This is a genomic window from Mycobacterium deserti, assembly GCF_025345615.1.
GTDB classification, from domain to species: Bacteria; Actinomycetota; Actinomycetes; order Mycobacteriales; family Mycobacteriaceae; genus Mycobacterium; species Mycobacterium deserti.
In genome coordinates this window covers 56,440-113,324 of sequence record NZ_JAODWD010000008.1, presented here as the reverse complement: position 1 = coordinate 113,324, position 56,885 = coordinate 56,440, and the positions used below count along the sequence as shown (strand labels likewise).

The following is a 56,885-nucleotide window of genomic DNA, read 5'->3' as shown; positions in this document are numbered from 1 at the left end:
CCTCGACAAGTCGCAGTACGGCCTTGTCCCCGTCCGGTGCGAGGTCTGGGAGGGGTTCATCTTCATCAACTTCGACAACGACGCGATGCCGCTGCGGGAGTATCTAGGCGACTTCGCCAAGGGCCTCGAGGGCTACCCGTTCCACGAGATGACCGAGCACTACAGCTACCGCGCGGAGATCAACGCGAACTGGAAACTGTTCATCGACGCGTTCGTCGAGTTCTACCACGCGCCGATCCTGCACATGAAGCAGGCGGAGAAGGAGGAGGCCGAGAAACTGGCCAAGTTCGGCTTCGAGGCGTTGGCCTACGACATCAAGGGCGACCACTCGATGGTGTCGTCGTGGGGCGGCATGTCACCGCCCAAGGACCTCAACATGGTCAAGCCGATCGAGCGCATCCTGCACAGCGGCCTGTTCGGGCCGTGGGACCGGCCGAAGATCAAGGGGATCCTCCCCGACGAGCTGCCGCCTGCCATCAACCCCGGTCGGCACAAATCTTGGGGCACCGACTCTTTCGAGTTCTTCCCCAACTTCACGCTGCTGTTCTGGGCGCCGGGCTGGTACCTGACCTACCACTACTGGCCGACCGCGGTCGACAAGCACATCTTCGAGGCGGACCTGTACTTTGTCCCGCCGACGAACCTGCGCGAGCGTCTGTCACAGGAACTGGCAGCGGTGACGTTCAAGGAGTACGCCTTCCAGGACGCCAACACTTTGGAAGCGACGCAGACGCAGATCGGCACGCGCGTGGTCACCGATTTCCCGTTGTGCGACCAGGAGATCCTGCTGCGTCATCTGCACAAGACCGCCTGGGACTACGTGAACCGGTACAAAGAGGCCAAGGCCAACGGAAACGGCTCGGGAAACGGTGCCTCAGCCGTCACGTCCAGCGAGAAGGATCACGCGAATGCCTAAGTTGCCAGAAGAGTTCGCCGACCTCGAGCGATTCAGCGACTGGTGCCTGCCCACCGAGGAGGAGCGCTACTCCAAGCGGCTCAACTCGACCATGGAGGAGATGCAGGAACTCTACGACGCGGGCATGGCGCGGCTCGAGGACATCATGGTCTATGTCGACGCGCGTTTCCCGCTCGCGGGGATGCCCGACGACGCCAAGGCGCTGGTGCATCTGGGACAGTCGATCGTGATGGTGAGCTTCCCGGTCGAGGTGTGGAAGCAGCCGCGCGTGCTCGACAGCGGGGCCTCCTACATCCAGCTCATCAAGGAGCCGGTGGTCTGACGGTGGCACCGCCGGATTCTCTTCGCGCAAGCGGCTCATCGACGACGCTGCGGGCAGCGGGTCTACTCGACGTCGACGCCGGCGAGATCGTCCGGCCGGGCGTGGTTCGGATCTCCGGCGATCGCATCGTCGGCGTCGGCGAGGGGGCCGAAGGTCCGGACGACGAAGTCATCGACCTCGGGGGCGCCATCCTGCTTCCCGGGCTGATGGACATGGAAGTCAACCTGCTCATGGGCGGCCGGGGTGAGAACCCCGGACTTTCCCAGGTGCAGGACGACCCCGCGACCCGCGTGCTACGCGCCGTCGGCAACGCTCGACGCACGCTGCGGGCGGGCTTCACGACGGTGCGCAACCTCGGATTGTTCGTCAAGACAGGCGGTTACCTGCTCGACGTCGCGCTGGGTAAGGCGATCGACGCAGGCTGGATCGACGGGCCGCGGGTGATCCCCGCCGGGCATGCGATCACGCCGACAGGTGGGCACCTCGATCCGACGATGTTCGCCGCGTTCATGCCCGGTGCGCTGGAGTTGACTGTCGAAGAGGGCATCGCCAACGGCGTCGACGAGATCCGCAAGGCGGTGCGCTACCAGATCAAACACGGCGCGCAACTGATCAAGGTCTGCGTGTCCGGAGGCGTGATGTCGCTGACCGGAGAGGCCGGGGCACAACACTATTCGGACGAGGAGCTGCGGGCCATCGTCGACGAGGCGCACCGGCGGGGCCTTCGGGTGGCCGCTCACACACACGGCGCCGAGGCGGTCAAGCACGCCGTCGCCTGCGGCATCGACTGCATCGAGCACGGCTTCCTGATGGACGACGAGGCCATCCAGATGCTGGTCGACAACGACCGCTGGCTGGTGACCACGCGCCGACTGGCCGAGGCGATGGACGTGTCCAAGGCGCCGAAGGTGCTGCAGGACAAAGCTGCCGAGATGTTTCCCAAGGCCCGCACATCGATCAAGGCCGCGTACGAGGCTGGTGTGAAGATCGCCGTCGGCACCGACGCACCGGCCATCCCGCACGGCAAGAACGCCGACGAACTCGTCACCCTTGTGGACTGGGGAATGCCACCGGCCGCGGTTCTGCGTGCGGCCACGGTGGTGGCAGCGGATTTGATCGATAAACCCGATCTCGGCCGCATCGCCGAGGGATACCTCGCCGACATCATTGCGGTTCCGGGTGACCCCCTGACGGATATCAGCGTTACACGAGACGTCAACTTCGTAATGAAGGGCGGTAAGGTCTTCAAGAATGACACCAACACGAACTGAGGATCTCGTCGAGATCCAGCAGCTGCTCGCGAAGTACGCGGTCACCATCACCCAGGGCGACGTCGACGGCTTGGTGGAGGTGTTCACGCCGGACGGCACCTACAGCGCGTTCGGCGACACCTACACGCTGAACCGGTTCCCGGTCCTCGTCGATGCCGCGCCCAAAGGGCTCTTCATGACCGGGACAGCGCTCGTCGACCTGGTCGAGGGTGCTGACACCGCCACCGGGACGCAGCCGCTGTGCTTCATCGAGCACTCCAAGCACGACATGCGCATCGGCTACTACAACGACACCTATGTGCGCACGGACGATGGCTGGCGGCTGAAAACCCGTGCCATGACGTTCATCCGACGCAGCGGGGACCATGACCACGGTCGCCCGCACGCGATCGGCAGGCCTGCGCCCGATGTCGCAGGCCAAGCGGTTCCGGAAGCCCGATGACTGACCTTTTCGAGCCCGGCGCGTTCCGCACGGCGCTGCAGAACTGGCTCGCCGACAACGACCTGACTCCGCCACCCGGCGACGACTCGCTCGACGCACACCAAACCCAACATCTTCGCGTGCTCAAGGCGCTGTACAACGCGGGTTGGATGCGCTACGGATGGCCCGAGTCGGCAGGCGGTCTCGGCGGGCCGGACATCCTGCGCGCCATCGTCGGCGAGGAGATCGTCGGCCGCGGAATCGACCATCCCGGGCCCTACTCGATGCTCGACGTGCTGACCCCCACGATGATCGACTACGCGCGTCCCGAACTGGCCGCCGAGATGGTGCCGAAGCTGCTGTCCGGTCAGGAGTCGTGGTGCCAGGGATTCTCCGAGCCCGGCTCGGGCAGCGATCTGGCGTCGTTGACGACGCGCGCTGTGCAGCAAGGCGACACCTGGGTCATCAGCGGCCAGAAGGTGTGGACGAGTTTCGCGCAGTACGCCACTCGGTGCATCCTGCTCGCCCGCACCGGCGGGCCCGACGTCCCTAACCACCAGGCCATCACCGCGTTCTTCGTCGACCTCGACTCGCCGGGCGTGACTGTTCGGCCACTGCGCACCATGCACGACGTCGACGAATTCTGCGAGGTGTACTTCGACGATGTCGCGGTTCCCGCCGACCGAATGCTCGGCGAGCCCGGCGACGGCTGGAAGCTGGCGATGGACCTGCTGCCTTATGAGCGTTCGACGTGCTTCTGGCAGCGCATCGCCTACCTGTACTCGCGGTTCGACGCGCTGGTCGCCGAGGTGAAAATCCAAGGCCAGGCCATCGATTCGGAGATGGGCGAGGCGTACCTGGCCCTGCACACGTTGCGTTGCCGATCCAGAGCAACCCAACACCGACTGGGCAACGGCCAGAAGCTGGGTCCGGACACCTCGATCGACAAAATCCTGCTGGCAAGCGCCGAACAGCGTCTGTACGACACCGCACGGGATCTGCTACCGGGCGCCGTCGAACTCGACGACACCCCGTGGCGCACCGAATATCTGTACTCGCGCGCGGCGTCCATCTATGGCGGTACCGCAGAGGTGCAGCGCAACATCATCGCGCGTCGCCTACTCGACCTCGGAAGGGAGTGATCGTGGCCGCTGCCTCCGATGCCGAGTCGCTCGATCTACTCGAAGACGGACTGCGCAAGTCCATGCTGTCGGCCTCCGGTCCCGAACTCGACGCGGCGCTGACCGAACTCGGTTGGGCCGAGATGCTGTCCGACATGCCCGACCTCGCAGTGCCCCTGGTGTTCCGACTGCTCGGTGAAACAGGTTCGCACGCCTCGGTACTCGTCGACGTCGTGCTCCATGCGACGGGCAATGAGATCGGCCAGGACGTCGAGCTTCCGCTGCCGTATGCCGGCAACGCCTGGGTCGTGTGGGACCGCAGCGGTGCAAGTGACGGCACGACGCTCGGCGGTCTGCCGCTGCGACGCGAGGACGAGGGCTATCCGATCCGGGTGGCCGAGGCCCGTCTCGCGGTGGGTTGGTGGCTGGTCGGTTCGGCGCGGGCGATGCTGAACCTGGCGCGCCAACACGCACTCGACCGGGTGCAGTTCGGTCGGCCGATCGCCGGCTTCCAGGCCATCCGGCACCGACTCGCCGAGACTCTGGTGGCGATCGAGGGCGCCGAGGCGACGCTGACGCTGCCCGGGGTGGACAATCCCGACTTGACCGCGCTGCTGGCCAAGGCCGCCGCGGGTAAGGCGGCGCTGACGGCGGCCAAACACTGCCAGCAGGTGCTCGGTGGTATCGGCTTCACCGAAGAGCACGATATGCACCGGCACGTGAAACGAGTGCTGGTGCTCGACGGATTGCTGGGCAGCTCAAAGGAACTCACCCGGAGGGCAGGAGCGGGACTGCGGGCCCGCGGCTCGGCCCCGCGCCTGGCCAACCTGTAGCCCCTCCTGCCGCGACCCGTTCGCTACTTGATGTTGGCCTTCATCTCTTCGAGGTTCACCAGGACCGGCCAGCCGCCGACGCTCAACGCGTTACCGTGGCCGGTCTGGTGGATGTCGAACACCGACTGGATCGCCGCATAGAACCCCTGCACATCCAGCGTCTGGTTCACCGCACGCTTGGCCTGCCGCAGGGCGAACGGCGGCATCTTGGCGATCTGCTCGGCCAGCGCCCTGGTCTCGGCGTCCAACTGGTCGCGCGGCACCACGCGGTTCACCATGCCGGTGCCCGCGGCCTCTTCCGCCGTCATCGCGCGACCGGTGAACAGGATTTCCTTCGCCTTGCGCGGCCCGAGTTCCCAAGTATGACCGTGGTATTCGACTCCACCAATTCCCATCAGCACGACCGGGTCGGAGAATTGCGCGTCGTCGGCGGCGACGATGAGATCGCAAGGCCAGCACAGCAGCAATCCGCCGGAGATGCATCTGCCCTGCACCGCTGCGATCGACGGCTTCGGCACGTTGCGCCAGCGCAGCGTGTACTCGAGATAGCGCTTCGCCTCGTGCTCGATGATGAACTCCAGCGTGATCTTGTCCGGCACCGGTCCACCGCCGCGCAGGTCGTGGCCCGCTGAGAAGTGTTTTCCGTTGGCACGCAAGAGAATGACTGCGACGTCGGGATCTGCCGCGGCGCGCGTCCACGCCCCGTCGAGTTCGTCGAGCAGCTCGGGATTCTGGGCGTTGGCGGCCTCGGGCCGGTTCAGCGTGATCGTTGCGACCTTGTCGGCAGCCTCGTAGTCGATGTACATGGCGGTCCTCAGTTCCAGTCCTAGTTGCGGGGCAGGCCCAGCAGTCGTTGAGCGATGATGTTGCGTTGAATCTCGGAAGTCCCGCCGGCGATCGTTCCACCGAACGATCGGCAATAGCGTTCGAACCACCCGGTGCGGTACACGTCCAGGTGCTGCGCGCTGTACGGGCCCGAGAAGTTCGGGTGCGCCAGCGCGTCGGCACCCGCGGCGGCCAGTGCGTACTCCGTGGCCATCTGCGAGGCCTCTGAACCGAAGAGCTTGAGCACCGACATGGCCGACGCGTCGTCCTCGCCGCGAGTGGCCCGCGCCAAGGCCATCGAACCCATCAACCGCAGCGCCTGGTTGTCCATGATCAGCGTCGCGTAGCGGTCGCGGTCCAGCGCAGACGCGGGCTGGATGTCTTCCACCAGCTCCTGCAGCCGGTCGGCGTAGCTGAGCCACAACATGTTCCGCTCGTGGCCAAGCGAGCCGTTGGCCACCCGCCAGCCTTCGTTGAGCGGCCCGACGAGGTTCTCCGCCGGCACGCGCACATCGTTGAAGAAGACTTCGTTGAAGTCCAGGTCGTCGGCGTCGCACACGGACGCGAACGGCCTGCGCACCACGCCCGGTAGGTCGGTGGGAATCATCAGCACGCTGATGCCCTTGTGCTTGGGGGCATTCGGATCGGTGCGAACAAAAGTCAGCAGGACATCGGCGTCATGCGCGCCCGACGTCCACACCTTCTGTCCGTTGACCACGAATTCCTCGCCGTCCAGCACGGCCTTGGTACGCAACGACGCCAGGTCCGAACCCGCGCCGGGCTCGCTCATTCCGAGCGACGCGGTGATCTCGGCGCGCAGGATGGGAATGGCCCACTTCTGCTGCTGCTCGGGGGTGCCGAACGAGATCAGCGACGCCGAGATGATGCCGACACCCTGCGGATTGAACGTGAGATAGGCGCGCCTGCGAGTGAGCTCGACCTGATGCACGTACTGCTGCAGGATGGTGGCGTTGCGACCGCCGAACTCGGGCGGATAGCCGGGGCACAACCAGCCGTTCTCGTACATCAGACGCTGCCAGCGGCTGGCCCACTCCGGAACGTCGCTGCTCGAATGGGAGCGATCGAGGGCCTCGGCATCGGTCGGTAGATGCTCGTCGAGGAAGGCGGTGAATTCGGCGCGGAACGCCTCGACATCAGCATCGAAGGTCAGCTGCACAACACTCCCGCTCGATCAATATTTAGGTAAGACTACTGTTATCTCCAAAATGAGAATACTATTCTCACAGTGCGAAAGTTTCAATCTCTGACACGTTGGCCGCGAGGGGGTCGAGGACCGCAATGGCAAGGCGTTCTCCGGTACAGTCAGTCCATGTTCTCCCCACTCGGCCTGGATCCGAGCCGCCGGTGACGAGCCCTAGCGAGGAACCTGCCTGGAAGCAACGCGCGGTCGAGCGTTCGATCAAAACCGCGAAGCTCCGGGCCGCACAACGCGTTCAACGCTTCCTTGACGCCGCTCAGGCGATCATCATCGAAAAGGGCAGCACCGACTTCACTGTTCAGGAGGTCGTCGACCGCTCGCGTCAGTCGCTGCGCAGCTTCTACCTGCAGTTCGATGGGAAACACGAGCTGTTGCTCGCACTGTTCGAGGACGCACTGTCGCGCTCGGCCGATCAGATCCGCGCGGCCACCAGCACCGAGGACGAGCCACTCGACCGTCTCAAGGTCGCGATACAACTGCTGTTCGAGTCCTCGCGACCGGACCCCGCCGCGCGGCGGCCGCTGTTCACCGACTTCGCACCGCGCCTTCTTGTTTCGCATCCGTCCGAGGTCAAAATCGCACACGCTCCGCTGCTCGCCCTGCTCACCGAGCTGATGGAAGAGGCCAGCGCTGCAGGTCAACTGCGTGACGGCATCAACCCCAAGCGAATGGCGGCGATGACCATGCAGACGGTCATGTTCGTCGCGCAGTCCAGCGGTGACCCCGACGACGGCACCGCGAACCCCATCACGGCCGAGGAAGTCTGGGACTTCTGCGCCCGCGGGTTCGCCGCCGGCTAGTCGGAGAATTTGGTTCTCGCGAACGAGAACCTGACTTACACTCGGCTGGTGCCCGACCTCTGGACCGATCTCCTGGCGTGTCTGGAGCTGTCGACTTCGGCGTCTTCGCCGCCCGACGCGCCCGTCTACGAGGGCCGCAACCAGGATCTTCAGTACCACCGCGTGTTCGGCGGCCAGCTCCTCGCCCAGTTTCTCCGAATCGCCTCGCTGAGCTGCCCGGACAAGGTCGTCAAATCGCAGCACGCGACGTTCGCCCGGGAAGGGCGCGCCGAGGAGCCGATCCGATATGAGGTGATGCGACACCACGAGGGCCGGTCCTTCGCGACGCTCTCGATCACCGCATCCCAGAGTCGCGGCATCGTGGCGACCTGCTCGGTGAGCATGCACATCGTCGAATCCGGACCCGAACATCAAGACGTCGACGACGTTCCCGCGGTGCCCGGCCCTGAGCATGACCGCGCGCTCGATCTGCTCCCTTGGCACACGCGTGCCGCGATCGACCTCAACGCCACCACGACCGGGCCGCCCCGTTTCGAGTTCTGGATGCGCACGCCGACGGTCGACGCCGATCTGGCCCAGGCGTTGACGGCATATGCCACCGACCTCACCTTGATCGGCACCGCGTTGCGCCCGGTCTACGGCGTCGGGCAGCGCGGCAATGGCACGGCCTTCACCTCCGCGGTGACCTCGCACACCATCTGGTTCCACCGCCCGTTCCGCACGGACCAATGGTTACTGTTGCGCCAACACAGCCCGGTGCTCGGGCAGGGTCGCTGCTTCGGCCGAGGGGACGTCCTCACCGAGGGCGGTGCGCTTGTCGCGTCCTACGGCCAAGAAGCGCTTCTTCGCTTCGCCGACACCTGACGAGAAGCCGATTCTTCTAAGCAGAGAGTGCAAATTGCCCGAAACGAGTCTGTTATTGACACCCTCGTGTCGTCGGTGCCAAAGTTGTGAGACAAAATACAACCAATTGTCTTACATCCTGGGCCAGCGAGAGGCGACCCCGTGACGATCAGTGCAGAAAAATCGACGATGCAGGCCGCGTACTACGACCCGTACGACGTCGAGCTCAACGCGGATCCGTATCCGATGTTCCGTCGGCTGCGTGAAGAGCAGCCACTGTTCTATAACGAGCAGTACGACTTCTACGCGATCAGCCGCTTCGCGGACGTCAACCGCGCGCTTGTCGACTACGAGACCTACAGCTCGGCCCGCGGCGCGATCGTTGAGCTGATCAAGGCCAACATCGACATCCCCTCGGGCGCATTGATTTTCGAGGATCCGCCGATTCACGACATCCACCGCAAGCTGCTGGCGCGTATGTTCACTCCGCGCAAGATCAACGCGCTGGAGCCCAAAATCCGCGAGTACTGCGCGCAGGCGCTCGATCCGCTCGTCGGCACCGGCAGGTTCGACTTCGTCAAGGACCTCGGCGCCGTCATGCCGATGCAGGCGATAAGTGCGCTGCTCGGCATCCCCGAAGACGACCAGGTGATGGTGCGCGAGCACACCAACGCGACGATGCGCACCGAGGCCGGCAAGCCCATGGAGGCCGAGAAGGGAATCGTCGGCGCCGACATCTTCGAGACCTATATCGACTGGCGCAAAGACAACCCGTCCGACGACATCATGACCGAGTTGCTCAACGTCGAGTTCGAAGACGAGCACGGCGTCACCCGTCACCTCACACGCGACGAACTGCTCATCTACATTAACGTGGTCGCGGGCGCGGGAAACGAGACCACCACGCGGCTGATCGGCTGGGCAGGCAAGGTGCTCGCCGAACATCCGGACCAACGGCGCGAACTCGCCGAAAACCCGGCACTGATCCCGCAGGCCGTCGAGGAGCTGCTGCGCTACGAGCCGCCCGCACCGCACGTGGCCCGGTACGTCACCCGCGACGTCGAGCTCTACGACAGGACGGTCCCCGAGGGCAGCGTCATGATGATGCTGATCGGCGCCGCCGTCCGCGATCACCGCCAGTTCCCGCCCGACGGCGACGTTTTCGACATTCATCGCGAGGTACGTCAGCATCTGGCGTTCAGCGTGGGCACGCACTACTGCCTCGGCTCCGCCCTGGCGCGGCTCGAGGGCCGCGTCGCGCTCGAGGAGATTCTCAAACGCTTCCCTGAATGGGACGTCGACATGACCAACGCGTCCCTGTCTCCGACGTCCACCGTCCGCGGCTGGGAATCGATGCCAGCCGTTCTCTGAGTGAAACCCCCATCAATAACTATGAATTGAGGTTGTCAATGACTGGACGCGTAGAAGGCAAGGTCGCTTTCATCACCGGCGCTGCCCGCGGACAGGGCCGCGCCCACGCGGTACGGCTGGCCGAAGAGGGCGCCGACATCATCGCTGTCGACATCTGCAAGCAGATCGACAGCGTCCGCATCCCGCTGGCCACACCGGAGGACCTGGCCGAGACCGCCGATCTGGTCAAAGGCCTCAACCGCCGCATCTACACCGCCGAGGTCGACACCCGCGACTTCGACGCCTTGAAGGCCGCGGTCGACGCGGGCGTGGAGTCGATGGGCCGGCTGGACATCATCATCGCCAACGCGGGCATCGGCAACGGCGGTGAGACGCTGGACAAGACCAGCGAGGACGACTGGACCGACATGATCGACGTCAACCTCGGCGGTGTGTGGAAGACCGTGAAAGCCGGTGTGCCGCACATCCTTGCGGGCGGCCGCGGTGGATCGATCATCCTCACCAGCTCGGTCGGCGGCCTCAAGGCGTACCCGCACACCGGCCACTACGTCGCGGCCAAGCACGGTGTGGTCGGCCTGATGCGCACCTTCGCGGTCGAACTCGGCGCGCAGAACATCCGTGTCAACTCCGTGCACCCGACCAACGTGAACACCCCTCTGTTCATGAACGAGCCGACGATGAAGCTGTTCCGTCCCGACCTGGAGAACCCGGGCCCCGAGGACATGAAGGTCGTGGGTCAGCTGATGCACACGTTGCCGATCGGCTGGGTCGAGCCGGAGGACATCGCCAACGCGGTGCTGTTCCTGGCGTCCGACGAGTCCCGCTATATCACCGGTGTGACACTGCCGATCGACGGCGGCAGCTGCCTCAAGTGACTAGCGAGGAGCGCAAGCTCCCGAGCAGTTGGGATGAAATCACCCCCGAGTGGATGACCGCGGTTCTCGCCGAGCACTTTTCGGGCGCCGAGGTCGACGGCGTCGCGGTGGCGTTGCGCGACGACGGCACCAACCGGCGTGCGCGGCTGGCGCTGACGTACTCGGCGGGGACGGGCCCCGCGACGGTCTTTGCAAAGGCCGTCGACCCCGAGCACGCCGAGCTCGTCGCGCTGACCAGTGGGTTGTTCCACGAGCCGCGGTTGTTTCGGTCCGGCGTCGACTTGGGGCTGGATCACCCAGCGGTCTACGCATCGTTCATCGACGAGCCCGGTTCGAACTTCCTGATGATCATGGAGGACGTCGTCGCGCGGGGCGCCGACCCGCGCGACTCCACCCGGCCGATGACGATCGAACAGGTGGCCAACGGTGTACGCGGCTTGGCGCGAATGCACAGCCGGTTCTGGGGCGACCGGCTGGCGAAGACTCCGGCGCTCGACTGGCTCGAGCCGTTCGTCGCATTCGAAGGGCTCGAGCACGCGCCGCTGCACATCGCCCACGAGCGGTTGGGCGACACGGTGCCACCCGAGATCCCGGAGCTGAGCGGTACCGAGTTGTTCGTCGACATCTGGGCGCGCTACATCGGCACGCTGACCACCACCGCGCCGACGCTGCTGCACGGTGATCCCCACATCGGCAACACCTACGTGCTGCCCGGTGACGAGGTGGGGTTCCTCGACTGGCAGATGGCTCGACGCGGCAACTGGTCGCTGGATCTCGGCTACTTCCTGCAGGGCGCCCTGACCATCGACGACCGCAGACGCGCCGAGCGGGATCTGCTCGACGAATACCGCGGGGCGCTCGAACTGCCCGCCGGTGAACTGCCGTCGGCCGAGGAGGTGTGGCTGCGCTACCGCGCGTCGGTCGCCCACGGGCTGGCCATCTGGATCGCCACGCTCTCCGGTGGCGACGCCTGGCAGCGGCCCGATATCTGTCTGGCGTTCGCGCAGCGGTACGCGGCGGCATTCGTCGACCTCGACACCAGGGCGGCGCTGGCGACGCTCGGGTAGTTCGCTTCAATCCCCCCCGATCTTGAACGTGCCAGTGGTTCGATAGGGGTCTCGGTGCCGACGGTCCGAAGGGGGTGGGATGTGAAGCGACTCAACGGCATGGATGCCATGCTGCTGTACAGCGAGACGCCGAACCTGCACACGCACACGCTGAAGGTCGCGATCGTCCACGACAGCGACTTCACATTCGAAGCCTTCCGGCAGACCATCGCGCGCCGACTGCACCTACTGGAGCCGTTGCGTTACCGCCTCATCGACATCCCCTACAAGTTGCACCATCCGATGTGGCTGGAGAACTGCCCGGTCGACCTCGACTACCACCTGCACCGCGTGCAGGTACCCAGCCCGGGTGGGCGCCGTGAACTCGACGAGGTGATCGGCCGGATCGCCAGCACACCGCTGGATCGCGATCATCCGCTGTGGGAGTTCCACTTCGCCGAAGGGATGGCCGACGACCGTTTCGCGTTGATCGGCAAGGTCCACCACACACTGGCCGACGGAGTGGCTTCGGCCAACCTGCTCGCGCGGCTCATGGATCTGGCGGGCTCCGAGCAGGAGGAGAGCGACGAATACCCGACCTGCGACCCGCCGACGAGGGCCGACCTGTTGCGGGCCGCGGCGCACGCCAACGCGCAACACGTCGCGAGGTTGCCCGGCCTGATGAAGGACGCCGCGACGGGCGTCGCGCGCCTCCGTCGTTACACGAAGGGCCGCTCCGCACAGCCCGAGATGGCGAAGATGTTCAAGACGCCGCCGACGTTTCTCAACCACGTCGTATCTCCCGGCCGGACATTCGCCACGGCGTCGCTGTCGCTGGCGGAGGTCAAGGAGACCGCCAAGCACCTCAACGTCACGTTCAACGACATCATCCTCGCCATGGCGGCGGGCGGCCTGCGCGAACTGCTCTTGCGCTACGACGGGCGGGCCGATTCACCGATACTCGCGTCGGTCCCGGTGTCCACCGATCGGTCACCCGACCGCGTCACAGGCAACGAGATCAGCGGGCTGGCGGTGTCGCTGCCCGTCCACATCGACGACCCGACAGAACGCGTCCGCCTGACCGCACAGGCCACCACCAACGCCAAGGAGATCCACGACCTCCTCGGCCCGAAGCTGCAGGGCGAGATGATGGATTACCTGCCGCCCCCTATTGCGCCGACGCTGTTCCGCTGGCAGTCCAAACGCACCGCGCACAACAGGGTGATGAACGTCGCTGTGTCGAACGTGCCGGGCCCCCGCGAGCACGGCCACGTCGCCGGCGCCCGGGTCAGCGAGATCTACTCGGTGGGTGTGCTTTCCGCGGGCAGCGCGTTCAACATGACGGTATGGAGTTACGTCGATCAGGTCGACATCTCCATCCTCTCGGACGACCAGACGTTCGACGACATCCACGAAGCGACCGACGCGATGATCCACGGCCTGGCCGAGATCCGGCTCGCGGCCGGGCTGGAACCGCTGACCACGATCGGCACCGCGATGGCGCCCGCGACGGCGACCGGCCTGGGCGCCGGTTAGTCGAGCTTCGCGCGCAACTCGTTGCGCAGTATCTTGCCGGTGCTTCCGCGGGGCAGCTCGTCGAGGATCGTGACCTCGCGCGGCACTTTGTAGTTCGCAAGATTGTCGCGGACATGCTGTTTGAGGTCGTCGACCCCGGCCTTCGAATCCGGTTCCAGCACCACGAACGCGGCCAGGCGCTGACCGTATTGCTCGTCGTCGACACCGAGGACCGCGGCTTCGGCCACCTCCGCGTGCGCGGCCAACGTCTTCTCCACCTCGATCGGGTAGACGTTCTCCCCGCCCGACACGATCATCTCGTCATCGCGACCGACGACGAACAGGCGTCCCGCCTCGTCCAAGTAGCCCATGTCCCCCGACGCCATGAAGCCCTCGTGGAAGTCCTTGGTGGCGCCGGAGGTGTAGCCGCTGAACAGCGTGCCGCTGCGCACGAAGATCTGGCCGGTCTCACCGGTGGGCACCTCGCGGAAATCGCCGTCGAAGATGCGGATCTCCGTACCGTCGGCTGGAGTGCCCGCCGTGTCCGGCGCCGCGCGCAGGTCCACGGGCGTTGCGGTGGCGATCATGCCTGCCTCGGTCGCGTTGTAGTTGTTGTAGATCACGTCGCCGAACTGGTCCATGAATGCGATCACGACGTCGGGCCGCATCCGGGAGCCGGACGCGGTGGCGAAGCGAAGAGATCTGCAGCTGTAGCGGTTTCGCACGTCATCGGGCAAGTCCATGATGCGGTCGAACATGACGGGCACGACGGCCAGGCCGGTCGCCTTGTGCCGGTCGATCATTTCCAGCGTGGCTTCCGGATCGAACTTGCGGCGCGTGACGATCGGGCACGCGAGCAGTGCGGCGAACAGCAGCTGCGAGAAGCCCCAGGCGTGAAACATGGGCGCGGCGATGACGATCGGCTCCTCGGCCCGCCACGGAGTACGGTCGAGCACAGCTTTGAGGTCGCCGGCTCCCCCGCCGCCTTCGCCGCGCCTGGCGCCCTTCGGCGTTCCCGTCGTTCCGCTGGTGAGCAGGATGATGTCGCTCTTGCGTTCGCTGGATTGCGGACGTTGGCCCGCGTGGGCCTCGATGAGGCCTTCGACGGTCAGATGCTCGTGGTCTGCGCTGTCGGTCCAGCCGAGAATGCGTGTCGCACCGGAACTTTCCGACAGCGCACGGTCGACGATCTCGGTGAATTCCTCGTCGTAGATGACGACGTCGGCGCCCTCGCGCTCGACGACCTCGGCCAGTGCAGGCCCGGCGAAGGAGGTGTTGAGCAGCAGTACATCGGAGCCGATCCGGTTCGACGCGACCAGCGCCTCGATGAAGCCGCGGTGGTTGCGACACATCACCGCAACTGTTTCTGGTTGCTCGCCCGGCAGATTCTGCAGGGCTGTGGCCAGCGCGTCACAGCGGTCGTCGATCTCCTTCCACGTGAGCGTTCCGCGTTCGTCGATCAGGCCGGGGCGGTCGGGGCAGCGTTGCGCGGCCGCGGCGAAGCCGACCGTGGCCGTCATACCGACTCGGCGCATCGCGGCGCCCATCCGCAGATACTTGTCCGGCCGCATCGGAGCGATCAGCCGGGCCCGCCACAGTGTCTGAAGAAGTCCGAGTGCGTCAGCCATCACCCGTCACCCAAGCACAGGAAAGCGGCGCTCGCGGGCGAGTTCGTCGAGAGCCTCCTGCATCACAGCGCGGACGTGGAGGTCGACCTGTTCGACATCGGGGTCGTCACCGAACTCCTCGGCGATGTCGATCGGCTCGAGGACCCGCGTGACGATCTTCGCCGGCAACGGCAGGTTGGGCGGGAAGAAGACCGATAAGCCGAACGGGAAGCCGATGCTGATCGGCAAGATCTCGGCGCGTAACCGCTTGAGACCGAGACGGCGCGCGATGGAATCGCCGCGCGCGAGGAACAGCTGGGTCTCTTGCGCGCCGATCGACACGATGGGCACGATTGGCACGCCGGCCTCGATCGCGGTGCGGATGTAACCCGTCCTCCCGTTGAAGTCGATCACGTTCTCGGTGAACGTCGGACGGTAGGAGTCGTAGTCGCCGCCGGGGAACACCAACACCAGCGCGCCGTCCCGAAGCGCCTTGGCGGCGTTCTCGCGGTTCGCCTCGATGACGCCCGCGCGGCGCAACCAGTCCCCGACCGGCCCGACGAAGATCGCGTCATGCCCCAGCGTGTAGACGGGCCGGTCATAGCCGAACTTCTTGTAGAACGCCGGCGCGAAGACGAGCACGTCCGGCGTCAACATGCCACCGGAGTGATTCGACACGACCAGCGCACCCCCCGCCGAGGGCACTGCGTGGAGGTCACGCACTTCTGCGCGGAAATACCGTTTGATGATCGGACCCACGCGGTCGGTGATCGCGCGGGTGAACCCGGGATCCCACTTGGCGACGTCTTTGTCCGCCCCGTTGCTCATGATCTGGTTGTTCCCACTTCTCGCCCCAGGTAGACGGGCAATTGTTTCTTCGGCTCTTACCTGCGGATTTGGTACTCTCCAAAAAAGAGAATGCCATACTACGTCTGGTCTCAGGGGGTTGCATGTCAGACAATGTGCTCGTCACCGGCGGGTTCGGCCTGGTCGGTTCGGCGACGGTCAGAAGGCTGTCCGAACTCGGCCGCCGCGTCGTGGTCGCCGACCTCGACACCGCAGCCAACCGCGAAAAGGCCGAGGCGTTGCCGACCGGCGCGCAAGTGCGGTGGACCGACCTGACGGACGCGGACGCGGTGCGGCGCCTCATCTCCGACGTGACCCCTGAGGTCATCATTCATCTCGCGGCCATCATCGCACCGCCGATCTACCGCAATGCCAAGCTTGCACGCAAGATCAACGTCGACGCCACAGCGACACTGGTCGGGGTCGCTGAGGCAGCGCCCACACCGCCGCGCTTCGTCCATGCGTCGAGCAATGCGGTGTTCGGCCCGCGCAATCCGCACACCACCACACCACCGCTTCGCGCCGACGAGCCGATGCGACCGGGTGACGTCTACAGCGGCCAGAAGGCCGAAGCCGAAGCCATCGTGCGCGGGTCGAGCCTGCCGTGGGTGGTGCTGCGACTAGGCGGTGTGCTCAGTGTCGACCCCAAGGCCATCCCGTTCAGTGCCGACGCGCTGTACTTCGAAAGCCTGCTGCCCGCCGACGGCAGGCTGCACAGCGTCGACGTCCGCGATGTGGCGTGGGCGTTCGCCGCCGCCACCACCGCCGACGTGGTCGGCGAGATCCTGCTGATCGCGGGCGACGACTCGCACCGGATTCTGCAATGCGACGCGGGGCCCGCCCTGGCCGCCGCACGCGGCCTGGCCGGTGTGCTGCCTGCGGGCCGGCCCGGCAACCCCAACGACGACAGCGCCTGGTTCGTCACCGACTGGATGGATACCACCCGCGCTCAGGAAGCCCTGCAGTTTCAGCACTATTCATGGCCGGACATGCAGGCCGAGTTGGCGAAAAACGTCGGATGGACCCGCCATGCGATGCGGTTGTTCTCACCGCTGGCGCCCGCCATCCGTGCGGTGCTCAAGCGGCGGGGCGCCTACTGGAAAGCGCCGGGACAGTACGCCGACCCATGGGGTGCCATCCGCGCGAAGCTGGGCGAGCCGGCATGGGATCAGCCGCGCGAACTGTCGTGACCGCATAGGGTTCGCGCCGTGAACAGTTTCGAGGGGCGCGCGGTCGTCATCACCGGCGGCGCCGACGGCATCGGATTCGCCACCGCCAAGCAGTTCGCGCGCCGTGGCGCCCGCATCATGCTGGCGGACATCAACTCCTCGGCACTCGACGCCGCGGTGACCACCCTGCGCGACGGCGGCACCGACGCGCACGGCGTCATCTGCGATGTCCGCAAGCTCGACGACGTCACCCGGCTGGCCGACGAGGCGTTCGGCGTCTTCGGAGATGTGCACGTGGTGTTCAACAACGCGGGGATCGCCTACGCCGGGCCGATCGCGGCGACGTCGCACGACGACTGGCGGTTCGTGATCGACGTCGACCTGTGGGGCCCCATTCACGGGGTGGAGGCGTTTCTGCCGCGGCTGATCGAGCAGGGGGCTGACAGCCACATCGTGTTCACGTCGTCGTTCGCGGGACTGATTCCGAACGTCGGGTTGGGGCCGTACTGCGTGGCGAAGTACGGCGTCGTCGCACTCGCCGAGACGCTGTCACGCGAGGTGCGCGCCAACGGGATCGGCGTCTCGGTGCTGTGCCCGATGATCGTGGACACCAACCTGATGGCCAACACCGAGAACGTCAGGAATGCCGAATACGGTCCCCCGCGCTCGGAGGCGCAAACCGTGCAGCAGTTGGCGTCGTCGGCGCCCTCGGACGATTCGGTGCTGGACGTCGATGACGTGGCCCGCCTGACGGTCGAGGCCGTCGCCGCCAACCGCCTCTACATCGTTCCGCACCGCGCTGCCCGCGACTCGATCCGGCGACGGTTCGAGCGCATCGACCGCGCCTTCGACGAGCAGATCGCCGAGGGCTGGACCCACTGACCTAGGCGGGGCCGAGCTTCGGCGCGCCGGTCTGCGGGTGAAAATACCAGCCGCCCGCGGCCTCTGTTCCGCCGTCGACGTGGATGGTCTGACCGGTGATGTAGCTGGCCATGTCGGAGGCGAGGAACACTGCGGCCGAGGCGATCTCGTCGACATGGCCAGGCCGTCCCATCGGAATGCCCGGTGCCTCATCCGGCGAAAGCGCACCACCGGAGAGTTGAACGAGCCCCTCGGTCAGCGTCAGATCGGGCGCCAGCGCGTTGACCCGGATGTTGTGCGGCGCGAGCTCGAACGACGCGGTCTTGGTGTAATTGATGACGCCGGCCTTGGCCGCGGCGTAGGCGGCGTACCCCGGCGCGGCGCGCGCGCCCTCGATCGAGGTGACGTTGATGATGCTGCCGGCGTGCTCCGCGGCCACGAGCCGACGCGCGACCCGTTGAGTGCACAGCAGCACGTGACGAAGGTTCGACCGGTACAGCGCATCCCAGCCGTTCTCCGTGGTGTCCAGGATCGACGAATTGAAAACACCGCCGGCGTTGTTGACCAGAATCGACACCTCGCCGAGTTCGTCGATGGTGCGTTCCAGCGCGGCGTCAACCTGCTGGCTGTCGCGGACGTCGGCGACGATGCCCAGTGCGCCAACACTTTCGGCCGCCGACGCGCACGTCTGAGGATCGCGTTCCCAGATCGCGACGGAGGCGCCGAACGCCGCCAATCCCGCGGCGATGCCCCGGCCGATACCTGCTCCCCCACCGGTCACCACCGCGACGCGGCCGTCCAGGCGGATGTCGGACGGATCGATGGCCACGGGTCGAGGCTAACCGGTCTTGGTGGTGCGGATGGCCATCGCCGGAGCGGTGCCGATGATCCCCTGCTCCTCTAGGTCGGCGATCTCGCTCTCGCTCAGTCCCAGGTCGCCGAGCACCTCACGATTGTGCTGCCCGAGAAGCGGCGCGGCTGATTGGTGAAATCGCTGCGGGCCGGTCGAGATCCGCACGGGAAGCGTGCTGTGGCGGGCGGCGGGGTTCACCGGGTGGTCGACGGCTTCGTAGAAGCCGCGGTGCACCAGTTGCGGCAGGTCGCCAACGCGGTGCGGCTGCATCACCTTGGCGACGGGAACCCCTGCCGGCCAGAGCGTCTCGACGATCTCGTCGCCGGTTCGTGCCGCGCACCACCGACTCAGGTGCTCATCGATGTGGTCGTGGCGCCGCCGCCGGCCCGCGACAGTGGCCAACTCGTCGTCGGCCCACACCGGATGGTCGAGCGCCGCCACCAGTGCCGCCCACTGCTCGTCGGTCGCGACCGCGATGGCGACCCAGTCGTCGGGGCGCCCGAATTCGTCGAGTTCACTGGTGCGGTACAGGTTCTGCGGCGCCGCGGTGGGGCCGCGGTTGCCGTCGCGCTGCAGCAGGTTGCCGTACGCCGAGTACTCGACGACCTGTTCGGCGGCGACGTTGAGTGCAGCGTCGACCATCGCGGCTTCGATGCGCACGCCTTCGCCGGTGCGCTGCCGATGCCTCAACGCGAGCAGCAACGCGTTGAGGCCGTGGATTCCGGCGTTCGGGTCGCCGACCGAATAGGGCTCAACGGGGTTGTGGTCGGGATGACCCGTCAGCCAGGTGATGCCGGAGGCATCCTCGATCACGTAGGCGAAGGCCGGCTTGTCGCGCCATGGACCGTCCAGACCGAAGCCGGGCATGCGCATCATGATCGCGTCGGGGCGCAACTGCTGTACGTCGTCGAAGTCCAGTCCGATCTGGTCGAGCACGCGAGGCGTGTAATTCTCGACGACGACGTCGCACGTCTTGACCAGTTCGCGGAGCAACTCGACGCCGCGCGGCGAGCGGATGTCGAGCGTCACGCTCTTCTTGTTGGTGTTCAGGCCGGAGAAGATCGGCGATCGCTCCCACCACTGGCTCTCGGTGACAGGCACACCGGCGATCAGTCGCGTGCCGTCCGGCCGCGCCGTCGATTCGACGTGAATCACCTCGGCCCCCAACATCGCGAGCACGTGGGTGCACGACGGGCCCGCCCAGAAGCTCGTCATGTCGAGAACCCGCAACCCGTCGAACCGCGATGTCGCCGAAATGGAATTCCGGGCTATCAAGCCCTCGGCTTGATAGCCCGGAATTCCATTTCGGCGGTAGGTCTCGGTGTGCTCGCCGAGCGTTGGCGCGGGTTGCGGTGGGCGCACCAACGACGGACTGGTGCGGTACGGCGGCCCCGGCTGGGTGAACCCGTCGCGTGGATTCGTCACGAAGGTCCCGCGCTCGGCGAACTGGTCGAACGAGGTGACGGTGGCACCGTTTCCGACCGGCGCGTTGGGAATGCGGAAGGCGCTGGACAACTCCAGGATGTCCTCGACGCGGTTCTCGCGCACCCACTCGTAGATCTCTTCGGCGTGGATGTTGGCCTGCTCGGTGATGGACAATTCCGACGTTTCGTCGATCCATTCGTCGTGGCCCACCATGGCGCACAGGTCGAACCACTGCTGCGCCGTACCGCATCCCAGTGCGACCAGCCCGTCGGCGGCGGTCGCGACGCCGGGAATCGTCAGGCGGCGGCGGTCGCGGAACGGCCGGGCCAGCGCATCGGCAAAGGACACCGAATAGTAGGTGAGGCAGAGGATTTCAGTTTCCAGCATCGACAGGTCGACCAGGCCGTTGGAGACCGACATGGTGGCTGCCGCCGCGTACGCCCCCGCGAGGTATTCACCGATCTGACCCGCGACGAACAGCGGCGCCCGGTCCTGCGCGCCACGGCCGAGACCGATCACCCCACCCGACCACGCCTGGACGGTGAATTCGGTCGCCGCCTTGGCGGCCCACGGCCCGTCCAGGCCGAACGGCGTGATGGACGTGACCGTCAGGTGAGGGTGTTCGTCGGCCAACGCTGCCGGCGCGAACTCCGCCAGATCGACGACCGCAGACCCGCTGGACCACACCACCGCGTCGGCGGAGGCCACCAGACTTCTCAACAGGTTGAGGTCGTCGCCCTTGCGCGGGTCCACGACGACGCTGTGCTTCGAACAGGCCAGGAAGCTGAACAACGCACCGTCGCTGCCTGGCGCGATCTCAACCCCCGACGCCGACCAGCTTCGCAGTGGATCGCCCTGCGGCGACTCGACTTTGACCACCGTGGCACCGCCGTCGGCGAGCAGTTTGGTGCAGTAGCCGCCAGCGATCCCGCTGGAAAGATCGACGACCGTGTATCCGTCCAACGCCGCCACTACCGGTCCTTCTTCTCTCTGTTCTTCTTGCTCAGCCGGAACTCCGGCGGGAACTTGTCGTCGTTGTCGTTGACCGCGTCGGCCAGACCCGCGTCGATCGCGTCGCCGAGCATGAAGTCGTTGCCGTCGGGACGGGCCGCGCCGCCCATCGACTCGAACATCGCCGACAGGAGGCTGCCCATGTACTCGCCCTGAAACTGCTTGACCACCTCGAAGAACATCTTCTGCTGGAACACGCTGTCGGTCGGCCGGTTTCGCGCACACGCGTGTGCATACTTGGCGACCTCGTCTTCGAGCCGATCGCGAGCGACCACCTTGTTGAGGAAGTTGCACTGAAACATCTCGTCGGCGGTGAACGGGCGACCGGTGAACACCATCTCCTGGAATGGTCGCAGTCCCATGGTCATCACCCAGGTCCACATCCGCGGGCCCCAACCGAAGTACCGGAACGACGGGTGACCGAACAGCGCGTCGTCGCTGGAGATCACCAGATCGGCGTCGGCGCACTGGTAGAAGTGCCAGCCGTAGCAATATCCCTTGGCTTCGACGATGCTGATCTTCTTGAGCTCTTGCAGCGCCCGGTTACCCGCCGCGACGTTGGCGTACCACTGGCCCATTGTCGCGCCGTGGCGGAACGACTCCTTCGGCGGATAGGTGACGTCCTGGTCGTCGACCCGCAACTCGGCCAACCGCGCATCGTCGTCACCGGCCATGAAGTCGGGCAGGTCGGCCCCGCTGCCGAGGTTCTCCCCCACGCCGCGAATCACCACGACCTTCACGTCGTCGTCGACGGTCGCCGCGCGCAACAGATCCGCATACCGCAACCTGGCCGCCGACGTCGGCGCGTTCAGGTATTCGGGACGGTTGAACGTGATCGTCGCGATCTTGGTGTCCGGGTCCTTGTCGTAGAGGACGATCTCCTCGGGTGACGGACGTTCGCCTGACGGCATCGAGTCGACTGCTCCTCGTCTGCGCGACGCCGGCTCAGGCCGTCGCCTCGACGGCCCCGTACGTCGGGCTCGAGGTGAGCACCTCGGCGCCGTCGTCTCCGATCAGCACCGCGTCCCTGGTGAACACCGCCCCGATGCCTGCCCGCCACACATATCCGGTGACCGCCAGCACCATGCCCGGCTCCAGCCGCTCCTGAGCACAGGTGGCAGGTAAGTCCGCCGAGACGACCGGCGGATCGAACCCGAGGCCCAACCCGTGCGCAACGGGTGTCGCGGGCAGCGGCTCGCCTGCCGCCTCGTACGCCTGCAACAGATCGCTGGCGACCCCGCCGGGACGACACGCGTCGATCAAGCGCTCCCACAGCTCATTCGAGCGCCGAAACAGAGCCTGCACTTCTGCGACGTCCGCGGCCTCGCCCACCGGCCAGGTCCGGCCGACTTCGCCGACGTACCCGTCGGCCAACGCACCCGCCGACAGCGCGACCAGGTCGCCGTCGGCAACCCGGCCGTCGATCGATCCGCGCCGCCACGAATGGTCCTTCGGCGTGATCCAGGCGCCGTCCTGGGTAGCAGGTGTGGTGACACCGCCCGCGGCCATTGCCTCAAGTAGCGCACCGGTCAGCGACTGCTCCGTGACTCCAGGGGCCAGCTCCGCACGTGCGGCGTCGAGCGCACGCTCGGCCACTCCGAACGCGCCGCGCAGCACCGTGATCTCGTCGGCCGTCTTTATCCGCCTGGCCGCCCGCAACTCGGGCTCTGCATCGACCAGTTCGGCGTTGGGGAACGCCATCGGCAGCAGTTGAGCGAACGTCGGTGTCAGAGAGTCGGTTCCGACGCGGCGCGCAGTCGCCGCGCCCGGCAGCTTCCCCAGCACGTCGATCAGCGTCATCGGGTTCCATGCGAGCCCGTAGAGATGGTCGTGGCTGATCTCGTCCGGGATGCCCTCGTCCCAGGTGCTGTTGAGGTGGATCTCGCCGGTCGAGCGGACCACCTCACAGATCGGTCCGAAGGGCCTGGTGCCCGCAACCCACAGTTGCGGCGCACCGGTCACGTACCGGACGTTGGCCTGCCGGCCGAGCACCAGGATGTCGATGTCGGCGGCGGCCATCTGCGCCAGCACGCGGTCCCGCCGTCCGCTGCGCAGCGCTTTGGGATCGGGAAGGATCTCAGTGCCCATTGGAACCGCCGATCAGGTCGCGACCATAGGGCGCGTAGGGGTAATCAGTGATGGACTGATAGCCGTCTTCGGTGATCACGACGATCTCCTCGCTGCGGTAACCGCCGGTGCCGTCCTCCCAGACGACCGGCTCGAGCACAAGTGCCATGCCTGCGGGGAAGACGAAGTTGTCGTCGAACTCCTCGCCGAGATCGGTTCCTATCATCGGCATTTCGGCCGCATTGGTGCCGATTCCGTGGCCCAGGTAGAAGTGCGGCAGCCACGGCTTCTTCCCCCCGTTGGCGGCGATCGCCGCACGCGCGAGGTCGCCGCACGTCGCACCGGCCTTGGTGACCGACAGCACGGCGTCGAGGATCGAGCGCCACTTGTCGAACTGCGCGTGCTGCCGGTCCGACACTTCGTCACCGACCTTCCAGGTGCGACCGAAATCGGAGCAGTAACCCTGGTAGGTGATGCTGACGTCGGTCCACAGGACGTCGCCGTGCTGCAGTTCGCGCTCGGTCGTCAGCAGCGGCAGCGCGAGGTCTCCGGTTGTGGTCCAGGTGCCTTCGGCCTTCGACTTCGGCATCACCTGCCAGATGGCCTCGAGCATGTTGGCCGTCGCACCGAGTTCGAATGCCCGCCTGACGAATTGCGCCGACAGGTCGATCTGCCGGACGCCGGCGGCGAGCGACTTCTGCACGTCGACGACGGCTTCTTCGGTGATACGGCACGCCTTGCGGATACAGGCGATCTGGTCGGGCGTCTTGACCAGTTTCGCCGGCCCGACCACCTGCGCCGCGTCCGAGGGCGGTCCGGCAGGGAACAGCCGGGTCTGGGCGCGGCGCATGGCGCCGGTCAACTCGTCGACCGCGACGGTCGCGCCTGCCGGCACGAGGTCGGCCAGCACCTTGGCCAGATGCTCGACACCTTCGTCGAACTCGAGGTACAGCGGTCCGTGCACGTGATCGGCGGGCACTTCGCTTTCGGCGGCCGACCCCTCGCGCATCGGCATGAACAGGTGCGGGTGCGGATCGTCGGCCAGCACGATCGCCACCGGACGCTCGACGTGGGAGAGCCCGGCGTCCAACAGCGGCCAGCTGACGCCGGTCGCGTAAACCACGTTTCCGTTACCCAGCAGCACGAGTGCGCCAACGCCTCTTTCCCGCATGGAGTCCCGAAGCCGGGCGCCGCACTCGCGGTACATACGAGCCCGGTCCGGCAGGTCCGGGATGTCGATCAGCGCCGATCCCGCGGAGTGCGCGAACGTCGCTGTCACGAGATCCCCAGGAAATTCTTGACGTTGGTGCTGACGATCTTGGTGGCGGCTTCGGGCCCGACGGCGTCGACGACGGTCTTCAGCGACCTCTCCGAGTAGCCGAACGTCGACTCGTTGTGCGGATAATCCGACGACCACATCACGTTGTCCTCGCCGATCTTGTCGATGAGTTCGAGGCCCAGCGGATCGACCATGAACGATGCGCTCATGTGGTTGCTCCAGTAGTGCTGCACCGGGTGTTCGAGCTCATGGTTGAACATGTGCCGGTAGGAGGCCAGCATGTGCTCGGCATCCTGTAAAGCGGTGGGCACCCAGGCGATCCCGCCTTCGAACCAGCCGATCTTCAGCGTCGGGTGACGATCCAGAATGCCGGAGAAGACGTACTTCGCGAACTGCTCGCGAAACGAGTCGACGTTGACCATCATGCCGACCACGACGCTGTTGTGTTGACACGGCGTCTTGGGCGGAGTCTCGCCGATATGATGGCTGACCGGCACGCCGGACGCTTCGATCTCGTCCCAGACCGCGTCCATGTCGGTGCTGCCGTAGTCGTAGATGTTGCCCTCATCGTCCTTACCGGGATTCAGCGGCAACAGGAACGTCTTGAGACCCAACGACTTGAGTTCCTCGAGCGTGCTGCGGGTGCCCTTCGGATCCCACCAGTTGATCAGGCCGACGCCGTGAAAATGACCCTTGCTGCGCTCCTGCAGATCGGCGATGTGCTCGTTGTAGATACGGAACACGCGCTCGCGCAACGCCTTGTCCGGGTAGTGAAACAGCGCCAGGACCGCATTGGGGAACGCCAGTTCCTTGTCGATGCCGTCCTCTTTGAGCTCCCGGATACGGGCCTCGATGTTGTTCGACGCGGCGCCCGCGAGGTCGTCGTACTGCATCAGCACGCGACCGAAGTCACCACCGGTCCAGGCCTTGCCCATCATGCCGACCATGTATGCGCCGTCCTCGTACCAGATGCGCGGTGCGGCACCCTTGAGCTCTTCCGGGAAGCGCTCGTAGAAGATGTCATCGGCAACCGAGATGTGGTTGTCGGCCGAGAAGATCTCGGTGTCGGCGGGCAGACCCGCCACACCTCCGCTGGCGTGACCGTGGCGGTTCTTAGGTGCGCCCCAACCCTCAGCAGGGTAGAGCGTAGCGGTTGGTGTAGACATCGTCGGTACTCCAATCAGGCTGTGGATTAGGGTTTTTCGGTGGCGTTACCAAGTCACCGGAAGTTCGTAGACGCCGTATGCGAGGCGATCGTGTTTGAACGGCACCTCGTCGAGCGGGATCGCCAGCTTCATCGTGGGAATGCGTCGCAGCAGGGTGTGGAACACGATCTGCAGCTCGGCGCGGGCCAGCTGCTGACCGACGCACTGGTGCCTGCCGTAGCCGAAGCCGAGCTGTTGGCCGGCGTCGCGGCTCAGGTCGAGCTTGTCCGGCTCGGGATACGCGCGGCTATCCCAATTCGCCGGCGCGAGGTCCAAGATGATGCCCTCACCCGCGCGAATGGTCTCGCCGGCGATCTCGATGTCCTCGGTCGCGACGCGGCGCTGGCCGTTCTGGATGATCGACAGGTAGCGCATCAGTTCTTCGACCGCGTTTGCGATGAACTTCGGATCGTCGGAATCCCGCAGCGCCGCTGCCTGTTCGGGATTTTCCAGCAGCGCCAGGACGCCGATGCCGATCATGTTGGCGGTCGTCTCATGGCCCGCGATGAGCAGGCCGGTGCCCAGCTGCGCGGCCTCCTTGACGCTGATCTCGCCCGCGTTGACGCGTTCGGCCAGGTCGGACACCGCGTCCTCGGACGGGTTCTCCATCTTCGTCTGAACGAGGTTGATCAGGTATTGCGCCAGGCCCATGGCGCCCTTCTGGCCGTCCTCGGCCTTCGCGTACCGGGCCAGGCCGACATTGGCGTGATGCTGGAAGAATTCGTGGTCTTCGTAAGGGACGCCCAGCATCTCGCTGATGACCTGCGTGGGCACAGGCAGGGCGAGCTTGCTGACCATATCCGCGGGCTGCGGCCCGGCCAGGATCGCGTCGATGCACTCATCGGTGACATTCTGAATGGTCGCGCGCAGGCCCTCGACCCGTTTGAACGTGAAGGGCTTGGACAGCATCCGGCGGAAGCGGGTGTGCTCCTCCGCGTCGGACGTGAACACCGACCGCGGTCGCTTGTTCACGGTGGAGAGCATGTGCTCGTTCCAGTGGGGGAAACCTTCGCGACGGTCGTCGACACTGACCCGCGAGTCGGCGAACAGCTCGCGGGCCACCGCGTGACCGGTGATCAACCACGGCGTGCTGCCATCCCAGATCCGTACGCGCGACAGTGGTTTCGACTCACCCATCGCGAGCATCTGCGGTGGCGGCGCGAACGGGCAACGCGTGTCACGCTCCATCGGATACTCGGGGATGTCGGCGGTGGCCTCGTCGGTGTTGGACGTCAACGTGTCAGACATGGACTGGTGTCATTCCTCGATGTGGATGGCGAGCGCCGGACAGGCCGCTGCGGCCTTGCGGGCAGCCTCGGTCTGGTCGGCGGATGGGCTGTCGTTGAGCAGCAGCACGACACCGTCGTCGTCGCGCTGGTCGAAGAGGTCGGTCGCGTTGAGCACGCATTGGCCCGACGAAACGCACTTGTCCTGATCGACGGTCAATTTCATGTCACGGATGCTCCGAGACGGGGGCCCGCCACATGCCGACGATCGCGTCGATCAGGCTGGTGCCCACGGCACTCCAGTTCGTCCTCGGCATGGCCGCGCCTTCGGCGAAGGCACGCTCGAAGTCCGCGCACGTGTGCACCATCAGGTTGCGCGCCATGATGTTGCGCTCGGTGACCACCGCAGGTGGCAGGTCCGGTAGGCATCGGGTGATGCCGTGGACGACCTGTTGCACCGACGGCGACTCGAGCGCGCCCTTGACCACGATCTTGTGGTACTCGGGATCGGCCAGGGCCTGCGCGGCAAAACGCGCGTACCACGTGGGGTTGCCGATCTGGGCGAGATGCTCGGTGAGCGAACACACCAGGCATGCGACCCAGTCACGAAGGTCGGTGGATTCGCCTGCCTCGGCGACCATCCCCGACACCAGCCGTTCGATCGAGACGCGGTGCTTCTGCTCGATCGCGCGCACCAGGTCGGCCTTGGTGCCGAAGTGATAGCCGACGGCAGCGTTGTTTCCCTGCCCGGCCGCCTCGCTGACCTGGCGGTTCGACACCGCGTAAACGCCGTGCTCGGCGAACAGACGCTCCGCCGCGGCCAGGATGGCCTCTCGCGTGATGCTGGCTCGCTCGGTCCGCACAGTTCTGGCCGTGGTCACTCCTCCAGTGAACCCGGTCACACCTGTTAAGTCAAGCGACTGATTTAAAGGAATCACGGTCCGGCGGCGTCCACCTTCTTCTCCTTGCGCACGATCACCTTGCCCGCGACCGTGCCGCCGTCGATGGGCAGCACCGTTCCGGTGACGTACCGCGAGCGGTCGGTGGCGAGATAGAGTGCGGCTTCGGCGACGTCCTCGACGGTGCCCTCCCGCTTCAGGGGACGGTCGTTGCGCATCTGCGCTCGGATCTTCTCCTCGAACTGTTCGAGTCGCTCCAGGTCTTCTCCCGTCGCAGACTTGCGCACGATTGCGGTGCGAATGTTGCCGGGGGCTATAGCGTTGACCCGAACTTCCCAGTGCGCCAAATCGATTGCGGCACACTTGGTGAACTGAATGACCGCAGCCTTAGACGCGCGGTAAGTCATCACACCACCGCCGGCCTGAATCCCGCCGATCGATGTCAGGTTGATGATCGATCCGCCACCGTGTTCCGACATGTGCCGTGCGGCGTCACGCGTACCTGCCATCACGGCGTGCACGTTGACGGCCATCACGTGGTGGAAATCGGCGAGGTCGTCGTCGAGGAATTTGAGGAACATCTTGCCGGACACGCCCGCGTTGTTGACCATGACGTGCAGCCCGCCGAGATCCTCGACGGCGGTCGACACCAGTCGACCCACCTGCTCGATGTCGGACACGTCGGTCTCGATGAACCGAGCGTTGGCGCCGAGGTCGGCCGCCAATGCCGCACCCGCCTCACTGTCGATGTCGCCGAACAGCACCTTGGCCCCTTCGGCGTGGAACCGCCGAACCAGGCCCTCGCCCAGACCCGATGCCCCACCCGTGATGACGGCGACCTTGTCCGCCAGTTCGCCGCTCATCTCGTCGCGCCTTCCCGTTGTTCTGCCAGAAACGACAACAGGAGCGCGTTGACCGCGTCCGGCTGCTCGATCTGCGGACAGTGCCCGGCGTCGTCGACCACGGCCGAGCGTCCGCCGGCGATCTGGCCGGCGATCTGTGCGGCCCACCCGCGCGGCAGCAGTTTGTCGCCAGCGCCTTCGACCACGAGCACCGGAACGCCGATGCGGTCGTAGGCGCGCCTACTCGAGGGCAGAGGTGGCGGCTCAAGGCCCGGCCTGCGAAACCTCGCCGCGGCCAACGCCTCCCACGCTCCCGGCGCGATGCTGGACTCGTAGCGTCGCCGCACGTAGTCCTCGTCGGCGGGATAGGAGGGATCGAAGAACAGCGCTTCGACAATGCGCCGCATGCCCGCGAGCGTGGCGTCGTAGTCGTAAAGCGCCGCCGAGTGCTCGTTGCGCTGAATCTCCCCGCCCCCACACAGCATCACCATGCTGCGCGCAGGTAGCACAGGCGAATCCGACGTGCTGTCGACGAACATGTTGACCGCACCCATCGAGTTGCCGACGAAGTGTGCGGACTCGACGCCGACCGCGGCGCAGAAGCGCGCGATGTGCCGGATCCGCATTCCACGGCCGTCGTTGAAGTCGATGACCTTCGCCGATTCGCCGAATCCCAACATGTCGAGTGCGAGCACGCGATGGTGCTCGGCCAGGGCGGCGATGTTGTTCTCCCAGCCGAGTTCGGCGCTGACGCCGAACTCCCCGCCGTGCAACAGCACAACCGGATCACCCTGACCCGCTTCGAGGTAACCGGTGCTCAACCCATCGACCAGAATCGTCTTGCGCACGATGTCTTTCACGTGGTCTCCCACGCGGCCTTGGCGAAGGTGAGCAGCTGGTTGGCCAGCATGTCGAGCTGGGTGCGCACCGTCGAGTCCGCGAGTTCGCCTGCGGTGTCCCAGATCTGGTCGGCGGAGTTGATCGCCACCCCCAGCGGGGTGGGCCATGCGCGCAATGCATGGCCGATGGACCGCAGCTGCCCCAGCGTGCCGACCGCCGCCTGCCAGCCGTAGGCGCAGCTGATACAGCCCCACGGCGTGTTGTCGAGGTACACCCGGGGGTCCTCGCGCAGGTCCTCGATGTAGTCGAGGGCGTTCTTGACCAGGCCCGAGATGGCGCCGTGGTAGCCGGGCGACCCGACGACGACGGCGTCGGCCTCACGCAGCGCGCCGACCAGTTCCTGCGCCTTCGGAGTGCGTTCCAGTTCGTGTGGCGCGTACATCGGCAGCTCGAGTTCGGGGCCGCTGAAGAAGCGTGTGCGCCCACCCTGGCGTTCGACGGAGTCCAGGCAGTAACGCAGCGCGCGTTCGGTCGACGAGTTGGCTCGCAGCGTGCCGCCCAGTCCGACGACCAGCGGCGTGCCGCCCGTGGTTGTGCTTGCGGTCATGTGTTCACACCTACTTGATTGCGATGGGGCTGACGGGTGCTCCGACCGCGCCGACGACTTTCAGTGGCGGCGCGATCAGTTGGAACTCGTACACGCCGTCCGCGGCACAGTCGGCCGCCAGCGCGGTGAGATCCCAGTACTCGCCGAGCATCAGGCCCATGTCGCGCAGGCAGAGCATGTGCATCGGCAGGAACGTGCCCTCGACACCGTTGGCCGGGTCGGGATCTTCCACCATGAGATTGTCGGCGGCGACGGCGGCCACATCGTGGTCGTGTAACCACGACGCGCACGTCCAGTCCAGGCCGGAGCCGGGCTCGGCGCCGTCACCGGTGGTAAGGAATCGAGTCCACCACCCGGTGTGCACTACGACGATGTCCCCACGCCCGATCTGCACGCCCTGTTTGGCGGCGATATCGTCGAGTTCGCTTGGGGTAATCGGGTTCCCGGGCTCACAGAACACGTCGGCACCGCGGTGGGCGACGACGTCGAGCAGGACCCCGCGCGACGTGATGCCCTTGGCGTCCACCTTCTCGATGCCGAGGTGGAAGGCGCCGAAGCTGGTCACCGAGTCCGCGGGAAACCCGTTGTAGAGCTTGTCCTCGTAGTAGACGTGCGACAGCGCGTCCCACTGCGTCGCGGCCTGCAGCGGCATGACGATCATGTCGTCGTTGAATCGGAACGGGTTGTCGGCGAAGAAGGCGCTGACGTCGGCGGCCACCGCGTTGCGCAACCACTCCGGGCCGTACTGAACCAGCGTGGATGCGTCGCCGCCGTCGACGGTCATCGTGTGAACCGGGTTCTGCCGGAACTTGAAGGCGCCCTGCGGTCCGCCCGAGCTGAAGTCGCCACCGAGCGAGATGACCTTGCCCTGTTTGACCAGCGACGCCGCCTCGGTCACCTTGTCGGCAGTGATGAAGTTCAGTGTCCCGAGTTCGTCGTCGTCTCCCCACCGGCCCCAGTTGCGGACGTCGTCGGAGGCGCGACGAAAGTCGCTCATGCTGGCCATTACTCGCCCCTTTCCGTCATCGTCGCGACACCGCACCGGCGAGGTCGGTCTCGCCGACCGTCCCGCCGTCTACCCAGATGACCTGTCCGGTGATGTAACTGGCGGCCTTGCTGTTGAGGAACAGCAGGACGCTGGCCTGCTCGTCGGGTCCGGCGGCGCGGCCCAGCGGTGTGCGGAACGAGTCGAGGAACTCCTGGCCGTAGGCCGAACGCAGCTGATCAAGGATCGGCGTGTCGGTGACACCGGGTGCGGTGCAGTTGATCCGAATTCCCTTCGCGCCCAGCGCGGTGACGTGCGCCATGCCGTACAGGATGATCGCCTCCTTGGACAGTCGGTAGCCGCCGCCCTCGGCTACCGCCTCCCGATGACGTTCACACCACTCCAGCCCCTCGTCCATCGTGACCGTGTCGACCAGACCCGCTGTGACGGCGGCGTTCTCGCGGTAGGCCGATGCCGCCAGCGACGACACGTTGGCGATGGCCGCCCCCGGTGGCATCGCGGGCACCACCGCCTCGGTGAATCGCCGGGTGCCCAGGAAGTTGATGGTGACCACCCGCAGCGGATCCCGGATGCCGGACGACACTCCGGCGACGTTGAACAGCGCGTCGACGGGACCGCGAATCGACGCGGCGGCCACTTCGATCGATTCTGGGTCGGAGAGGTCGAGCGAGATGAACTCGCTGACCTTCACCTCCGGCGGCCGGATGTCGAGTCCGATCACTTCCGCGCCGAGGTCGACGAGCTGGCGCGCCACGTCGGCGCCGATACCGGAGGCACACCCGGTGACCACGGCGCGGCGGCCGTCGTAACGCCACAGCTCGTCAATGAGGCCCATCGGTCAAGAAGACGCGTCCGCAGTAGTCATTCGCTCCTCGCGTCCGCGGAGGGATTCCTGCTGTCCCAGCCCTCCCCGGCCCGCAGCTTGGCCGCCGCCGCCTCGATCCCGGCGTTCATCTCGTCCATCGCCAGCGACACCTCGTTGGCGGTGTAGTTCTCGCGGCCGGTCGGCAGACCGCCGAACGCGTAGGTCTCGTCGAACTCCGGGGCCGTCGGCGCGGGCCTGCGCGCCTCGACCTTCTCAATGACCGGCTCGAGGCGCTTGGCCTTCTCGGCCGCGGACTTCTCGTGACGCTCGATGAACTCGGGCAGCACGTGCTTGCCCATCAGCTCGATCGACTCCATCGTCTCCTCGTGGCGACGCGGTGTCAGCAGCAGGATCAGCTCGTCAACGCCGCTTTCCTCGTAGCCGCGCAGGAATTCGCGCACGGTGTCCGGGCTGCCGATCGGACCGCGGTCGGGACCGTAGACGATGCTCGGATCCTTCTCGATCTCTTCGAGGTGGCGCTGCCACACCCCGGTCCGGCCCGGAGTGTGCATGCCGGTCATGTAGTAGTGCATGATGCCGAACGCGAAGAAGCCGCCGCCCTTGCCGAGTCGTTGGATCGCTTGCTCGTCGGTCGGAGCGACCATCATCGACAGGTCACCGCCGATGGCGAGGATGTTGGGGTTCATCAGCGGCGTGACCGGTGCGCCCTTCTCCTCGAATTCCTTGTAGTAGCCGTTCACCCGCTCGGCCAACGGACCGGGGCCGGTGTAGGCGAAACTCAGCGCGCCGAGACCCTTCTGGGCCGCCATCGACACCGATGCCGGGCGTGTGCAGGCGACCCATACCGGGGGGTGCGGTTTCTGCAGTGGCTTGGGAACCACGTTGCGCGGCGGCATGTCGATGTGCTCACCCTTGAAACCGGTGAAGGGCTCCTCGATCATGCAGCGGACCGAGACCTCGAGCGCCTCTTCCCACATGGCGCGCTTGTCGGCGGGATCGATTCCGAAACCGCCGAGTTCGCCGACCGAGGACGACTCGCCGGTGCCGAACTCCACGCGGCCGTTCGAGATCAGGTCCAGCGTCGACACCCGCTCGGCCACGCGCGCGGGGTGGTTGACCGCCGGGGGCAGATGCATGATGCCGAAGCCGAGGCGAATGTCCTTGGTGCGCTGGCTCGCCGCCGAAAGGAAGATCTCGGGCGCGGTCGAGTGGCAGTACTCCTCGAGGAAATGGTGCTCGGTCAGCCACACCGTCGAGAAGCCGGCCTTGTCGGCGGCCTCGACCTCATCGAGACCATCCTGGAAGAGCTTGTGCTCATCGTCGTCACTCCACGGCCGCGGTAGCGGAAACTCATAGAACAGCGAGATCTTCATTTGGGTACCTTCCGATGTGATTCGGTCGAATCGGTCAATGTGCCGTCACCCGGCGAGTCGTTGGCGATGTGCTTGGCCGCCACGTAGCCGAACGTCATCGCGGGCCCGATGGTGGCGCCCGCACCGGCGTAGCTGCGCCCCATCACCGCCGCCGAGTTGTTGCCCACGGCGTAAAGGCCTTTCACGACGCGGTCGTCGCCGTCGAGCACGCGGGCGTGTTCGTCGGTCCGCAGGCCGCCCGAGGTACCCAGGTCTCCGAGGATGATCTGGAACGCGTAGTAGGGCGGCTTGCCCAGCGGGTGCAGGTTCGGGTTGGGCAATGTCGGGTCGCCGTAGTAGTTGTCGTACGCAGAGTCACCGCGGTTGAAGTCGTCGTCGTGGCCGGAACGCGCCAACTCGTTGAACCGGTCGGCCGTTTGACGGAGTTGCGCGGGCGGCACGCCCATCTTCTCGGCCAGCTCCTCGAAGCTGTTGCCCTCCACCACGACTCCGGAGTCCAACCAGGCCTTGGGCACCTTGCGCCCAGTCGGCACCGGCGCGAACGGAACCTTGGGGATCGGCAAATGCCCCCCGACGACGTAGCGGTGGAACGAGCGGATGTCAGTGACGAGCCAGCACGGGATGTGGGTGACACCGGACCGCTCACCGTCGATCATCGCGTGCGCGAAATCCATATACGGCGCCGCCTCGTTGATGAACCGTCTGCCCTGACCGTTGACCACGAACTGGGCGGGCATCATCCGCTCGTTGAGCATGAACTGCAGGCGCCCGTCCGGCCAGCAGATCGCCGGGAACCACCAGGCTTCGTCGAGCAGATCGGTGGCTCCACCCACCTTCTCCCCCGCCCGGATGCCATCGCCGACGGCGGCCGGGTTGCCGAAGCTCCAGTCCTTGCCGTCTCCGGAGATGTCGCGGACCCGACTCAATTCGGGCAGATGTTCCTTGCGCCATGCCATGTCGTGGTCAAAGCCGCCCGCGGCGAGGATGACACCGCGCCGGGCGGCGATGCGGAGGGGCCGGCCGTCGCGCTCCACCACCGCCCCGATCACCGCTCCGTCCACGTCGGTGAGCAGTTCGGTCATCGGTGCGTTCAACCACAGCGGAACATCTCGCTGCTTGAGCGCGAGCCGCATCCTGGCCGCCAGCGACTGCCCGATCGCAGCCATCCGGTCACCGAAGACCCGGGCGCGGAACATGCGCCAGATCAACTTCACCAGCACGGCCTTGCCGCGCCAGTTCTGCCGCACCTGATAGAACAACCGAAGATCCTTCGGCGCGAACCAGATTCCTTTCGGTGCCAACGCCAGCGGCTGCAGCAGGTCCTGCTCCTCGTCGCCCAGCTCGCGCAAGTCGATTGCCGGCACGTTGATGGTGCTGCCGAGTTCGGAGCCGCCGGGCAGCTCGGGGTAGTAATCGGCGTAGCCCGGTTTCCAGACAAACTCGAACCATGGGCTCAGATTCTCGAGAAACTCCATCATTTCCGGGGCGGCGTCGACGTACTTGCGCAACCGCTCGTCACTGACCAGGCCGTCGGTGATCTGCCGCAGGTACGCGAAGACCTCGTCAGGGTCGGGAACATAACCGGCTTTGCGCTGCGACGGCGCACCCGGCACCCAGATGCCGCCGCCGGACAGCGCGGTCGAACCACCGAAGTGCGCGGACTTCTCGACGACGAGCGTGTCGAGCCCCGAGGCGTCAGCGGTGAGTGCGGCCGTCATCCCGCCGCCGCCGGATCCGACCACCAGCACGTCCACGGTGTGATCGAACACGCCGGCCGAGCCGGCAATGTGGAATTCCGTCATGAGGTCAGCACCGCCGTCCGGATCGCGAAGCCGGCGATCAACTCGGGTGCTGCGCGGTAGAACCGCTGGACCATCTCATACCGTCCGTGCGCCGACAGCGCCGCGAAAGCCGCGATCCAGGTGCGTATCTCGTGCGCGGAGTGCCCGCCCTCCTTCTCGACCCAGCTGTTAGACCAGGCGTCGACGTCGGTGAGGCGGTTGGCATCGAGCAGTTCGAGAAACGCGTTGTCCCATTCGGGGTTCAGCGGCTGCAGCGAGCTCTCGCCGTGGGCGAACGCATGCGCTGCGTCCATCACGGCGGACTGCCGTGCCTCCCGCTGTTCGGAGGTCATCGGCAGGCCGTGGACGATGCGCTCCAGCGCCGCGGGAGGGGCGGTGGCCAGTGTCGGCACCGGCGGGTCGTGCGAGAGACCTCCGGAGCCCACGATCAGCACGCGCTTGCCCAGCGTCGCCAGATGGGTTCCGATCGCGGCGCCGAGCGCCCGCACCCGCCGCAGCGGCCCGAGCGGTGTGGCCACCGAGTTGATGAAGATCGGGATCACCGGGCGCGCCGTCGCGTCGCCGAACAGCGTCTGCAGCGGCTGCACCGTGCCGTGGTCGACGTCCATGCTGGCCGAGATAGCCACATCCACACCGGATTCGAGGACGGCGCTGGCACAAGCCGTAGCGAGGTCTTCTGGGACGTCGAGCGGGCCCGCCTGCGTGCCGTAGTCGCCGACGCCCTGCGCGGCGGTGCCGATGCAGAACGGCGGCATCGTCCGGTAGAAGAACCCGTTGTAGTGGTCCGGCGAGAAGATGACGACGAGTTCCGGGTCGTAGTCCGTGACGAAATCACGCGCGCCGGACAGGGCCGCCTCGACGTCGTCAAGGAGATCCCGCGACGGTCCCGGAAGATTCAGCAGTGGGCTGTGCGACATACAGCACAGGGCGAGTGGCACCATGACCTCCTCCCTGGGTGAGACATAGGACGTCGAAGAGCGATTCACTGGTCTCCGGTGCCCGCTGGGCGATGCACGCTCCGGCGATGCACCGGTCGGGCCGCAGGAACAGCACCGAGTCGGTGTTCACGTCGAACCATTTCTTGAGCGCGCCGGTGCGGTCACCGACCACGGTCACGTCCGGGTCGTCGTGTCCGGTCCAGTGCAGCTGAGTCATCGGCCGGGCGGCGACGAACGTCGCACCGAGCGCCTTCCAGCGGTCGAAGGCCGCCTCGCCCAGCACGGCTCGCAGGTTGTTGCTCCAGCACAGCACCGCGAACCCGGCGCCGAGCACGTCGTCGAGCAAGACGTTCTGCTGATCGCGGGTGTCGACCCGGGGCTGGATGAACAGGGTGCCGGTCGGGGAGTTCCCGGAGCTTGGTTCGCCGTGGTACACCGCCCCCTGCTGGTATCGCGGCATCGGTTTGAACCGCATCTCGAGGATGTAGCGCTTCAACGAAGGTACGACCGACGCGGCGTGAATCACGCGGTCGCGCAGTGCCGCAACGCGCCGGTTCGTCGGCGAGATGACGCGTCCGACGGTCGTCGACAGATCGATCATCGCGCGTGCGTGCTTGCGCCGCTCGACGTCGTAGGTGTCGAGCAGAGCGTCGTCGGCGTGGCCGTTGATCACCGCCGCGAGTTTCCATCCGAGGTTGGCCGCGTCCCGGATACCGCTGTTGTAGCCCTGGCCCTGCCAAACGGGCATGAGGTGCGCGGCGTCGCCGGCGAGCATCAACCGGCCCTTGCGGAACGAGGCCGCGATGCGTGAGTGGTGGGTGTACACCCGGTGCCGGATCACGTCAACTCGTTCCGGATGCGGAACCCGTTGCGCGAGCATGCGTCGGACGAAGGCGGGGTCGTCGGCCTGTTCGTCGGTCTCGTCGGCGTGGATCAAGAACTCGAACCGCCGGATGCCGTGGGCGATCGAGATGGAGACATAGGGCCGCACCGGATCGGCACCGACTTCGCTGTTCGGATGCCCCAACGGATCATTGGCGCAGTCGACCACCAGCCAGCGCGTCGACGATGTCGTGCCGTCGAACGACACGCCCATCAACCGTCGAGTGGCGCTGCGGCCGCCGTCGCACCCGATGACGTACCGGGCGCGCACAGGGTCTCGGCCGTCGGCGAACTCGACCAGTACACCGTCGTCGGTCTCGACGAAGTTGCGCATCTGGTGTCCGAATCGGACTTCGACATGGCCGAATCGCTCGAGGCCTCCGAACAATTCGGCGTCCACCATCGGCTGCACGAACCCGTTGCGTTTGGGCCATCCGAATCGCGCGTCGGGCGGCGCCATCTCGGCGAGCAGTTGCCGTTTGGCGTCGAAGAACCGAAGGATTTGGTTGGGGACGGTGTGGGGCAGGACGCGATCGACGAGACCGATCGACTGGAACGTGCGCAACGCCTCGTCGTCGAGTCCCACACCGCGCGGGTAGTCGATGAGGGTGTCGCGCTCTTCGACGACGAGTGTGCGGACCTGCTGCAGCCCAAGGATGTTCGCCAGCGTCAGTCCGGACGGCCCCGCCCCGACGATGACGACGTCCACGCCGTCGGTCTTCACACTCGTCACGCCGGTTGGGGTCACATCTACCGCCCCAACAGGAAATCGATGTGTAAACGGTCGAACGTCTCGGGGTCCTCGTACTGCGGCCAGTGGCCACAACCGGCCATCACCTCGAACCGGGCGCCGGGAATCATCGACGCGATGCGCCGGCCCTCCGCGACGTCGGCGGTCGGGTCGTCGCTGGTCCACACCACCAGGGTGGGCGCCGTGATGGCCCCGTACTCCTTCTCGCCGAGCAGATTTCGCGCGCGGATTTCCGGATCTTGAAGCGCCATGACGTCTTTCATCGCGGCGGCGAAACCGGGCTGCCGGTACACGCGCTGCCTGCTGGCGACGATGTCGTCGTAATCCTTGGTCTTGTCGGCCATCAGCCACTTGATCCGCGCCTGCACGGTCTCCCACGTCGGGTTCTCCGCCGCGGCCATCGACAGCGTGACGATGCGTTTCATCACCTCGGGGTCGGCCTGAGAACCACCTGCGGTGTTGAGCACCAGGCGGTCGATGCGCTCAGGATGGTCGACGGCGGCGCGGGCTGCGACCCAGCCACCCAACGACTCGCCCGACAGGTGAACGCGGTCGGCGCCGAGCGCGTCGAAGACGGCAAGCAGATGGTCGACATAGTGGCGGACCTCGAGCGGATGGCCTGGCTTATCGGTGTACCCGTGGCCCAGCATGTCGATCGACCACACCGAGAAGTGCTCGGCGTGCGACGCGAGATTGCGGACGTAGGCCTCGGCATGACCGCCGGAGCCGTGCAGGAACACCAATACCGGGCCGTCGTCTCCGGCATGCAGATACCGCGTGCGGACTCCCCCTGCGTTGAGGTAACCCTGGGAGAACGCGACCCCTTGAAGGTCGCTCCATACGCTCTCGAACTCCGCGGACGCGAGGAGCACAGAGTTGTCCGACACGCTCGCCCTCTCTGACCGACGAGAATCGAGTTCTCGTAATTTGTAAGCACTTTGCTCATTTATCGCACATCTACGTGCACTATAGTCAGAGCATCACTCTCCCGAGTGCTCGATGTCAAGGGAAGTCGAGGAAGGGCGCGATGTCAGAGCCGTCTACCGACGCTGTGCCGAGTGGCGCACCCGGCTCGCAGACTCTGGCCAGGGGATTGGCCGCACTGCAGCTGGTCGCGACCGCGCGATCGGGATTGACCGCGCAGCAGGTCGCCGACTCCATCGGGGTGCACCGGACGATCGCGTACCGGCTGCTGTCGACGCTGTCGCAATTCCGTCTGGTCGCCAAGGGCGAGGACGGCCGCTACCGGTCAGCGGCCGCGCTGGCCGTCCTGGGCGCGTCGTTCGACAACAACGTGCGCCAGCTCAGCCAGCCGACCCTGCGAGCGCTTGCCGACGAACTCGGCACCACCGTGTCGCTACTCGTGGCCGAGGGCGAGCAGCAGGTGGCGATCGCGGTGATCGTGCCGACGAACGTCTTCTATCAACTGTCCTTTCACGAGGGCAGTCGCTATCCACTGGACCGAGGCGCCGCGGGGGTTGCCCTGCTGGCGAGCATGCCGCCGCGCCCCGGGGAACGCGACCTCGTCCAGCAGGCCCGCCAGCAGGGCTGGATCATCACCCACGGCGAGGTCGAGCCGAACACCTGGGGATTGGCCGTGCCGGTGCGCCGCCGTCCACCGTCGCCGCCGACGTGCGTCAACCTGATCTCACATCGGGAGGACGTCGTCATCGATGGCAGGGACGCAGTCATCAAGGCAGCCAATGAATTATCCGAGATCCTGTCCTGAGGATCGCCCGTCAGCCGAAAGGAAGAACACGTGACCGACTGGGACCATGAGGTCGACGTGATCGTGCTGGGCAGCGGCGGCGCCGGACTGACCGCCGCGCTGACCGCGGTCGCCCGCGGCGCCTCGGTGGAGATCTACGAGAAGGCCGCGACCGTCGGCGGCACAACGGCGGTCTCCGGAGGAATAATCTGGATTCCGGCGCACAGCCGTTCGCGCGAGGGCGAGCTGACGGTCGAGGACGCGATGAGCTACCTACGCGCGCAGTCGCTCGGTTACATGGACGACGACCTCGTCGAGACGTTCGTGCGCACCGGTCCGGAGATGCTGGACTTCGTCGAGGCCAACAGTGAGCTGCAGTTCGAGGTGGCCGAAGGCTTCCCGGACTACAAGCCCGAACTCCCGGGTGGGCGCCCGGCGGGTGGACGGTCGCTGAATGCCAAGCCGTTCGACCTCTCCCGGCTTGGCGACTGGAGCGACCGCATCACGTCGTTCCCCGCCGACTTCAGCAACGTGGGGATCGACGCCGAGACCCGCACGCGCATCCACGCCTCTGTCGACGACCGGCCGGGCGAGTACTGCGTGGCGGGCACCGCACTGGTCGCCGGACTGCTCAAGGGCCTGCTCGACGCGGGTGTGACGCCGCAGACGAACGCACGGGCGGTCGAGTTGATCGCCGACGCCGATCGCATCGCGGGGGTGCGAATCTCGCAGGGCGGCAGGGATGTTCGCGTAGCCGCTCGCCGTGGGGTGGTGTTGGGCACTGGTGGGTTCGAGTGGGACGCTGCGCTGGTCGAGGCATACCTGCGAGGCCCGATGCACGGAGCGGTGTCACCGCCGAACAACACCGGCGACGGGCTGCGCATGGCAATGGCGCACGGTGCCGATCTGGCCAACATGGGTGAAGCCTGGTGGGTGCCGATCGTCCAGCTTCCCGACGACACGTTTGGCGGCCATCCCCGCAGCCGCAGCGTGCGACTGGAACGCACCCGGCCGCGCAGCATCATCGTCAACCGGGCAGGCAAGCGGTTCCTCAACGAAGCCGGCGAGTACAACTCGATGGCGGGTCCGTTCCACTATCTCGACCCCAAGCTGGGCTACGCGAACGATCCGGCCTGGATCGTGTTCGATTCACTGCACCTCAAGAAGTACGGATTCCTCGGCGTCGAGCCCGATGCCCCTGCGCCCAAGTGGTTCTCGCCGTCGAGGGATCTGGCTGAACTGGGCGAGAAGACGGGTATCGACGCCGCGGGGCTGGCTCGCACACTGGCGCAGTGGAACGATCACGTCGCTCACGAGCAGGACCCGGAGTTCGGTCGCGGCTCAAGCGCCTATGACGGGTACTGGGGCGACAGCAACGCCCAGACATCGGCGGGCAAGACACTGGGACCCATCGACACGGCGCCGTACTTCGCGGTGCCGGTGTCTATCGGGGCGATGGGAACGAAGGGCGGGCCACGCACCGACCGCGACGGCCGGGTCCTGCACGTCAATGGTTCGGTCATAACCGGTCTGTACGCGGCCGGCAACGCCATGGCGGGCGCAACGGGTAAGGCATACGGCGGTGCCGGTGGAACTCTCGGTCCGGCAATGGTATTCGGCTACCGCGTCGGCCTGGCGATCTCCGAAGGCGCCTGAAGGTGTTCAGGCGTCGCCGGTGATCTCGACCCCTTCGTAACTTGCCAACATGTCGGCTGACGGCAGAGCCATCTGAAGGTAGACGTCGATGCGGGCGATCTTGCCGGACTCGGTGAACTCGTAGACCGACATCGAGTTCACCGAATTGCTGAACTCGCCGACCTTGCTGCGCTCCTCGAGTTCGAGAAACACCACGTTGGCGTGTTCGGTGATGCGCTTGAACGAACACTCCCACTCCGATGAGCTCGCCCAGTTCGTCAGGAACGAGGCGTAGTCCTGCCAGTTCATGACCTCTTTGAAGTTGCCGACGCGGACGAACGCGTCGATGTCAACCAATTCGGCCAACGGCTCCCACCTATCGGCGGAGAAACCGGGCCGCTTCGCCTCGTCCACGAGTCTTTCGGTCGTCGCGCAGTAGTTCAGCACCGTGCGACTGTGACCGGAATGCTTCTCGATGACGTCGCCGATGTTCTGCAGTGTCGCCAAAATCAACACACCTTTCGTCGGCTGCGATATCTCAACGTACCCGCCGGGTCTGCCGCAAGGCGCCGTTTCGGACCGCCAGGGCCTCAGGGGGCTATCGCCGAGCCTACGAGGTAGGTGCCGAGCAGGATGGTGCCGATGAGCACGACCCACCCATCGGTGAGGCGGCACAGCCATGCGGGAGCGTGGTTCACTTCCATGAACTCGCGAAAGATGATGCGCACCTTGATCAGCGCGATGACGATCGCGCTCACGGTCACTACGGTGCTGGCCCGTAGCGTCCCATCCTGATCGGCGGAGTGGTCCAACCAGACGTAGACGACCGTCATAGCGGACAAAATCATCCAGACGATCATCAGTCTCTTGCTGAATGTGACGCTCACAGCTCACCTCACCACGTACAGCAACGCGAAGATCAGGACCCACAGGAAATCGACCGTGTGCCAATATGTTGCGCCGGTTTCCACGAGTTGTTGAGATCGCCGGGCCGGGCTCTTCAACTGGTAGACCACGACTCCGAGCACGATGAAGCCGATCAAGACGTGGATGCAGTGGATCGATGTCAGGAAGAAGTAGTGCTGGAAGAACTCGTTGGTGGTGAACGTGTTGCCCCGGCCGATCTCCATGATCCACTCCAGCACCTTCGCCACCAGGAATACGAGGCCGAAGAAGATTGTCAGGAAGACATTGGTCAAGGCGGTTCGGTAGGCACCCGCACGGGCGGCTTGGACGCATTGGGCGATTGCCCACGAACTCAACAGCAACGCAATGGTGTTGAAGACGCCGATCCGTAGATCCAGGTGGGCCTGGGACTGCAGGAAGAGCTCCTGATTCTGCGTCCGGGTCAGAAGGTAGACCGAGAAATAGCCGGTGAAGAGGAGCGATTCGAACAGAACGAACAGCCACATGTCCGGCTGCCCGGGCACGAATTTCGTCGCCGCCTCCAGGGGCTGCGGTGGTGAACCGGCACCGGTGAGGGTCATCGAACCGCCTCCAAAGGCTCCGGGCTTTCACCGGCGCCTTTGGGCGGGAGGTCCGGTAGCGGACCCGTGCCGAAATCCTCGCGCTCGATCATCTTGCGCAGCAACACGATGAAGGCGCCGGTGTAGATCATGAAGACGACCATGTTGATCCACCACGCGATCGCGCCGTTCCACGCGAAGGCGCCGCGTTGAAAGATCCACGCCGGCGCAACGACGACTTCGGTCAGCGCGTTGCACAGGCTCAGATAGGCGAACCACTTGGGAAGCACGCGGTTCTTGTCGATGAGGATCGCGACCAGCCAGACCAGGGACCCGATCAGGAACACGCCCATGGTTCCACTGAACGACAGGAATGCGAAGTCGTACAGCCATTGGATCAACTCGGGATCCCGCTCGGGCCTCAGCGCGGCGACGGTCATCGCGATGGCCATCACCAACATGCCGGGAATGGCCGCGAGCGCGTACATGATCATGTACGAGTAGGCGAAGACGCGGCTGACCGACATGCGCCGCATCGAGTACGCGAGCAGGGCATTCATCGGTCCGCACATACCTGAAATGAGGAACACGACGCCGAACCCGGCGAGTAGTCCGAGGTGATGGCTATCGAACCACTGCACGACCGCGGGCGTGTTCCACGCCGGGCTCGGGGGCGGCTGGACCCGTGTGACGAAGAAGAACAGCACGCCATAGAGGTTGTAGAAGACGACCATGACCCACCACGCGAACCACAACTCGCGCTTGGGGTGGTGTCGGAAGTTCCAGACGAATCGGCCGACCCGAGAACTGGCAGGCGGCTCGGCCATCGTCGAACGGTCCGTCGTCGAATTGCTCATGCCGCGACTCGGTCCTGCACACGCTGCTGTCGAATGGTCTGAGCGACAACGATGCCCATGACGATGATCCAGACGGCGATCGCGATGTTCTTCACCCAGAACGACAACAACCCGTCCCAAGCAATGGGGCCCTCGAAGGCCAGCGGGGAGAAGGCGGCCGGTGCCAGCGCCAACGCGACGAGCAGGTTGAAGTGCGCCACCCAGGGCTTGAAGACGGGCTGGGCCTGGCGATCCCAGTAGATGGCCAGCGCCAGCAGCAGGCTCTGGGCGATGAGGTAGGGAACCAACACGGTGAAGGTCACCCACGCGAGATCGTTGAACAACTGCGTCAGTTCAGGGGCACGTTCGGGCCGGAAGGCGGCGAGGAGCCAGAACATATTGGCGACCAGGAACAGCGTGGGCGGGCCGCCGGCGCAGGCGATCAGGCTGTAGGACACGATCGGCGTGCGGTGAGCCATCTTTCGTACTTGAATCGCCAAGAGCATCACCAGCGGGATCAGGCCGACGCCGAACCAGTTGAACAGGATCATGCTGTAGCGGATCCGTGCCGTCTCATCTCGATAGAAAGCCGCCACTTCCTCCGCGGACATCGTCGGCGACATCGGTTGGACGAATCCCGAAAAGAGAAAAAACGCAGAGATCCAGATGACGACCACCGCCGGTAGCGTCCACAGCAGGATCAATTCACCATCAGTGCGTCTCATCACCGAAACCTTCTCGTTGGTAGCCGATCGGCTACTTTGGCACGGTAGCCGATCGGCAACCTAGCGGTCAATGGTCGGCTACGCTCGCTGATGTGGTGATGGCTCATCGCAAGTTCAGCGAGATCACGCGCACCGCCGCGCAGGCCCGGGTGCTCGACGCGGCGTTGAAGTTGATCGCCGAGCGCGGCGTCAGTGGAACATCACTCCAGATGATCGCCGACGCGATGGGCGTGACGAAGGCGGCCGTATATCGGCAGTTCAAAACCAAAGAAGAGATCGTCATCGCGATCACCGAGCGCGAGATGAGCAATCTGGAAGACGCACTCGAAGCCGCCGAGGCAGCGGGGCACGGGCTGCCGGCGCGAGAAGTGCTGCTCGACAGGATGATCGATCAGGCGGTCGAACGCCGCGGCGTCGTCAGCGTGCTGCAATTCGATCCGGTCATCATCCGGCTGCAAGCGGAACACGAACCGTTCCAGAGGTTCATCGAACGCCTGTACGCTGCGCTGCTGGGCACCGAAGCCGGCCCCGAGGCGCGGTTCCATGCGGCGATGCTGTCGAGCGCGATCAGCGTGGCCGTCATGCACCCACTGATCGCCGACCTCGATGCCGACACGCTGCGCACGCAGTTGATGCAGATGTCGCGCCGCCTCCTCGACATACCGGAATCGGGTCAGGGCTCCGCCCGTTCGGCGAAGAGACGCTCGGCCGCGGTGTAGGCGTCCTGCTCGCCCGCGGCTACAGAGGCGGCCAGTCGGTCCAGATCGGGACTGTTGCGCAATTGGGACTGCGCCAGCGACAGGATCTGTGCGCGCGCACGCGCGAGGCGACGCTGCGGGTTGTCGGCGCGATGGTGCTCGTCGATCGCGTCGACCAGCTCGGGTATTCCCTCACCCTGCGCGGCAATGAGTTTCAGTATCGGGGCGTGCGTTTCGGCCCGTAGGTCTCGCACGGTCGCATCGGCTCCGTCACGGTCAGCCTTGTTTACCACCACGATGTCGGCGACCTCCAACAGCCCCGCCTTCGCCGCCTGGACCGCGTCGCCCGCACCCGGGTTGAGGATCACCACGGTCGGGTCGGCCACCGCCGCGATCTCGATTTCCGACTGGCCGACTCCCACGGTTTCCAACACGATCACGTCATAGGACAACGCGGCGAGCACCCGGATCGCGGCCGGCACCGCCAACGCCAGTCCGCCGAGGTGCCCGCGGGCGGCCACCGACCGGATCAGCACATCGGAATCGTTGATATGGGCGGCCATTCGGATTCGGTCGCCCAGCAGGGCACCGCCACTGTAGGGCGACGACGGGTCGACGGCGAGGACCGCGACCCGCATCTCACGGTAACGGTAGGCACTGACCAGGGCGCCGACGGTCGTTGACTTCCCTGCTCCAGGCGGGCCTGTCACTCCGATGATCTGCGGGACGGACACCGTGCCGATGGCGTCGAGAACTTCGTCGCGGCGCGGACTTTCGACCAGGCTCAACAGACGGCCGGCCGCCCGTTGGGACCCCTTGCGCGCCGCCTCGATGAGCTCGTCGATGACCATCTGCCTCCTTGCTCTCGCGTCTGCGCGCTTTGAAAGTCTACGGAGCCGGTACCTCGATGACCGTGGCCGATCCCATACCGCCGCCGGCGCACATCGCCGCCACTCCGATTCCGCCGCCGCGCCTACGCAGTTCGTGCACCAGGGTGACGAGGATCCTCGCACCGGTCGCCGCAACCGGATGGCCCAGGGAGCAGCCACTGCCGCTGACGTTCACCCGCTCGGGGTCGATGTCGAGCAGCTTGATCGTGGCCACGCACATCGACGCGAACGCCTCGTTGATCTCGAACACGTCGACGTCGGCCAGCGAGAGACGCGCTCTAGTCAGCGCTTTGGGAATCGCCTCGACCGGAGCCAGGCCCGTCGACGCAGGATCGACACCGACGGAGGCCCATGCGCGGATGGTCGCCAGCGCGGGCAGACCGAGGCGGTCGCTGGCGATGCCGAGGATCGCCGCGCCGTCATTGGCCCCGCACGCGTTGCCCGCCGTGATCGAGAACCCTTCGATCTCGGGGTGCAGCGGCTTGAGCGAGGCGAGCTTCTCGATGGTGGTGTCGCGGCGAGGATGCTCATCGACATCGAACAGCCCGTGTGGCGTCTCGATCGGCGTGATCTCGTGTTTGAACCTGCCCTCGTCGATGGCTTCGATCGCCTTGCGGTGCGAGCCCAGTGCCCACTCGTCCATCTCTTGGCGTGACACCCCGGCTTTGACTGCGGCGTTCCAGCCCACGGTGATCGACATGTCCATGTTCGGCGCGTCGGGCCGGTCGGGATGAGTCGGCGGGAACCAGTCCACCAGCTCGGCGTCCTTCTCGCTGCTGGCGCGCCGCTTGAACCGCGGGGACGTGGACGCCGAGTTCACCCCGCCGGCGAGGACGTACTGGTCCATGCCCGCCCGGATGCTCGCGGCGGCGGCCTGCACCGCGGCCTGCCCGGCCGCGCAGTGCCGGTTGAGTGCCAGCCCCGGCACGGAGGTCAGGCCCGCGGTGATCGCCGCGTGGCGTGCGACGACGCCGCCGCCGTACAAGCCCTCGCCGAGGATCACGTCGTCGACCGACGTCGAGCCGCTATCGGCCAGCGCGGCGCCCACGACGTGTTCCGCCAACTGGTACGCGTCGGTGTCCCGAAGGGTGCCTTTCATCGCGGTGCCGATGGGTGTGCGCAGGGCAGAAACGATCACGGCTTCAGGCATCGGAGTCTCCGTCTCGACCGGTATGAGAATGCTATTCTCTCAGTTTGAGAGTGCCAGTTGCAAGAAGGGGAACCATATGCAAATCGCAGGTAGCTCGGCGATCGTGGTCGGAGGCGCGGGCGGCCTCGGCGAAGCGACGGTGCGGCGCCTGCACGGCGCCGGGGCCAAAGTGGTCGTCGCCGACCTGGCCGACGAGAAGGGCACGGCGCTCGAAAACGAGCTCGGCATCCGCTACGTCTCGACCGATGCGACCTCGGAGGAGTCGGTCACCGCCGCGATCGCCGAAGCCGAAGCGCTGGGTCCGCTGCGGATCTCCGTCGACACACATGGCGGCCCCGCCAGCGGCGGTCGACTGATCGGCAAGGACGGCTCGCCGCTGGACCTCGACGGCTTCAAGAAGACCATCGAGTTCTATCTGACCGCCGTCTTCAACGTGATGCGCCTGTCGGCCGCGGCGATCGCCAAGACCGAGCCGCTCGACGAAGGCGCCCGCGGCGTCATCATCAACACCGCGTCCATCGCGGGTTACGAAGGCCAGATCGGCCAGCTGCCCTATGCGGCAGCCAAGGGTGGCGTGCTCGGTATGACGTTGGTCGCAGCACGCGATCTGTCGCCGCTGGGCATCCGCGTGGTCACCATCGCCCCCGGCACCATCAACACCCCGGCGTACGGCAAGGCGGCCGACCAGCTCGAGCAGTATTGGGCACCGCAGGTGCCGTTCCCGAAGCGCATGGGACGCTCGACGGAGTACGGCCAGCTGGCGCAGAGCATCATCGAGAACGATTACCTCAATGGCGAGGTCATTCGGCTCGACGGGGCATTGCGCTTCCCTCCCAAATGATTCCAGAGATGTCGCAGAATTGAGTGCGCGGTGAGCCTGGCCGGGAAGGTCGCTTTCGTCGCGGGAGCTAGCCGCGGCATCGGCGCGACGGTGGCCGCCGCGCTTGCCCGTGAGGGCGCCGCGGTCGCGGTCGCTGCGCGCTCCGAGCAGGAGGGCAGGGTTCCCGGCACGATCTACGCTGTCGCCGATGGCATCACCACGGGGGGCGGTCGTGCACTGCCGGTTCCGTGTGATGTCACCAGCGAGGAGTCGGTCCAAACCGCGCTTGAGACAACGGTTTCGGAGCTGGGGGGCATCGACATCCTCGTCGCCAACGCGGGGGTGCTGTGGCTGGGCCCGATCGAGTCGACGCCGCTGAAACGTTGGCAGTTGTGTCTGAACGTGAACCTGACCGGGGTGTTCCTGGTCACGAAAGCTGTCATCCCACACATAAAAGCGCGCGGCGGCGGGTCGCTGATCGCGGTCACCACGACGGGCGTCGGGATGGTCGACCACGGCTCGAACGCATACTGGGTGTCGAAGGCCGGCGTCGAGCGGCTCTATCTCGGACTCGCTGCCGACCTGCGGCCCGACAACATCGCGGTCAATTGCCTGAGCCCCTCGCGGGTCGTGCTCACCGAGGGCTGGCAGGCCGGCGGCGGCGGAATGGAGGTTCCGCCCGAGATGGTCGAGCCGCCGGAGGCGATGGCAAGCGCCGCAGTGCTTCTCGCCCAACAGGACGCGACCGGCGTGACCGGCACGGTTCAGCGCTCCGAAGCCCTCACCTTTTCGCGACCCTAACGCGAACGGGGTTATTTGTTCTTGGCGATCAGGCCGTCGACGATCTTGTTGAAGTCCGCGGTCCCGAAAGAGACGTACTCGGCGAGATTCGCGTAGTCCAGCGAAGCCATCACCGATTTCTCCAGTTGAATGTTCATCAGACGCTTGGTCGCCTCGACGGCCTGCTGCGGAAGTTCGATGAGCTTCTTCGCGCACGCGATGGCCTCGGCCACCGGATCCTCGACCACGTGGTTGGCCAGCCCGAGTTCGACGGCGCGCTGCGCTTTGATCCGCACACCCGTGAGCGCGAACTCCTTGGCCTGAAGCAGGCTGATCTGCGAACCCCACACAAGCGGGCCACCGTCGGCGGCGACGAGCCCGATCGAAACGTGCGGATCCGCGAAGAACGCGTTCTCGGCGATGTAGACCACGTCGGACAGGGCCGCCAGGCTGCAGCCCAGCCCCACAGCCGGACCATTGACCGCCGCAACCACAGGAATACGGCACCGCACCATGCCGATCACGAGGTCGCGGCCGTGCTTGATCGTCTTCTGTCGCAGCGCCTCGTTGTTGCGCAGCTCGTCGAGGTAGTTGAAGTCGCCACCAGCCGAGAACGCCCGCCCCGAACCGGTGATGACGGCAGCGCGCGCATCAGCGTCCTCGTTGAGCGCTTCCCAGATCTTGGCCAGGCCGACATGCAGGTTGTCGTTGACAGCGTTCAGGTCGTCGGGACGATTGAGCGTGATTACGCGTAGCGCACCGTCGGCCTCAACGGTGATTTCGTCTGGCATGTCGTACATGTCAAATCCTTCCGTTCCTCGTCGTCTGCTCGTCGCCGGGGCTCGTCGCCGCGCCGGCGCTCATCACACGCCCAAACCCAGAATGCGCGAAGCGATGATGTTCTTCTGAATCTGTGAGGTGCCGCCCATCACGCTCTGCGCGCGGCTGTACATGTAGGCGCCGAACAACTCGGGATCGCCAGTGCCGACGGTGGCCAGCGCGGCATGTCCGACCGACTGCTCGACCCACGTCATCAACAGCTTGTCGAGTGACCCCTGCGGCCCGTGCGTGATGCCGTCGAGTTGTTCCGACAGCCGCCTGCGCACGTGCAACCGCAGCATCTCGGTCTGCACCCAGGCCCACGACAACTCTTCAGGAGTCGAACCATCGACCCGGGAGGCCAGCTGCCGCACTAGTTTTCCGTAGCGGGCCGAGAAGCCCAACGTCGACGGTTCGCGTTCGTGGCTGACGACGGTCATCGCCAGCTTCCAGCCCTCGCCAGGAGCGCCGACCATGTTCTGGGCGGGCACCCTGGCGCCGTCGAACCCCACCTGACCGAACTCCTTGGTGACTCCGCTGATCATCTTCAGCGGGCGCTGCTCGATGCCCGGCTGGTGCATGTTGACGATGAACGCCGAAATGCCCCGGTGCTTCGGCACATCCTTGTCGGTGCGCGCGAGCACCAGGCACCAGTCGGCGACGTCGGAGTAACTGGTCCAGATCTTATGGCCGGAAATGACGTACTCGTCGCCCTCGCGAGTCGCGGTCGTTGTCAGCGACGCGAGGTCGGATCCCGCTCCCGGTTCGGAGAACCCCTGGCACCACCGCTCGGTGCCGTTGATCATCCCAGGCAGAAAGCGTTGCCGTAGTTCCTCATTGCCGTGGTGCGACAACCCCACCACCAGATATCCGAGGCTCGGTCGGGCCGGCGCGCCCGCCTTGGCGATCTCCTCGTCGACGATCACGTCGAAAACCGGTGGCAGGTCCTGCCCGCCGTACTCTGTCGGCCACGACGTGCCGAAGAACCCGGCCTGATAGAGCGCCTGGTGCCACTCCCCCTGACGGGCCCAGTACTCGTCACCCGATGTCGGGAACTTGCCCTTCTGTTCGGTCAGCCACCCGCGCAGCTTGTCGCGAAATGCCGCCTCGTCCGGTGAATCACGAAAGTCCAATGGACAGCTCCTCCAATTTCACGGGCCACACCTCGCGGGCGGCCAGCACGCGGCGCAGGTAGACGTGGGCCAGACACTCCCAGGTGTTGCCGATGCCGCCGTGCACCTGAATCGACGTCTCGCACACCGTCAGCGCCGCACGCCCGCAGTAGACCTTGGCGACCCGCGCGGCTTCGATGGCTTCGAGAGGCGACAGCTCGTCGACGGCCCAGGCGGCGTGGCGCAGCACGCTGATCGAGCCTTCGATCAACGCAAGGCTCTCGGCAAGAAGGTGGCCCACTGCCTGATACGAACCGATCGTTGCGCCGTACTGCTCGCGGACCTTGGCGTAGTCGACAGCCAGTGCATGCGTGCCGCGCGCCGAGCCCACGATATCGGCGCAGGTGGCAGTCAACGCCAGCGCCCGCCACCGTCCGGCGTCCTCGTCCGACAGCTCGCTCAACTCGGCTGGCGACTCCACCACGGCGGCAAGGCTGTTGGTGAGGTCGACGGACTCCGGCATGTGGGTCGACGACCACGAGCGGCCGAGCCGGCCGGCAAGGTCGTCGGCCAGGACGGGTCCGAGGAACGGCACGTCGACCAGGCCGCGGGCGAATTCCTCAGCGACGATCGCGATCTCGACACCAGAAGCGCCGTCGGATCTCAGCGACCGGAACCCCGTGTCGGACACGGCTTTCTCCAGCCGCGATTTCCGCGTTTGGTCGTCGAGATCGGCGACCGATCCCGGTCCCAGATCGTCGGCCAGCTTGGCGGCGGCCTCCCGCAGCTGTTGCTGCTCACTTGTCAGACGGACGTCCACAACCGCTCCTTCAGCACTCGGCGTAGCACCTTTCCTGATGGCAGACGCGGAATCTCGTCCACGAACGCGATGCGGGCCGGCCGCTTGTAAGACGCCAAACGGTCGCCGACCAAGCTCACCAGGGTGTCGGCATCCACGGGCTCACGCGCCTTCACCGCGGCGACGACCGCCTCACCGTTGACCGTGTCGGGCACCCCGAACACCGCGCAGTCATCGACTGCGGGGTGCCCGTGCAGCACGGCTTCGATCTCCGCGGGCGCGACCTGGAAGCCCCGCACCTTGATCATCTCCTTCGACCGGTCGGTGATCGACAGCCACCCTTGCTCATCGAGGAAGCCGACGTCGCCTGTGCGATACCAGCCGTCCGAAAATACCTCTGCCGTAGCCGAATCCGGCACGTATCCGGCCATCCTCGAATCCGAGCGCACCTGAATCTCACCGAGTTCGCCCGGTGCAAGGGGTTCGCCGCTGTCCAGCGACACCGTCCGAACGTCGACGCCCGGCACAGCACGCCCCACGGTGTCGAGGCGGCCGTTCTCGAGTTGGTTGCAGGCAATGACAGGCACTTCACTCGCACCGTATGCCGTCACCCAGTTGACACCCGCCCTGCGTGTCACGGTCTCGGCGACACTTTCGGTGACCGGCGTTGCACACCACATGACATAGCGCAGCGACGACAGGTCGTAGGTCTCGAGTTTCGGATGCGCGGCCAGGGCCAAAGCGATGGGCGCAACGGCCATTTCGATGGTGATCCGGTCGGCCTCGATGTGGTGCAACATCAGGTCGATGTCAAACCGCCGATGCAGACGGATCCAGCTGCCGGTATCGAGCGCCATGACGATGTTGAGCAGGCCCAGGATGTGCGACGGCGGTGTCATGACCTGCATACGATCACCGGCGGTCAACTGCAACGCGCTGCGCCAGTGCTGCACCGCGACAGCGAGTGAGCGGTGCGTGTGGCGCACTGCTTTGGGCATGCCGGTGGTGCCCGAACTGAAGACGAACAGCGCATCCGATCCGGGGTCGGGTTCCTCGAAAGCCCGCTTGCCCGCGGCGACCGACTCGTCGAGCGACAGCATCGGCATCGCCTCGGCGAGTACGGGGTGGTCGCCGACCGCGTGCGACGGTTTGGTCAGCGCCAGTGCGTGGTCGACCTCGGCTCGCTTCCATGCCGGACTCAACAGAACCGCCGACGCGGACAGCCGCCAAATGGCACGCAGCGCGACGACGAACTCGGGACGGTTCGACGACATGAGCGCCACCCGGTCCCCGGCGCGCACCCCGCGGTGTTCGAGCGTGGTCGCCATCCCGCTGGCCAACGCATCGAGTTGGGACAGCGTGTACTCACGCTCCTCGAAAGCGAGCGCGACCGACTCACTCACACCCTGTCTCCAACTCGCCGCGGCGGGCCATTACGATGATTGAGAATAGCGTATCAGTTAGCGAGAATGATATTCTCCCTTTGTCAGAACGTATGTACCAGGAGGAGTCGATGACGGCGGACCCGGCGCCGACCCCGCCCGTCGCCGACGCGAACGGGCAGGTGACGATCCTGCTCGATCGGAAGAAAGCGTCGGTGGCGCGCAAGGCCAACGAGACCCTTCTCGAGAGCGCCAGGCGCGCGGGCCTGTCCCCGCCGTTCTCCTGCGAAGCGGGCAACTGTGGCACCTGCATGGGCAAGCTCACCGAGGGCCACGCCACGATGCGCGTCAACGACGCCCTCGACGAGGACGAAGTCGAGGAGGGATACATCCTGACGTGCCAAGCTGTTCCGGACACCGACTCGGTGAGCGTTTCCTACGACGACTGAGGTGAGTGAACCTCTACGGCGCCGTGCTCGTCGATGCCGGGCGCGGGCCGGTACTCAGGCTGGTATCCATCGATCCGGATCGGGCTGCCCACCAATCGGTGCTCGCCGGCGGTCACGACCACCTCCGGAGTCGCCTCCAGGGCTTCGGGCAGCGTGCGTACCGCCGCCACCGGGATGCCGAGTGGGCTTAGGCGAGCCTCCCAATTCAACGCGGTATCGCCGGCCAACGCGGCCGCGACCAGGGCCAGCACCTCATCGCGGTTGGCGGCGCGCTCGGCCATCGTCGGGAAGCCCTCGATGCCGGCCTCGGCACTGAAGGTGCGCCAGAAACCGTCATGGGTGATGAACAGCGCCAGGTAGCCGTCCGCAGTCAAGAACAATTGCGCGGGAACGTAATAGGAGTGCGCACCGAACGGATAGCGCTGCGGCGCGGCACCGTCGTTCAGGTAGGCAGATGCCCGGTAGTTCAACTGCGAGAGCATCACATCGCGCAGACAGACGTCGACTTGGCCGCCGCGGTTGGACACGATCTGGGCGAGCAGGCCCAGTGCCGCCGTCAGTCCGGTGGAGTTGTCGGCCGACGAGTAACCGGGCAACGTGGGCGGTCCGTCTGGGTGTCCGGTCATCGCGGCGACGCCGGTCGCCGCCTGGATGACGTAGTCGAAGGCCGGGTCGTCGCCGCCGTCGAGCCCGAATCCGGTCAGCGCCACACACACAATGCGCTCGTTGTGCGCCCGAAGCGACTCGTAGGTCAGGCCGAGCCGCCGTATCGCCGACGGTTTCATATTCACCAGCAGCGCATGCGAATCGGCGACCAGTTCCCCCAGCCGCCGGCGTCCCGCATCCGACTGCAGGTCGAGCATCACGCTCTGCTTGTTGCGGTTCAGGCTCGCGAAGTAGCTATCGCTCACCTGGCGCGAGATCTCGCCACCTGGCGGCTCGATCTTGATGACCTCGGCGCCGAGGTCGGCCAGGAGCATCGTCGCGTACGGACCGGCCAACATCACGCCGACCTCGATGATGCGGATACCGGCCAGCGGTCCCTCGGTGGTCACCGCTGTGCGTTCTGGCTCTTCATGGCCTGCTCTTCGCCCGAGAGGCTCATCGCGGCGCAAGCGCTCATCGCAGGCGCTTCCCCAACTCCGCGATCACCTCACGCGTGCGGTATTTGGATGCCACGAGTTCGTCGCGGTTCTCGCCGATCGGCAGCAGCCGTACCGACAGGTCCGTCACACCCGCGTCGGCGAACATCTGGAATCGACGCAGGATCTGTTCCATGTCGCCCGCGGCGCACAGATCGCCGACGTTGCGCGCATCACCGCGGTCCAGCAGCCGCTGGTAGTTCGGCGATGTCTCCGCCTCCGCGAGAATGCGATTGGCCCGATCCTTGGCCGCGTCGATCTCCGAATTCGCGCAGAGGCACACGGGAATACCGGCGACGATGCGCGGCGCCGGCCTACCGGCTTCGGCGGCGGCCTTGTTGATCTTGGGCGCGATGTGCTCACCGATGGCTTTCTCGTCGGCCATCCACAGCACGGTGCCGTCGGCCCGCTCACCCGCGATCTGCAGCATCACCGGACCCAACGCGGCCACCAGCACCGGCAGCGGCTTCTCGGCGCCGAGCACGGTCGGGTTGTGCACCGTGAACGAATCGTTCTCCACATCGATATCGCCGGGACCGGCAAGAGCGGCGTTCAACACCTCGAGGTAGTCGCGGGTGTAGGCGGCCGGCTTCTCGTACGGGATGCCGAGCATGTCCCGCACGATCCAATGGTGCGAGGGACCGACGCCGAGCGCGAGCCGCCCACCGGCCATCGCGTGTACCGAAAGCGCTTGTCGCGCAAGCGCAATTGGGTGCTGTGCCTGCAGCGGGATCACCGCGGTGCCGAGTTCGATCCTGGATGTGTGCGCGGCCATCAGCGAGACCATCGTCAGGCAGTCGAAGTCGTTGGGCACCTGCGGCATCCACGCGGTGTCCATCCCCGCGGACTCGGCCCACTCGATATCCGACACGAGCTTGCTGATCTTGCGGGTCATGTCGCCCCGCTCGGCCCCGATCATCACGCCGAGTCTCATGTCATTCCCTCCGCCCGGCGGGTTGTCGCCGAATGTGCGTCCACTGCGAAAAGTGCGGCCGAAACCCGCGCTGAGCGCACGTTCGGGGGCGGCACCGCGGTCACCGGTGCGCCTTCTCGGTCAGCGCGCGCACGTCGCGAACCAGATCCTCCAGCGAGGTGCCGGTCGGGAACACGGCGGCCGCACCGGCTTCCAGCAATTTGGGCACGTCCGACTGCGGGATGGTGCCGCCGACCACAACCGCTATGTCTCCCGCATCTGCGGCGCGCAGGGCGTCCACGGTGCGCGCGGTGAGCGCCAGATGCGCACCGGACAGGATCGAAAGACCCACCAATGCAACGTCTTCCTGAAGGGCGATCGACACGATGTCCTCGATGCGCTGCCGGATGCCGGTGTAGATCACCTCGAACCCCGCGTCACGCAGGGTGCGCGCGACGATCTTGGCGCCGCGGTCGTGTCCGTCCAGGCCGGGCTTGGCCACTAGTACGCGAGTCGCCATCAGAACACCACCGGTTGCTGGAACTCGCCCCATACCGCTTTGAGCGCCGAGACCATCTCACCCACAGTGCAGTACGCGTTGGCGCAGTCGACCAGTTTATGCATCAGGTTGTCGTCACCTTCCGCGGCGCGCGACAGCGCAGCCAACGCATCCGTGACAGCGGCCGGGTCGCGCTCAGCCTTGACCTTGGACAGTCGCTTGAGCTGCAGATCGCGTCCTTCGGCGTCCAGTTCATATGTCGATATCTCCGGCGGTGGCTCGTCGACGACGAACTTGTTCACACCGACGACCGGACGCTCCCCCGATTCGATCTCCTGATGAATCTTGTACGCCTCGTCGGCGATCAGCCCTTGCAGGTATCCATCCTCGATGCAGCGCACCATGCCGCCGTGCTCTTCGAGATCGTGCATGATCTCGATGATCTTCTCTTCGGTCGCGTCGGTGAGCGCCTCGACGAAATACGATCCGCCGAGTGGATCGGCGACCTTCGCGACGCCGGTTTCGTACGCCAGGATCTGCTGGGTGCGCAGCGCCAGCGTCGCCGACTCCTCACTGGGCAGCGCGAACGGTTCGTCCCACGCGGCGGTGAACATCGACTGGACGCCGCCGAGGACCGACGCCAGCGACTCGTACGCGACGCGCACCAGGTTGTTCTGCGCCTGAGGCGCATACAGCGAAGCGCCTCCCGACACGCAGCCGAACCGGAACATCGACGCCTTGTCGCTGGTGGCGCCGTAGCGCTCGCGCACGATGGTCGCCCACCGCCGCCTGCCGGCCCGGTACTTGGCGATCTCCTCGAAGAAGTCGCCGTGGGTGTAGAAGAAGAACGAGATCTGCGGTGCGAACTTGTCGATGGTCATCCGGCCGCGCTCGACAACGGTGTCGCAGTAGGTGACGCCGTCGGCGAGCGTGAACGCCATCTCCTGCACGGCATTGGCGCCGGCGTCACGGAAGTGTGCGCCGGCCACCGAGATCGCGTTGAACCGCGGCACCTCGGCGGCGCAGAACTCGATGGTGTCGGCGATCAAACGCAGCGAGGGCTCCGGCGGCCAGATCCACGTGCCGCGCGACGCGTATTCCTTGAGGATGTCGTTCTGAATGGTGCCGGTGAGCTTCTCGCGAGGCACGCCCTTCTTCTCTGCGGCGGCCACGTAGAAGGCCAGCAGGATGGCAGCGGTGCCGTTGATGGTGAAGCTCGTGCTGATCTTGTCCAGCGGGATGCCGTCGAACAGGATCTCGGCGTCGGCCAGCGTGTCCACCGCGACTCCGACCCGGCCGACCTCCTCGCCGTACTCGGGGTCATCGGAGTCGTAACCGCACTGGGTGGGCAGGTCGAGCGCCACCGAGA

General features: G+C 65.9%; 58 protein-coding genes (2 of these 58 only partly in view). 20 read left to right on the top strand and 38 right to left on the bottom strand.

Annotated features, from left to right (window positions below; all coding sequences use genetic code 11):
• The 6 genes from N4S67_RS27910 to N4S67_RS27885 form a co-directional block, all read left to right on the top strand.
• Positions 1-916: the 3' portion of an aromatic ring-hydroxylating oxygenase subunit alpha gene (locus N4S67_RS27910; RefSeq protein WP_260996296.1), read on the top strand. 428 nt of this gene lie to the left of the window's left edge; the window shows 916 of its 1,344 coding nt (coding positions 429-1,344); the start codon falls outside the window, past its left edge; the stop codon is at positions 914-916.
• Entirely contained in the window at positions 909-1,238 is a 330-nt protein-coding gene (locus N4S67_RS27905) for a hypothetical protein (RefSeq protein WP_260996295.1), read from the top strand. The genes N4S67_RS27910 and N4S67_RS27905 overlap by 8 nt, the downstream gene beginning before the upstream one ends.
• A gap of 2 nt (positions 1,239-1,240) precedes the next feature.
• Entirely contained in the window at positions 1,241-2,509 is a 1,269-nt protein-coding gene (locus tag N4S67_RS27900; RefSeq protein WP_260996294.1) for a metal-dependent hydrolase family protein, read from the top strand.
• Positions 2,490-2,951 carry a nuclear transport factor 2 family protein gene (locus tag N4S67_RS27895; RefSeq protein WP_260996293.1) on the top strand — a complete coding sequence of 154 codons (462 nt, stop codon included), beginning with the start codon at positions 2,490-2,492 and terminating at the stop codon, positions 2,949-2,951. Before N4S67_RS27900 ends, N4S67_RS27895 begins: the two co-directional genes overlap by 20 nt.
• A complete protein-coding gene (locus tag N4S67_RS27890; RefSeq protein WP_260996292.1) occupies positions 2,948-4,072 on the top strand; it encodes an acyl-CoA dehydrogenase family protein in 1,125 nt (374 codons plus the stop codon). Before N4S67_RS27895 ends, N4S67_RS27890 begins: the two co-directional genes overlap by 4 nt.
• A 62-nt stretch (positions 4,073-4,134) precedes the next feature.
• Positions 4,135-4,884 carry an acyl-CoA dehydrogenase family protein gene (locus N4S67_RS27885; protein ID WP_260996310.1) on the top strand — a complete coding sequence of 250 codons (750 nt, stop codon included), beginning with the start codon at positions 4,135-4,137 and terminating at the stop codon, positions 4,882-4,884.
• A 23-nt stretch (positions 4,885-4,907) separates the two neighbouring features.
• Here N4S67_RS27885 and N4S67_RS27880 read toward each other — a convergent pair whose 3' ends face one another.
• Together N4S67_RS27880 and N4S67_RS27875 are read right to left on the bottom strand one after the other, a co-directional pair.
• Complete coding sequence (locus tag N4S67_RS27880) at positions 4,908-5,690, bottom strand: enoyl-CoA hydratase (RefSeq protein WP_260996291.1); 783 nt, start codon at positions 5,688-5,690, stop codon at positions 4,908-4,910.
• 20 nt (positions 5,691-5,710) lie between these two features.
• Positions 5,711-6,886 (bottom strand): acyl-CoA dehydrogenase family protein, encoded by a 1,176-nt coding sequence (locus tag N4S67_RS27875; RefSeq protein ID WP_260996290.1) that lies wholly within the window; start codon positions 6,884-6,886, stop codon positions 5,711-5,713.
• A 122-nt stretch (positions 6,887-7,008) separates the two neighbouring features.
• On the opposite strand from N4S67_RS27875, the gene N4S67_RS27870 reads away from it, so the two are divergent.
• The 6 genes from N4S67_RS27870 (at position 7,009) to N4S67_RS27845 (ending at position 13,399) form a co-directional block, all read left to right on the top strand.
• Positions 7,009-7,728 (top strand): TetR/AcrR family transcriptional regulator, encoded by a 720-nt coding sequence (locus N4S67_RS27870; RefSeq protein WP_260996289.1) that lies wholly within the window; start codon positions 7,009-7,011, stop codon positions 7,726-7,728.
• 48 nt (positions 7,729-7,776) lie between these two features.
• Positions 7,777-8,592, top strand: coding sequence for an acyl-CoA thioesterase (locus N4S67_RS27865; RefSeq protein ID WP_260996288.1), 816 nt, complete (start codon positions 7,777-7,779; stop codon positions 8,590-8,592).
• A 168-nt stretch (positions 8,593-8,760) separates the two neighbouring features.
• Positions 8,761-9,942, top strand: coding sequence for a cytochrome P450 (locus tag N4S67_RS27860; RefSeq protein ID WP_260996309.1), 1,182 nt, complete (start codon positions 8,761-8,763; stop codon positions 9,940-9,942).
• 38 nt (positions 9,943-9,980) lie between these two features.
• Complete coding sequence (locus N4S67_RS27855; RefSeq protein WP_260996287.1) at positions 9,981-10,817, top strand: mycofactocin-coupled SDR family oxidoreductase; 837 nt, start codon at positions 9,981-9,983, stop codon at positions 10,815-10,817.
• A gap of 53 nt (positions 10,818-10,870) precedes the next feature.
• Positions 10,871-11,884, top strand: a complete 1,014-nt coding sequence (locus N4S67_RS27850; protein WP_260996308.1) for a phosphotransferase — start codon at positions 10,871-10,873, stop codon at positions 11,882-11,884.
• Positions 11,885-11,965: 81 nt separating this feature from the next.
• Positions 11,966-13,399 (top strand): WS/DGAT/MGAT family O-acyltransferase, encoded by a 1,434-nt coding sequence (locus N4S67_RS27845; protein ID WP_260996286.1) that lies wholly within the window; start codon positions 11,966-11,968, stop codon positions 13,397-13,399.
• Here the strand turns inward: N4S67_RS27845 and fadD12 are convergent.
• Positions 13,396-15,006 (bottom strand): acyl-CoA ligase FadD12, encoded by a 1,611-nt coding sequence (fadD12, locus tag N4S67_RS27840; protein ID WP_260996285.1) that lies wholly within the window; start codon positions 15,004-15,006, stop codon positions 13,396-13,398. The two genes, N4S67_RS27845 and fadD12, sit on opposite strands and share 4 nt — an antisense overlap.
• Positions 15,007-15,012: 6 nt before the next feature.
• Entirely contained in the window at positions 15,013-15,813 is an 801-nt protein-coding gene (locus N4S67_RS27835) for a lysophospholipid acyltransferase family protein (RefSeq protein WP_260996284.1), read from the bottom strand.
• A 122-nt stretch (positions 15,814-15,935) separates the two neighbouring features.
• On the opposite strand from N4S67_RS27835, the gene N4S67_RS27830 reads away from it, so the two are divergent.
• Together N4S67_RS27830 and N4S67_RS27825 are read left to right on the top strand one after the other, a co-directional pair.
• Positions 15,936-17,021, top strand: a complete 1,086-nt coding sequence (locus tag N4S67_RS27830) for an NAD-dependent epimerase/dehydratase family protein (protein WP_260996283.1) — start codon at positions 15,936-15,938, stop codon at positions 17,019-17,021.
• Positions 17,022-17,039: 18 nt separating this feature from the next.
• Positions 17,040-17,882, top strand: a complete 843-nt coding sequence (locus N4S67_RS27825) for an SDR family NAD(P)-dependent oxidoreductase (protein ID WP_260996282.1) — start codon at positions 17,040-17,042, stop codon at positions 17,880-17,882.
• Between the two features lies 1 nt (position 17,883).
• On the opposite strand, the gene N4S67_RS27820 is transcribed toward N4S67_RS27825, so the two are convergent.
• The 19 genes from N4S67_RS27820 to N4S67_RS27730 form a co-directional block, all read right to left on the bottom strand.
• On the bottom strand, positions 17,884-18,690 hold the full coding sequence (locus tag N4S67_RS27820) for an SDR family NAD(P)-dependent oxidoreductase (protein ID WP_260996281.1): 807 nt from the start codon (positions 18,688-18,690) through the stop codon (positions 17,884-17,886).
• A 9-nt stretch (positions 18,691-18,699) separates the two neighbouring features.
• Complete coding sequence (locus tag N4S67_RS27815; RefSeq protein ID WP_260996280.1) at positions 18,700-21,111, bottom strand: CaiB/BaiF CoA-transferase family protein; 2,412 nt, start codon at positions 21,109-21,111, stop codon at positions 18,700-18,702.
• Positions 21,111-22,061 (bottom strand): enoyl-CoA hydratase/isomerase family protein, encoded by a 951-nt coding sequence (locus tag N4S67_RS27810; protein ID WP_260996279.1) that lies wholly within the window; start codon positions 22,059-22,061, stop codon positions 21,111-21,113. The genes N4S67_RS27815 and N4S67_RS27810 overlap by 1 nt, the downstream gene beginning before the upstream one ends.
• A 34-nt stretch (positions 22,062-22,095) precedes the next feature.
• Positions 22,096-23,238: a M24 family metallopeptidase gene (locus N4S67_RS27805; protein WP_260996278.1), complete on the bottom strand. Its 1,143-nt coding sequence runs from the start codon at positions 23,236-23,238 to the stop codon at positions 22,096-22,098.
• On the bottom strand, positions 23,228-24,424 hold the full coding sequence (locus tag N4S67_RS27800) for a M24 family metallopeptidase (RefSeq protein WP_260996307.1): 1,197 nt from the start codon (positions 24,422-24,424) through the stop codon (positions 23,228-23,230). The genes N4S67_RS27805 and N4S67_RS27800 overlap by 11 nt, the downstream gene beginning before the upstream one ends.
• Positions 24,425-24,492: 68 nt before the next feature.
• Positions 24,493-25,662 (bottom strand): amidohydrolase family protein, encoded by a 1,170-nt coding sequence (locus N4S67_RS27795; protein WP_260996277.1) that lies wholly within the window; start codon positions 25,660-25,662, stop codon positions 24,493-24,495.
• A 45-nt stretch (positions 25,663-25,707) separates the two neighbouring features.
• Entirely contained in the window at positions 25,708-26,949 is a 1,242-nt protein-coding gene (locus tag N4S67_RS27790; RefSeq protein ID WP_260996276.1) for a cytochrome P450, read from the bottom strand.
• Positions 26,950-26,958: 9 nt separating this feature from the next.
• Complete coding sequence (locus tag N4S67_RS27785) at positions 26,959-27,153, bottom strand: ferredoxin (RefSeq protein ID WP_260996275.1); 195 nt, start codon at positions 27,151-27,153, stop codon at positions 26,959-26,961.
• A gap of 1 nt (position 27,154) precedes the next feature.
• Positions 27,155-27,829, bottom strand: a complete 675-nt coding sequence (locus N4S67_RS27780; protein ID WP_260996274.1) for a TetR family transcriptional regulator — start codon at positions 27,827-27,829, stop codon at positions 27,155-27,157.
• Positions 27,830-27,861: 32 nt separating this feature from the next.
• On the bottom strand, positions 27,862-28,689 hold the full coding sequence (locus N4S67_RS27775) for an SDR family NAD(P)-dependent oxidoreductase (protein ID WP_260996273.1): 828 nt from the start codon (positions 28,687-28,689) through the stop codon (positions 27,862-27,864).
• Complete coding sequence (locus N4S67_RS27770; protein ID WP_260996306.1) at positions 28,686-29,519, bottom strand: alpha/beta fold hydrolase; 834 nt, start codon at positions 29,517-29,519, stop codon at positions 28,686-28,688. Before N4S67_RS27770 ends, N4S67_RS27775 begins: the two co-directional genes overlap by 4 nt.
• 5 nt (positions 29,520-29,524) lie before the next feature.
• Complete coding sequence (locus tag N4S67_RS27765; RefSeq protein ID WP_260996272.1) at positions 29,525-30,115, bottom strand: NADPH-dependent FMN reductase; 591 nt, start codon at positions 30,113-30,115, stop codon at positions 29,525-29,527.
• 10 nt (positions 30,116-30,125) lie between these two features.
• Positions 30,126-31,121, bottom strand: coding sequence for a cyclase family protein (locus N4S67_RS27760; RefSeq protein WP_260996271.1), 996 nt, complete (start codon positions 31,119-31,121; stop codon positions 30,126-30,128).
• 16 nt (positions 31,122-31,137) lie between these two features.
• Positions 31,138-31,956, bottom strand: coding sequence for a coniferyl-alcohol dehydrogenase (locus tag N4S67_RS27755; RefSeq protein ID WP_260996270.1), 819 nt, complete (start codon positions 31,954-31,956; stop codon positions 31,138-31,140).
• 26 nt (positions 31,957-31,982) lie between these two features.
• A complete protein-coding gene (locus N4S67_RS27750) occupies positions 31,983-33,320 on the bottom strand; it encodes an LLM class flavin-dependent oxidoreductase (RefSeq protein ID WP_260996269.1) in 1,338 nt (445 codons plus the stop codon).
• Positions 33,317-35,122, bottom strand: coding sequence for an FAD-binding protein (locus N4S67_RS27745; RefSeq protein WP_260996268.1), 1,806 nt, complete (start codon positions 35,120-35,122; stop codon positions 33,317-33,319). The genes N4S67_RS27750 and N4S67_RS27745 overlap by 4 nt, the downstream gene beginning before the upstream one ends.
• Entirely contained in the window at positions 35,119-36,063 is a 945-nt protein-coding gene (locus tag N4S67_RS27740) for a 3-carboxyethylcatechol 2,3-dioxygenase (protein WP_449288843.1), read from the bottom strand. Before N4S67_RS27740 ends, N4S67_RS27745 begins: the two co-directional genes overlap by 4 nt.
• A complete protein-coding gene (locus N4S67_RS27735) occupies positions 35,987-37,675 on the bottom strand; it encodes a bifunctional 3-(3-hydroxy-phenyl)propionate/3-hydroxycinnamic acid hydroxylase (RefSeq protein WP_390893551.1) in 1,689 nt (562 codons plus the stop codon). The genes N4S67_RS27740 and N4S67_RS27735 overlap by 77 nt, the downstream gene beginning before the upstream one ends.
• Before the next feature lie 17 nt (positions 37,676-37,692).
• Entirely contained in the window at positions 37,693-38,580 is an 888-nt protein-coding gene (locus tag N4S67_RS27730) for an alpha/beta fold hydrolase (protein WP_260996267.1), read from the bottom strand.
• 140 nt (positions 38,581-38,720) lie between these two features.
• On the opposite strand from N4S67_RS27730, the gene N4S67_RS27725 reads away from it, so the two are divergent.
• Entirely contained in the window at positions 38,721-39,422 is a 702-nt protein-coding gene (locus N4S67_RS27725) for an IclR family transcriptional regulator (RefSeq protein WP_260996266.1), read from the top strand.
• 30 nt (positions 39,423-39,452) lie between these two features.
• Positions 39,453-41,057, top strand: a complete 1,605-nt coding sequence (locus N4S67_RS27720; RefSeq protein WP_260996265.1) for an FAD-dependent oxidoreductase — start codon at positions 39,453-39,455, stop codon at positions 41,055-41,057.
• Between the two features lie 6 nt (positions 41,058-41,063).
• Here N4S67_RS27720 and N4S67_RS27715 read toward each other — a convergent pair whose 3' ends face one another.
• The 5 genes from N4S67_RS27715 to N4S67_RS27695 all read right to left on the bottom strand — a co-directional run bounded on the left by N4S67_RS27715 (position 41,064) and on the right by N4S67_RS27695 (position 44,063).
• Positions 41,064-41,546, bottom strand: a complete 483-nt coding sequence (locus N4S67_RS27715; RefSeq protein ID WP_390893557.1) for a hypothetical protein — start codon at positions 41,544-41,546, stop codon at positions 41,064-41,066.
• 80 nt (positions 41,547-41,626) lie between these two features.
• On the bottom strand, positions 41,627-41,923 hold the full coding sequence (locus tag N4S67_RS27710) for a cytochrome C oxidase subunit IV family protein (RefSeq protein ID WP_260996263.1): 297 nt from the start codon (positions 41,921-41,923) through the stop codon (positions 41,627-41,629).
• A gap of 3 nt (positions 41,924-41,926) precedes the next feature.
• Positions 41,927-42,523, bottom strand: coding sequence for a cytochrome c oxidase subunit 3 (locus N4S67_RS27705; RefSeq protein ID WP_260996262.1), 597 nt, complete (start codon positions 42,521-42,523; stop codon positions 41,927-41,929).
• Entirely contained in the window at positions 42,520-43,359 is an 840-nt protein-coding gene (locus tag N4S67_RS27700; RefSeq protein WP_390893549.1) for a hypothetical protein, read from the bottom strand. The genes N4S67_RS27705 and N4S67_RS27700 overlap by 4 nt, the downstream gene beginning before the upstream one ends.
• Complete coding sequence (locus tag N4S67_RS27695; RefSeq protein ID WP_260996261.1) at positions 43,356-44,063, bottom strand: hypothetical protein; 708 nt, start codon at positions 44,061-44,063, stop codon at positions 43,356-43,358. Before N4S67_RS27695 ends, N4S67_RS27700 begins: the two co-directional genes overlap by 4 nt.
• A 98-nt stretch (positions 44,064-44,161) precedes the next feature.
• Here N4S67_RS27695 and N4S67_RS27690 point away from each other — a divergent pair, with 98 nt between their 5' ends.
• Positions 44,162-44,782: a TetR/AcrR family transcriptional regulator gene (locus tag N4S67_RS27690; RefSeq protein WP_260996302.1), complete on the top strand. Its 621-nt coding sequence runs from the start codon at positions 44,162-44,164 to the stop codon at positions 44,780-44,782.
• On the opposite strand, the gene meaB is transcribed toward N4S67_RS27690, so the two are convergent.
• Together meaB and N4S67_RS27680 are read right to left on the bottom strand one after the other, a co-directional pair.
• Complete coding sequence (gene meaB, locus N4S67_RS27685; protein WP_260996260.1) at positions 44,737-45,612, bottom strand: methylmalonyl Co-A mutase-associated GTPase MeaB; 876 nt, start codon at positions 45,610-45,612, stop codon at positions 44,737-44,739. The two genes, N4S67_RS27690 and meaB, sit on opposite strands and share 46 nt — an antisense overlap.
• Positions 45,613-45,649: 37 nt before the next feature.
• The gene (locus N4S67_RS27680) at positions 45,650-46,801 is read right to left on the bottom strand and encodes a thiolase family protein (RefSeq protein WP_260996259.1); all 1,152 of its coding nucleotides are present in this window, start codon (positions 46,799-46,801) and stop codon (positions 45,650-45,652) included.
• A 76-nt stretch (positions 46,802-46,877) separates the two neighbouring features.
• Here N4S67_RS27680 and N4S67_RS27675 point away from each other — a divergent pair, with 76 nt between their 5' ends.
• Positions 46,878-47,642 carry an SDR family NAD(P)-dependent oxidoreductase gene (locus tag N4S67_RS27675; protein WP_260996258.1) on the top strand — a complete coding sequence of 255 codons (765 nt, stop codon included), beginning with the start codon at positions 46,878-46,880 and terminating at the stop codon, positions 47,640-47,642.
• A 30-nt stretch (positions 47,643-47,672) separates the two neighbouring features.
• A complete protein-coding gene (locus N4S67_RS27670; RefSeq protein WP_260996257.1) occupies positions 47,673-48,422 on the top strand; it encodes an SDR family NAD(P)-dependent oxidoreductase in 750 nt (249 codons plus the stop codon).
• Between the two features lie 11 nt (positions 48,423-48,433).
• Here N4S67_RS27670 and N4S67_RS27665 read toward each other — a convergent pair whose 3' ends face one another.
• The 4 genes from N4S67_RS27665 to N4S67_RS27650 form a co-directional block, all read right to left on the bottom strand.
• Positions 48,434-49,201 carry an enoyl-CoA hydratase/isomerase family protein gene (locus N4S67_RS27665; RefSeq protein ID WP_260996256.1) on the bottom strand — a complete coding sequence of 256 codons (768 nt, stop codon included), beginning with the start codon at positions 49,199-49,201 and terminating at the stop codon, positions 48,434-48,436.
• 63 nt (positions 49,202-49,264) lie between these two features.
• Positions 49,265-50,353, bottom strand: a complete 1,089-nt coding sequence (locus N4S67_RS27660) for an acyl-CoA dehydrogenase family protein (RefSeq protein ID WP_260996255.1) — start codon at positions 50,351-50,353, stop codon at positions 49,265-49,267.
• The gene (locus tag N4S67_RS27655) at positions 50,340-51,152 is read right to left on the bottom strand and encodes an acyl-CoA dehydrogenase family protein (protein WP_260996254.1); all 813 of its coding nucleotides are present in this window, start codon (positions 51,150-51,152) and stop codon (positions 50,340-50,342) included. The genes N4S67_RS27660 and N4S67_RS27655 overlap by 14 nt, the downstream gene beginning before the upstream one ends.
• Positions 51,137-52,534, bottom strand: coding sequence for a class I adenylate-forming enzyme family protein (locus N4S67_RS27650; RefSeq protein ID WP_260996253.1), 1,398 nt, complete (start codon positions 52,532-52,534; stop codon positions 51,137-51,139). Before N4S67_RS27650 ends, N4S67_RS27655 begins: the two co-directional genes overlap by 16 nt.
• A 110-nt stretch (positions 52,535-52,644) precedes the next feature.
• Between N4S67_RS27650 and N4S67_RS27645 the strand changes: the two genes are divergently transcribed.
• On the top strand, positions 52,645-52,962 hold the full coding sequence (locus N4S67_RS27645; protein WP_260996252.1) for a 2Fe-2S iron-sulfur cluster-binding protein: 318 nt from the start codon (positions 52,645-52,647) through the stop codon (positions 52,960-52,962).
• Here N4S67_RS27645 and N4S67_RS27640 read toward each other — a convergent pair.
• From N4S67_RS27640 to N4S67_RS27625, 4 genes are all read right to left on the bottom strand, one after another.
• Positions 52,950-54,017: a CaiB/BaiF CoA transferase family protein gene (locus N4S67_RS27640; RefSeq protein WP_260996251.1), complete on the bottom strand. Its 1,068-nt coding sequence runs from the start codon at positions 54,015-54,017 to the stop codon at positions 52,950-52,952. The genes N4S67_RS27645 and N4S67_RS27640 overlap by 13 nt on opposite strands.
• Before the next feature lie 64 nt (positions 54,018-54,081).
• A complete protein-coding gene (locus N4S67_RS27635) occupies positions 54,082-55,038 on the bottom strand; it encodes an LLM class F420-dependent oxidoreductase (RefSeq protein ID WP_260996250.1) in 957 nt (318 codons plus the stop codon).
• A 100-nt stretch (positions 55,039-55,138) separates the two neighbouring features.
• Positions 55,139-55,537, bottom strand: a complete 399-nt coding sequence (locus tag N4S67_RS27630) for a cobalamin B12-binding domain-containing protein (RefSeq protein WP_260996249.1) — start codon at positions 55,535-55,537, stop codon at positions 55,139-55,141.
• Positions 55,537-56,885: the 3' portion of a methylmalonyl-CoA mutase family protein gene (locus N4S67_RS27625; RefSeq protein WP_260996248.1), read on the bottom strand. 229 nt of this gene lie beyond the right edge of the window; 1,349 of the gene's 1,578 nt are visible here — the last part of the coding sequence; the start codon falls outside the window, past its right edge — the gene reads right to left on this strand; the stop codon is at positions 55,537-55,539. Before N4S67_RS27625 ends, N4S67_RS27630 begins: the two co-directional genes overlap by 1 nt.

Bases quoted from the DNA above. Each gene is read 5' to 3' on its own strand.
- N4S67_RS27905 (WP_260996295.1), top strand. From the start codon at position 909: ATGCCTAAGTTGCCAGAAGAGTTCGCCGACCTCGAGCGATTCAGCGAC.
- N4S67_RS27895 (WP_260996293.1), top strand. From the start codon at position 2,490: ATGACACCAACACGAACTGAGGATCTCGTCGAGATCCAGCAGCTGCTC.
- N4S67_RS27890 (WP_260996292.1), top strand. From the start codon at position 2,948: ATGACTGACCTTTTCGAGCCCGGCGCGTTCCGCACGGCGCTGCAGAAC.
- N4S67_RS27885 (WP_260996310.1), top strand. From the start codon at position 4,135: ATGCTGTCGGCCTCCGGTCCCGAACTCGACGCGGCGCTGACCGAACTC.
- N4S67_RS27880 (WP_260996291.1), bottom strand. From the start codon at position 5,690: ATGTACATCGACTACGAGGCTGCCGACAAGGTCGCAACGATCACGCTG.
- N4S67_RS27870 (WP_260996289.1), top strand. From the start codon at position 7,009: ATGGCAAGGCGTTCTCCGGTACAGTCAGTCCATGTTCTCCCCACTCGG.
- N4S67_RS27860 (WP_260996309.1), top strand. From the start codon at position 8,761: ATGCAGGCCGCGTACTACGACCCGTACGACGTCGAGCTCAACGCGGAT.
- N4S67_RS27855 (WP_260996287.1), top strand. From the start codon at position 9,981: ATGACTGGACGCGTAGAAGGCAAGGTCGCTTTCATCACCGGCGCTGCC.
- N4S67_RS27850 (WP_260996308.1), top strand. From the start codon at position 10,871: ATGACCGCGGTTCTCGCCGAGCACTTTTCGGGCGCCGAGGTCGACGGC.
- fadD12 (WP_260996285.1), bottom strand. From the start codon at position 15,006: ATGGCTGACGCACTCGGACTTCTTCAGACACTGTGGCGGGCCCGGCTG.
- N4S67_RS27835 (WP_260996284.1), bottom strand. From the start codon at position 15,813: ATGAGCAACGGGGCGGACAAAGACGTCGCCAAGTGGGATCCCGGGTTC.
- N4S67_RS27830 (WP_260996283.1), top strand. From the start codon at position 15,936: ATGTCAGACAATGTGCTCGTCACCGGCGGGTTCGGCCTGGTCGGTTCG.
- N4S67_RS27810 (WP_260996279.1), bottom strand. From the start codon at position 22,061: ATGCCGTCAGGCGAACGTCCGTCACCCGAGGAGATCGTCCTCTACGAC.
- N4S67_RS27805 (WP_260996278.1), bottom strand. From the start codon at position 23,238: ATGGGCACTGAGATCCTTCCCGATCCCAAAGCGCTGCGCAGCGGACGG.
- N4S67_RS27800 (WP_260996307.1), bottom strand. From the start codon at position 24,424: ATGTACCGCGAGTGCGGCGCCCGGCTTCGGGACTCCATGCGGGAAAGA.
- N4S67_RS27795 (WP_260996277.1), bottom strand. From the start codon at position 25,662: ATGTCTACACCAACCGCTACGCTCTACCCTGCTGAGGGTTGGGGCGCA.
- N4S67_RS27790 (WP_260996276.1), bottom strand. From the start codon at position 26,949: ATGTCTGACACGTTGACGTCCAACACCGACGAGGCCACCGCCGACATC.
- N4S67_RS27785 (WP_260996275.1), bottom strand. From the start codon at position 27,153: ATGAAATTGACCGTCGATCAGGACAAGTGCGTTTCGTCGGGCCAATGC.
- N4S67_RS27775 (WP_260996273.1), bottom strand. From the start codon at position 28,689: ATGAGCGGCGAACTGGCGGACAAGGTCGCCGTCATCACGGGTGGGGCA.
- N4S67_RS27765 (WP_260996272.1), bottom strand. From the start codon at position 30,115: ATGACCGCAAGCACAACCACGGGCGGCACGCCGCTGGTCGTCGGACTG.
- N4S67_RS27760 (WP_260996271.1), bottom strand. From the start codon at position 31,121: ATGGCCAGCATGAGCGACTTTCGTCGCGCCTCCGACGACGTCCGCAAC.
- N4S67_RS27755 (WP_260996270.1), bottom strand. From the start codon at position 31,956: ATGGGCCTCATTGACGAGCTGTGGCGTTACGACGGCCGCCGCGCCGTG.
- N4S67_RS27750 (WP_260996269.1), bottom strand. From the start codon at position 33,320: ATGAAGATCTCGCTGTTCTATGAGTTTCCGCTACCGCGGCCGTGGAGT.
- N4S67_RS27745 (WP_260996268.1), bottom strand. From the start codon at position 35,122: ATGACGGAATTCCACATTGCCGGCTCGGCCGGCGTGTTCGATCACACC.
- N4S67_RS27740 (WP_449288843.1), bottom strand. From the start codon at position 36,063: ATGGTGCCACTCGCCCTGTGCTGTATGTCGCACAGCCCACTGCTGAAT.
- N4S67_RS27725 (WP_260996266.1), top strand. From the start codon at position 38,721: ATGTCAGAGCCGTCTACCGACGCTGTGCCGAGTGGCGCACCCGGCTCG.
- N4S67_RS27705 (WP_260996262.1), bottom strand. From the start codon at position 42,523: ATGACCCTCACCGGTGCCGGTTCACCACCGCAGCCCCTGGAGGCGGCG.
- N4S67_RS27700 (WP_390893549.1), bottom strand. From the start codon at position 43,359: ATGAGCAATTCGACGACGGACCGTTCGACGATGGCCGAGCCGCCTGCC.
- N4S67_RS27695 (WP_260996261.1), bottom strand. From the start codon at position 44,063: ATGAGACGCACTGATGGTGAATTGATCCTGCTGTGGACGCTACCGGCG.
- N4S67_RS27690 (WP_260996302.1), top strand. From the start codon at position 44,162: ATGGCTCATCGCAAGTTCAGCGAGATCACGCGCACCGCCGCGCAGGCC.
- meaB (WP_260996260.1), bottom strand. From the start codon at position 45,612: ATGGTCATCGACGAGCTCATCGAGGCGGCGCGCAAGGGGTCCCAACGG.
- N4S67_RS27680 (WP_260996259.1), bottom strand. From the start codon at position 46,801: ATGCCTGAAGCCGTGATCGTTTCTGCCCTGCGCACACCCATCGGCACC.
- N4S67_RS27675 (WP_260996258.1), top strand. From the start codon at position 46,878: ATGCAAATCGCAGGTAGCTCGGCGATCGTGGTCGGAGGCGCGGGCGGC.
- N4S67_RS27665 (WP_260996256.1), bottom strand. From the start codon at position 49,201: ATGTACGACATGCCAGACGAAATCACCGTTGAGGCCGACGGTGCGCTA.
- N4S67_RS27645 (WP_260996252.1), top strand. From the start codon at position 52,645: ATGACGGCGGACCCGGCGCCGACCCCGCCCGTCGCCGACGCGAACGGG.
- N4S67_RS27635 (WP_260996250.1), bottom strand. From the start codon at position 55,038: ATGAGACTCGGCGTGATGATCGGGGCCGAGCGGGGCGACATGACCCGC.
- N4S67_RS27630 (WP_260996249.1), bottom strand. From the start codon at position 55,537: ATGGCGACTCGCGTACTAGTGGCCAAGCCCGGCCTGGACGGACACGAC.